Origin of the sequence: Acinetobacter sp. YH12096, assembly GCF_013419215.1 — a bacterium.
Lineage (GTDB): Bacteria > Pseudomonadota > Gammaproteobacteria > Pseudomonadales > Moraxellaceae > Acinetobacter > Acinetobacter amyesii.
The window spans coordinates 57,672-114,033 of sequence record NZ_VPAM01000009.1 but is presented as its reverse complement, the minus strand read 5'-3'; the positions used below and the strand labels follow the sequence as shown (position 1 = coordinate 114,033).

51 protein-coding genes and 3 pseudogenes are annotated in these 56,362 nt (G+C 41.1%); 39 read left to right on the top strand and 15 right to left on the bottom strand.

The genetic code is table 11. The annotated features are described in order from the left end of the window. A partial coding sequence (locus tag FTU36_RS06030) for an IS1 family transposase (RefSeq protein WP_257218538.1) occupies window positions 1-233 on the top strand: 233 nt, incomplete at its 5' end. A 61-nt stretch (window positions 234-294) separates the two neighbouring features. Here FTU36_RS06030 and FTU36_RS06025 read toward each other — a convergent pair. Further along, window positions 295-387: pseudogene (locus FTU36_RS06025) on the bottom strand (DUF2218 domain-containing protein); the annotation flags it as partial. 605 nt (window positions 388-992) lie between these two features. Here FTU36_RS06025 and rpe point away from each other — a divergent pair. The 9 genes and pseudogenes from rpe to FTU36_RS05980 all read left to right on the top strand — a co-directional run bounded on the left by rpe (window position 993) and on the right by FTU36_RS05980 (window position 8,476). Then, on the top strand, window positions 993-1,679 hold the full coding sequence (gene rpe / locus FTU36_RS06020) for a ribulose-phosphate 3-epimerase (RefSeq protein ID WP_168378513.1): 687 nt from the start codon (window positions 993-995) through the stop codon (window positions 1,677-1,679). A 600-nt stretch (window positions 1,680-2,279) separates the two neighbouring features. After that, window positions 2,280-2,798 carry a hypothetical protein gene (locus tag FTU36_RS06015; protein WP_180117084.1) on the top strand — a complete coding sequence of 173 codons (519 nt, stop codon included), beginning with the start codon at window positions 2,280-2,282 and terminating at the stop codon, window positions 2,796-2,798. Between the two features lie 46 nt (window positions 2,799-2,844). After that, on the top strand, window positions 2,845-4,827 hold the full coding sequence (locus FTU36_RS06010) for a multicopper oxidase domain-containing protein (RefSeq protein WP_180117082.1): 1,983 nt from the start codon (window positions 2,845-2,847) through the stop codon (window positions 4,825-4,827). After that, window positions 4,814-5,842, top strand: a complete 1,029-nt coding sequence (locus tag FTU36_RS06005) for a copper resistance protein B (RefSeq protein WP_180117080.1) — start codon at window positions 4,814-4,816, stop codon at window positions 5,840-5,842. Before FTU36_RS06010 ends, FTU36_RS06005 begins: the two co-directional genes overlap by 14 nt. Before the next feature lie 300 nt (window positions 5,843-6,142). After that, window positions 6,143-6,460 carry a multidrug efflux SMR transporter gene (locus FTU36_RS06000; RefSeq protein WP_180005009.1) on the top strand — a complete coding sequence of 106 codons (318 nt, stop codon included), beginning with the start codon at window positions 6,143-6,145 and terminating at the stop codon, window positions 6,458-6,460. Between the two features lie 55 nt (window positions 6,461-6,515). Then, window positions 6,516-6,833, top strand: a complete 318-nt coding sequence (gene sugE / locus FTU36_RS05995) for a quaternary ammonium compound efflux SMR transporter SugE (protein ID WP_078191206.1) — start codon at window positions 6,516-6,518, stop codon at window positions 6,831-6,833. Window positions 6,834-6,870: 37 nt separating this feature from the next. Continuing rightward, window positions 6,871-7,353, top strand: a complete 483-nt coding sequence (locus FTU36_RS05990; RefSeq protein ID WP_180005010.1) for a methylated-DNA--[protein]-cysteine S-methyltransferase — start codon at window positions 6,871-6,873, stop codon at window positions 7,351-7,353. Between the two features lie 45 nt (window positions 7,354-7,398). Next, window positions 7,399-8,045, top strand: a pseudogene (locus FTU36_RS05985) (NERD domain-containing protein). Window positions 8,046-8,107: 62 nt separating this feature from the next. Next, window positions 8,108-8,476, top strand: a complete 369-nt coding sequence (locus FTU36_RS05980) for an SseB family protein (RefSeq protein ID WP_180005011.1) — start codon at window positions 8,108-8,110, stop codon at window positions 8,474-8,476. Window positions 8,477-8,532: 56 nt separating this feature from the next. On the opposite strand, the gene FTU36_RS05975 is transcribed toward FTU36_RS05980, so the two are convergent. Then, a complete protein-coding gene (locus FTU36_RS05975) occupies window positions 8,533-9,465 on the bottom strand; it encodes a tRNA-dihydrouridine synthase (RefSeq protein ID WP_180009902.1) in 933 nt (310 codons plus the stop codon). 449 nt (window positions 9,466-9,914) lie between these two features. On the opposite strand from FTU36_RS05975, the gene FTU36_RS05970 reads away from it, so the two are divergent. Next, the gene (locus FTU36_RS05970) at window positions 9,915-10,124 is read left to right on the top strand and encodes a cold-shock protein (RefSeq protein WP_067761877.1); all 210 of its coding nucleotides are present in this window, start codon (window positions 9,915-9,917) and stop codon (window positions 10,122-10,124) included. 150 nt (window positions 10,125-10,274) lie between these two features. Here the strand turns inward: FTU36_RS05970 and FTU36_RS05965 are convergent, their stop codons facing one another. Beyond that, window positions 10,275-11,084, bottom strand: a complete 810-nt coding sequence (locus tag FTU36_RS05965; RefSeq protein ID WP_078191164.1) for an inner membrane protein YpjD — start codon at window positions 11,082-11,084, stop codon at window positions 10,275-10,277. Window positions 11,085-11,222: 138 nt separating this feature from the next. On the opposite strand from FTU36_RS05965, the gene ffh reads away from it, so the two are divergent. Next, complete coding sequence (gene ffh, locus FTU36_RS05960; RefSeq protein WP_078191163.1) at window positions 11,223-12,626, top strand: signal recognition particle protein; 1,404 nt, start codon at window positions 11,223-11,225, stop codon at window positions 12,624-12,626. A 283-nt stretch (window positions 12,627-12,909) separates the two neighbouring features. Further along, window positions 12,910-13,503, top strand: coding sequence for an alpha/beta hydrolase (locus FTU36_RS05955; protein WP_180117078.1), 594 nt, complete (start codon window positions 12,910-12,912; stop codon window positions 13,501-13,503). A gap of 147 nt (window positions 13,504-13,650) precedes the next feature. On the opposite strand, the gene FTU36_RS05950 is transcribed toward FTU36_RS05955, so the two are convergent. The 3 genes from FTU36_RS05950 to FTU36_RS05940 all read right to left on the bottom strand — a co-directional run bounded on the left by FTU36_RS05950 (window position 13,651) and on the right by FTU36_RS05940 (window position 16,061). After that, a complete protein-coding gene (locus FTU36_RS05950) occupies window positions 13,651-14,328 on the bottom strand; it encodes a hypothetical protein (protein WP_180055574.1) in 678 nt (225 codons plus the stop codon). Between the two features lie 226 nt (window positions 14,329-14,554). Continuing rightward, on the bottom strand, window positions 14,555-15,283 hold the full coding sequence (locus FTU36_RS05945; RefSeq protein ID WP_180117076.1) for a type III pantothenate kinase: 729 nt from the start codon (window positions 15,281-15,283) through the stop codon (window positions 14,555-14,557). A 22-nt stretch (window positions 15,284-15,305) separates the two neighbouring features. Further along, complete coding sequence (locus FTU36_RS05940) at window positions 15,306-16,061, bottom strand: biotin--[acetyl-CoA-carboxylase] ligase (RefSeq protein ID WP_180117074.1); 756 nt, start codon at window positions 16,059-16,061, stop codon at window positions 15,306-15,308. Window positions 16,062-16,090: 29 nt separating this feature from the next. Between FTU36_RS05940 and FTU36_RS05935 the strand changes: the two genes are divergently transcribed. From FTU36_RS05935 to ligA, 5 genes are all read left to right on the top strand, one after another. Next, window positions 16,091-16,903 (top strand): sulfite exporter TauE/SafE family protein, encoded by an 813-nt coding sequence (locus FTU36_RS05935; protein ID WP_180008514.1) that lies wholly within the window; start codon window positions 16,091-16,093, stop codon window positions 16,901-16,903. Window positions 16,904-17,050: 147 nt separating this feature from the next. Beyond that, window positions 17,051-17,746, top strand: a complete 696-nt coding sequence (locus FTU36_RS05930; protein ID WP_180021411.1) for a GntR family transcriptional regulator — start codon at window positions 17,051-17,053, stop codon at window positions 17,744-17,746. 10 nt (window positions 17,747-17,756) lie between these two features. After that, window positions 17,757-21,206: a chromosome segregation protein SMC gene (gene smc, locus FTU36_RS05925; RefSeq protein ID WP_180117072.1), complete on the top strand. Its 3,450-nt coding sequence runs from the start codon at window positions 17,757-17,759 to the stop codon at window positions 21,204-21,206. Between the two features lies 1 nt (window position 21,207). Next, window positions 21,208-22,260 (top strand): cell division protein ZipA C-terminal FtsZ-binding domain-containing protein, encoded by a 1,053-nt coding sequence (locus tag FTU36_RS05920; protein ID WP_180040879.1) that lies wholly within the window; start codon window positions 21,208-21,210, stop codon window positions 22,258-22,260. A 98-nt stretch (window positions 22,261-22,358) separates the two neighbouring features. Continuing rightward, window positions 22,359-24,392 (top strand): NAD-dependent DNA ligase LigA, encoded by a 2,034-nt coding sequence (gene ligA / locus FTU36_RS05915; RefSeq protein WP_180117070.1) that lies wholly within the window; start codon window positions 22,359-22,361, stop codon window positions 24,390-24,392. Between the two features lie 240 nt (window positions 24,393-24,632). Here ligA and FTU36_RS05910 read toward each other — a convergent pair whose 3' ends face one another. From FTU36_RS05910 to FTU36_RS05900, 3 genes are all read right to left on the bottom strand, one after another. Then, window positions 24,633-26,096, bottom strand: coding sequence for an amino acid permease (locus tag FTU36_RS05910; RefSeq protein WP_180042200.1), 1,464 nt, complete (start codon window positions 26,094-26,096; stop codon window positions 24,633-24,635). After that, entirely contained in the window at window positions 26,096-27,130 is a 1,035-nt protein-coding gene (locus FTU36_RS05905) for a methyltransferase (RefSeq protein ID WP_180117068.1), read from the bottom strand. Before FTU36_RS05905 ends, FTU36_RS05910 begins: the two co-directional genes overlap by 1 nt. A 66-nt stretch (window positions 27,131-27,196) precedes the next feature. Then, window positions 27,197-28,567 (bottom strand): uracil-xanthine permease family protein, encoded by a 1,371-nt coding sequence (locus FTU36_RS05900; protein ID WP_078191151.1) that lies wholly within the window; start codon window positions 28,565-28,567, stop codon window positions 27,197-27,199. A 173-nt stretch (window positions 28,568-28,740) separates the two neighbouring features. Here FTU36_RS05900 and typA point away from each other — a divergent pair, with 173 nt between their 5' ends. Both typA and mscL read left to right on the top strand, forming a co-directional pair. Further along, window positions 28,741-30,576: a translational GTPase TypA gene (gene typA / locus FTU36_RS05895; RefSeq protein WP_078192340.1), complete on the top strand. Its 1,836-nt coding sequence runs from the start codon at window positions 28,741-28,743 to the stop codon at window positions 30,574-30,576. Between the two features lie 290 nt (window positions 30,577-30,866). Then, entirely contained in the window at window positions 30,867-31,298 is a 432-nt protein-coding gene (gene mscL, locus FTU36_RS05890; RefSeq protein WP_078192339.1) for a large conductance mechanosensitive channel protein MscL, read from the top strand. A 113-nt stretch (window positions 31,299-31,411) separates the two neighbouring features. Here the strand turns inward: mscL and FTU36_RS05885 are convergent, their stop codons facing one another. Further along, complete coding sequence (locus FTU36_RS05885; RefSeq protein ID WP_180117066.1) at window positions 31,412-31,696, bottom strand: peptidylprolyl isomerase; 285 nt, start codon at window positions 31,694-31,696, stop codon at window positions 31,412-31,414. Further along, on the bottom strand, window positions 31,693-32,547 hold the full coding sequence (gene mutM / locus FTU36_RS05880) for a bifunctional DNA-formamidopyrimidine glycosylase/DNA-(apurinic or apyrimidinic site) lyase (RefSeq protein ID WP_180117064.1): 855 nt from the start codon (window positions 32,545-32,547) through the stop codon (window positions 31,693-31,695). The genes FTU36_RS05885 and mutM overlap by 4 nt, the downstream gene beginning before the upstream one ends. A 388-nt stretch (window positions 32,548-32,935) precedes the next feature. Here mutM and FTU36_RS05875 point away from each other — a divergent pair, with 388 nt between their 5' ends. The 4 genes from FTU36_RS05875 (at window position 32,936) to FTU36_RS05860 (ending at window position 38,457) form a co-directional block, all read left to right on the top strand. Next, window positions 32,936-34,198, top strand: a complete 1,263-nt coding sequence (locus FTU36_RS05875; protein WP_180117062.1) for a carbohydrate porin — start codon at window positions 32,936-32,938, stop codon at window positions 34,196-34,198. A gap of 18 nt (window positions 34,199-34,216) precedes the next feature. Next, on the top strand, window positions 34,217-36,322 hold the full coding sequence (locus FTU36_RS05870) for a TonB-dependent receptor (protein WP_180117061.1): 2,106 nt from the start codon (window positions 34,217-34,219) through the stop codon (window positions 36,320-36,322). A gap of 12 nt (window positions 36,323-36,334) precedes the next feature. Then, window positions 36,335-37,450, top strand: coding sequence for an NADH:flavin oxidoreductase/NADH oxidase (locus tag FTU36_RS05865; protein ID WP_180117059.1), 1,116 nt, complete (start codon window positions 36,335-36,337; stop codon window positions 37,448-37,450). A 77-nt stretch (window positions 37,451-37,527) separates the two neighbouring features. Beyond that, window positions 37,528-38,457 carry an AEC family transporter gene (locus FTU36_RS05860; RefSeq protein WP_180117057.1) on the top strand — a complete coding sequence of 310 codons (930 nt, stop codon included), beginning with the start codon at window positions 37,528-37,530 and terminating at the stop codon, window positions 38,455-38,457. Window positions 38,458-38,530: 73 nt separating this feature from the next. Here FTU36_RS05860 and FTU36_RS05855 read toward each other — a convergent pair whose 3' ends face one another. Beyond that, window positions 38,531-39,337, bottom strand: coding sequence for a tetratricopeptide repeat protein (locus FTU36_RS05855; protein WP_111884806.1), 807 nt, complete (start codon window positions 39,335-39,337; stop codon window positions 38,531-38,533). Between the two features lie 249 nt (window positions 39,338-39,586). Here FTU36_RS05855 and FTU36_RS05850 point away from each other — a divergent pair, with 249 nt between their 5' ends. Then, complete coding sequence (locus FTU36_RS05850; RefSeq protein WP_078191141.1) at window positions 39,587-39,832, top strand: hypothetical protein; 246 nt, start codon at window positions 39,587-39,589, stop codon at window positions 39,830-39,832. A 207-nt stretch (window positions 39,833-40,039) separates the two neighbouring features. Then, window positions 40,040-41,215 carry a sorbosone dehydrogenase family protein gene (locus FTU36_RS05845; RefSeq protein ID WP_180117055.1) on the top strand — a complete coding sequence of 392 codons (1,176 nt, stop codon included), beginning with the start codon at window positions 40,040-40,042 and terminating at the stop codon, window positions 41,213-41,215. A gap of 86 nt (window positions 41,216-41,301) precedes the next feature. Here FTU36_RS05845 and FTU36_RS05840 read toward each other — a convergent pair whose 3' ends face one another. From FTU36_RS05840 to FTU36_RS05830, 3 genes are all read right to left on the bottom strand, one after another. Next, window positions 41,302-42,555, bottom strand: coding sequence for a YgcG family protein (locus FTU36_RS05840; protein ID WP_180117053.1), 1,254 nt, complete (start codon window positions 42,553-42,555; stop codon window positions 41,302-41,304). Between the two features lie 99 nt (window positions 42,556-42,654). After that, window positions 42,655-43,380, bottom strand: a complete 726-nt coding sequence (locus tag FTU36_RS05835) for a folate-binding protein YgfZ (protein WP_257224795.1) — start codon at window positions 43,378-43,380, stop codon at window positions 42,655-42,657. A gap of 117 nt (window positions 43,381-43,497) precedes the next feature. Next, window positions 43,498-45,597 (bottom strand): multicopper oxidase family protein, encoded by a 2,100-nt coding sequence (locus tag FTU36_RS05830; protein WP_180059321.1) that lies wholly within the window; start codon window positions 45,595-45,597, stop codon window positions 43,498-43,500. A 591-nt stretch (window positions 45,598-46,188) separates the two neighbouring features. Here FTU36_RS05830 and acnD point away from each other — a divergent pair. The 13 genes and pseudogenes from acnD to FTU36_RS05770 all read left to right on the top strand — a co-directional run bounded on the left by acnD (window position 46,189) and on the right by FTU36_RS05770 (window position 55,812). Continuing rightward, window positions 46,189-48,807, top strand: a complete 2,619-nt coding sequence (gene acnD, locus FTU36_RS05825) for a Fe/S-dependent 2-methylisocitrate dehydratase AcnD (RefSeq protein ID WP_180117051.1) — start codon at window positions 46,189-46,191, stop codon at window positions 48,805-48,807. A 79-nt stretch (window positions 48,808-48,886) separates the two neighbouring features. Further along, complete coding sequence (locus FTU36_RS05820) at window positions 48,887-49,423, top strand: hypothetical protein (RefSeq protein ID WP_257224794.1); 537 nt, start codon at window positions 48,887-48,889, stop codon at window positions 49,421-49,423. 17 nt (window positions 49,424-49,440) lie between these two features. Continuing rightward, window positions 49,441-49,518 (top strand): annotated as a pseudogene (locus tag FTU36_RS16885) (hypothetical protein); the annotation flags it as partial. Between the two features lie 67 nt (window positions 49,519-49,585). Beyond that, a complete protein-coding gene (locus tag FTU36_RS05815; protein WP_180117049.1) occupies window positions 49,586-50,743 on the top strand; it encodes an RES domain-containing protein in 1,158 nt (385 codons plus the stop codon). A gap of 227 nt (window positions 50,744-50,970) precedes the next feature. Next, complete coding sequence (locus tag FTU36_RS05810; RefSeq protein WP_180073868.1) at window positions 50,971-51,201, top strand: antitoxin; 231 nt, start codon at window positions 50,971-50,973, stop codon at window positions 51,199-51,201. Beyond that, entirely contained in the window at window positions 51,201-51,620 is a 420-nt protein-coding gene (locus FTU36_RS05805) for a type II toxin-antitoxin system VapC family toxin (protein WP_180117047.1), read from the top strand. Before FTU36_RS05810 ends, FTU36_RS05805 begins: the two co-directional genes overlap by 1 nt. Window positions 51,621-51,659: 39 nt before the next feature. Continuing rightward, the gene (locus tag FTU36_RS05800) at window positions 51,660-51,896 is read left to right on the top strand and encodes a hypothetical protein (RefSeq protein WP_143221616.1); all 237 of its coding nucleotides are present in this window, start codon (window positions 51,660-51,662) and stop codon (window positions 51,894-51,896) included. 127 nt (window positions 51,897-52,023) lie between these two features. Further along, window positions 52,024-52,599 (top strand): DUF4126 domain-containing protein, encoded by a 576-nt coding sequence (locus FTU36_RS05795; RefSeq protein WP_111884815.1) that lies wholly within the window; start codon window positions 52,024-52,026, stop codon window positions 52,597-52,599. A gap of 107 nt (window positions 52,600-52,706) precedes the next feature. After that, window positions 52,707-52,865 (top strand): DUF2569 family protein, encoded by a 159-nt coding sequence (locus tag FTU36_RS16880; protein ID WP_180117045.1) that lies wholly within the window; start codon window positions 52,707-52,709, stop codon window positions 52,863-52,865. Window positions 52,866-53,081: 216 nt separating this feature from the next. Next, complete coding sequence (locus FTU36_RS05785; RefSeq protein WP_078191130.1) at window positions 53,082-53,291, top strand: hypothetical protein; 210 nt, start codon at window positions 53,082-53,084, stop codon at window positions 53,289-53,291. A 105-nt stretch (window positions 53,292-53,396) separates the two neighbouring features. After that, window positions 53,397-53,654: a hypothetical protein gene (locus tag FTU36_RS05780; protein ID WP_180117043.1), complete on the top strand. Its 258-nt coding sequence runs from the start codon at window positions 53,397-53,399 to the stop codon at window positions 53,652-53,654. A 1,106-nt stretch (window positions 53,655-54,760) separates the two neighbouring features. Continuing rightward, window positions 54,761-55,003, top strand: coding sequence for a DUF6868 family protein (locus FTU36_RS05775; protein ID WP_078191128.1), 243 nt, complete (start codon window positions 54,761-54,763; stop codon window positions 55,001-55,003). Between the two features lie 107 nt (window positions 55,004-55,110). Continuing rightward, complete coding sequence (locus tag FTU36_RS05770) at window positions 55,111-55,812, top strand: DUF1003 domain-containing protein (protein WP_168378549.1); 702 nt, start codon at window positions 55,111-55,113, stop codon at window positions 55,810-55,812. Window positions 55,813-56,362 lie beyond the last annotated feature (550 nt).

Sequence of the window (56,362 nt, the reverse complement as noted above, 5' to 3'; positions counted from 1 at the left end):
TAAGCTATACATGTATATCAAGTGACCATTGGGATAGCTTTGTTACGACCTTTAAAGAATGCAAACAGTTGATTGGTAAATTTTTCACTGTGGGTATAGAAGGCAATAATTGTCGATTACGGCATCGAATCAGGCGAGGCTTTAGGAGAAGCTGCAACTTCTCCAAAAAGCTTGAAAATCATTTCAAAGCCTTTGATTTAGTGTTCTTTTATATCAATAATGGATTCGTTTAATGCCAGCATACTTTTTGAAACACCACCGAATCTTGAATGCAGTATTTTCTCCAATGAGCTGTTCATTGACTTCAAATTTATGTTTCCAATGATTGACTAGGCGTTTAGCAACACGCGCTGCTTGGGCGGTGGTGATGTGTGTTGAACTTTTCATAGATGCAATTTTATTGTTAAGTCGTCAGTCCTTTAACTTAGCAAAGTACATAGATGCCCGTTAAGTCTAAAAATGCAATGCTGTGTTTCTATCCCTGAGATCTTTATCCATATTAATCACTGATGTTACGCACGCAAAAAATAATTTTGCATTTTTAAAATGATATTTAAGTCAATTCGACTGAGTCTTACATCTAGGGCTTAAATAAAGGGATTAGCCTTCGGCTGGAGGTACTCTTACGAAACGATGATTCTCATTAGGCAAAATGAGAAGCGAAGCTTCGCAAGGAAACCATCTTGCAGAGCAATGCTCCTCACCGCAAAACTCGCTTTCTAGCGTCTATTTAATTAAAGTATTGCAAAAACATTTTTGATTAGAAGTCGTGCTGTCTCAAACAATTGCGGATGACGTTACCGCGTATCGTTCTTTTATTTGAATCAAATTTCGGTTCTGATGTTACTGCGTAATATCAGTTCATCCTAGGTTTCTTTATTATAGAGATCTCAATCATCGGCATCGAAAAAACGACTAAGGGCATGGGCAGCGAATAGGGGGACAATTTGCTATAATGCGTCAATCACTCCCTTTTCAAAGCTAGGTTTTTCATGTCCAAGCCATTCTTAATCGCACCTTCAATTTTGTCAGCAGACTTTGCGCGCTTAGGTGAAGAAGTTGAAAATGTTCTAGAAGCAGGTGCAGATGTTGTTCATTTCGATGTCATGGATAATCATTATGTACCGAACTTAACTTTTGGTGCGGGCGTTTGTAAGGCATTGAAAAAATACGGCATTAAAGCGCCAATTGATGTGCATCTAATGGTTTCACCGGTAGACCGTATGATTGGCGATTTCTTAGACGCTGGTGCAGATATCATCACTTTCCACCCCGAAGCGACTGACCATATTGACCGCTCTTTACAGTTAATCAAATCTGGTGGTGCGCAAGCGGGCTTGGTATTTAACCCTGCGACACCTCTGCATTATTTAGACTATGTTTTAGATAAAGTTGACCAAGTCTTGTTGATGAGTGTGAACCCTGGTTTTGGCGGTCAAAAGTTCATTCCAATGACTTTGGAAAAGCTGCGTCAAGCACGAAAAATTATTGATGCTTCAGGTCGTGATATTCGCTTAGAAGTGGATGGTGGTGTTACTCCAGCCAATATTCGTGACATTGCTGAAGCCGGTGCAGACATGTTTGTTGCAGGTTCAGCGATTTTTGGTAAGCCTGATTATAAAGCTGTGATTGATGACATGCGTTCTGAGTTGGCAAAAGTGCATGCTCAAGAGGCTTAAGCCTTTGGGTATAAGTTATTCATGGCTTGTGGATAACTATATGGATATCTGTGTAGATAACTATATGGATAACTTGAATAAATTATAAACGATTGTGCATCAATGGTTTAATAATTAGACGTATTAAGTATAAAAAGGACTCAATTGAGTCCTTTTTTTATGGGGAAAAGTGTTTGAAATACTGTATGTTTATTAATCTGTGGTAAATAATTAATCAGTTTAAAAAATAACTTTTATGTTTTAACAGGACGTTATGCGCTGATTTTTATGACAGCGCAATAAATTTAAAACTGTTGTGAATAACTGCACAATTAATTATGCTGTTAGCAACAATTGAGATAAGCTGCGACTGGCAAAACACATCATCGATCGCACTAGCTCGTGCTATTAGATATTTCTGAAAGTATCGTTCATGATGGATAAATCGGTCGAGCTGCATGTCATGTTGATACGAATGTCATGTAATTGCATTTGAATCGTAAATAACATCATCGTGGTGTTTCGCGGATTTCAGCTGAGCTGATCGCGTGATGTTTCTAAAGATGTGTTAATAGGGACATGTTGTCACAGTGCATCATTGGGTTGAATTAGGATACTAAATTGTTCAATTTTTTGCGTAAGCATCTTGGCTTTGCTTGGCTCATGGCGTTTGTCATGGGGTGGAGCAGTGTGGTCAGTGCACAGCAAAATTTTCAACATCAACAAATGATGACTACGAATGCCCATCAGGCATCAGTTCATGCAGCACATACTGATCCTTCACATTCAAATATGGCAAATTGCCATCAAAATCAGCGGCAAGTTGTTCCTGAGCATGCAGCACATCATGGTAAGCAGACGACACTAGAAGTCATTTCAATGATGGACTGTCATCAATCTTTAGATGCGACACCTGCACTGCAAGATGGTCAGGTGCATCATTCAACAACACAAAATACAGACTGTCGTCAGGACTGTACACTCGCACATTGCCAAATCAGTACCTCTTATGTCGATAGCGCCTTGGTCGCATTGCAGACCTTCCATGTGCATCACTATGCAGAACCTCCTCGTTTCATTTTTGCTGGACAGCATTTAAAAGGCTTTTGGCAAGAAATTCTAAGACCTCCGCAAGCTTAACCTGAGTATTAAATACGTTTTTTCGTTATTTTATAAAGGTTAAGTCATGTCTAATTTATCTAAATCATGCCTCGTGCTCGGGGTGTGTCTGCTGTCTCCAACGTGGGCGTTTGCAGCCATTAAAGAATATCATCTGAATATTGATGAAAAGACCATCAATTTGACTGGTAAAGCGGTCAAGAAAATCAGTGTCAATGGTCAGTTTCCAGCGCCTTTACTGGAGTTTGAAGAAGGCGATGATGCGGTCATCCATGTACATAATCAGCTCAAAAAACAAAATACCTCGGTGCATTGGCATGGTCTATTGCTGCCCGGTTTAATGGATGGTGTACCCGGTTTTAATGGTTTCAATGAAATTCAGCCCGATGGTAGCTTTACTTATAAATTTAAGGTCCGTCAAAGCGGAACCTATTGGTATCACGCGCATTCCAAAGGCCAAGAACAAGACGGATTGTATGGCGCTTTGGTAATTTATCCGAAAGGCAAACAAGCACTTGCAGCACATGAACAGACGCAACGTGATTATGTGGTCATGCTGTCGGATTTTCATGAATCATCTAGCACTCAGATTATGGCAAATCTAAAAAAGTCTGCCGAATATTATCAAAATCAGCGTGAAACAGTTTCAGATGTATGGACGCAAATTCAACAAACGGGTTTGAAAAACATATGGCAAGACCGTTCGATGTGGAATCAGATGCGTATGCTGAAAACGGATTTGTCAGATGTCACGGGTTATACGTTTTTAGTAAACGGCAAAACACCACAGCAGAACTGGACAGGGATGTTTAAGCCCAATGAAAAAGTCAGACTTCGTTTTGTAAATGCTGCGGCTATGTCGTTTTTTGATGTGCGCATTCCTCAGCTCAAAATGACGGTGGTCAGTGCAGACGGCCAAGCGGTCAAACCAGTCAATGTTGATGAATTCCGCATTGGTGCTGCGGAAACCTATGATGTGATCGTAGAGCCTAAATTTTCGCATTATCAGATAGAGGCTGAGTCGATCGATCGGACAGGATTTGCGATTGGCACTTTACATGATGAAACGCAGCCTCAGCACTCAGACATTCACATGCCAAAAGCTCGGCCACGCGCTTTGCTGACCATGGAAGATATGGGCCATGGTTCAATGTCAGGTATGGATCATAGTAACATGGGACATACGGCTACAGGTTCAACCCAAACTTCAGCAAGCCAGCAAGCGAATGCTCATGAGCACAGCGCGCATAATGTCAATCCGTCAAATATTCAGCCGAAACAAGTTCATGATCATGCAGCTATGGGACATGACATGGACCATTCCCCAGTGACTGCACATATTGCTATGCAACATCCAGACATTCATAAACAGAACATGTCAGATACGGCGCATGCCAATATGGATCATAGTGTGATGGATCATTCATCAATGAACCACTCTTCAATGGATTCATCCATGAAACATGATACGCATGCAGCGATGGATCATGCACAGTCTAAAGGAGAGATGCATGCAGTTGAAAATTCAGCAACGGTTATGGGTTGGGCCAATGCTTCAACACCTGTCGGTGATAAGGCCTTGCAATATAGTGATTTAAAAGCGTTAACCCCGCAGCCTGATACACGTGAAGCGACGCAAGATTTGGTTATTCATTTGGGTGGAACGATGGAACGCTACATGTGGACCATGAATGGCAAAAAATTCAGTGAAGCCGAACCACTGCAGGTGAAATATGGTGAGCGAATTCGATTGAAATTTGTCAATGACAGCATGATGGCGCATCCGATGCATTTACATGGCATGTTTATGCAATTGGAAAATGGGCAAGTGTCTTCTGAAATGCCAAATAAACATACGGTGATTGTGCCGCCGGGGAAAACTGTCACGGCTCTGTTAACGGCCAATGAATTAGGGGAATGGGCGATTCATTGTCACTTGCTGTATCACATGTCTGCAGGGATGATGAATAAACTTGTGGTCGCAAATGTCGCGGAGAATACTAAAACAGCATCTGTGCCGAAAAAGGAGGTGTCTCATGCGCATCATTAAACCATGCACATATACAGTACTGGGTTTAGCTTTGGCATCTGTCACTCAAATGACCATGGCGCAAGATGCACATCACAGCATGCTGATGTCAGCTCAACATGAGTCGCATTCCTCACATGATTCGTCGCATCAAGAGATACAAACAGCGATTGAATCGAGCCAGATGGAGCATACTGCAGAACATGCAGAACATGCAGAACATGCAGAACATGCAGAACATGCAGAACATGCAGAACATGCAGAACATGCAGAACATGCAGAACATGCAGAACATGCAGAACATGCAGAACATGCAGAACATGCAAATGTATCATCTATTGCGTCACGTGCTGCTTCTGCGCAGCATCCTGTTGATCATAAGCGTGAACATGGTGGACAGATTTATCAAGCGACTGAGATCGACAGTCGATGGCTCAATAATGCCGATGGTCGTGGACGTTTAAAGACTGAAATTGAGAGTCGAATCGGGACCGATGAAAATAAGCTCTTCATCAAACTACATGCCGATAAAGCAGAATCTCAAGACGCTGATTATGCGGCTCAAGTGATGTATAGCCGTATGATCTCTGACTTTTGGGATGCGCAAATTGGCGCACGTTATCGTGTCGATGAACATCAAGTGACGGACAAGGAACAGTTAGATGCTGCGGTGGGTCTGCATGGTCTGGCACCTTATTTCTTTGAAACCGATGCTTATTTATATCTTGGTGCAGAAAAACAGGTCAGTTTTTCTTTAGAAACCGAACGTGATCTGCTGCTGACGCAAAAATTGATTTTAAAACCGTATCTGAACCTAGATGTGGTGCTGAGTGATGATTCTGCCTATGCACAAAAAACAGGACTCAGTGCTGTATGGCTAGGGCTAGAAACACGCTATGAAATTAATAAAAAGTTGATGCCATTTATCGATGTTGCTTACAGCTATGAAAAAGGAAATCAGCATACGGCATGGCAAGCTGAAACTGGAAGTGAAAAACAATGGTGGTATGGCGCAGGTGTACGTCTGAAGTTCTAATCGGCGAATAGACCAAATAAAGAGGGCATCATCAACAGGTTTTGGTGATGCCTTTTTTATTTCTGAATCTGTCCTTTGAACAGACATGCTATGTTTTGGCGCAAATCATCTGCACTAGAGTTTTACTCAACTGAATAACGCCCTGAATTTGGTCAAAAAATGTAAAGACTGCACTAAAAGTCAGCATATTTGCTATACTGAGACAATATTCGGAGGAACGACCTCCCTTACATCTTTGTTCAAAGCCAGTAAGAAAAATCGTCAGGACGACCTGACTCTACTAATATGGAGGAAGGCATCATGGCCTGGGTTGTTCTGGTATTCGCTGGTATTTTTGAAATCGTTTGGGCCTATTCGATGAAGCTCTCAGAAGGCTTTACAAAACTTGGCCCAAGTTTAGTCACTTTATTTTTTATGATCCTGAGCTTTGGTTTATTGGCGTATGCCATGAAAACATTGCCTCTAGGAACGGCTTATACCATTTGGACAGGAATCGGTGCGATTGGCTCATTCCTCGTGGGGATTTTTATACTCGGTGAGCCTGCAACTGCTATGCGGATGTTAGCCACAGTACTGATCATTTCTGGTCTAATCTTGATGAAATTATCTTCAAGTTAATATGTTTTAAAGCACAGCGGTCATTGACCTCTGTGCTTTTTTTATGGGTAAAAATATGGCTTGGGTTTTATTAATTGTAGCGGGATTGCTTGAGGTGGTTTGGGCGTATTGTATGAAAGTCTCTGAAGGCTTTAGCAAACTGACGCCAAGTATTTTGACCATTGTTTTCATGATCGCAAGTTTCGCTTTATTGTCTTATGCAATGAAATCCTTACCGTTGGGTACAGCCTATACGGTGTGGACAGGGATTGGTGCAGTGGGTTCATTTATCCTCGGCATCGTTGTATTGGGTGAGCCTGCCAATGCCATGCGCATGCTAGCTGCGGTCCTGATTATTTCAGGACTGGTCTTGATGAAATTATCGTCCTCCTGAATAATGAAGTGCTGCGATTTTGAGCTTGGAGTATGTCATGCAACTTTCTTATCAGTTTTTAGATTCACCCGTTGGACAATTAAAACTTGTTGCACATGAAACCGCATTGGTGGCTGTCCTTTGGGAAAATGAAAACCCTAATCGTGTGCGATTGGCGGCTTTGGTTGAAGATCGGCAACACCCGATTTTGCTCAAAACTGCACAGCAATTAAATGAATATTTTGCAGGTAAAAGACAGCAATTTGACTTGCCGCTAGACTTTGAAGGTACCGAATTTCAGCAACAAGTTTGGCAAGCTTTACTGACAATTCCTTTTGGAGAAACTCGCAGTTATAAACAAATTGCAGAGCAGATCGGCAATGTCAAAGCCGTACGTGCTGTCGGTGCAGCCAATGGTAAAAATCCAATTTCAATTATTGCACCCTGTCATCGTGTTGTGGGGGCAAATGGAAAATTAGTGGGTTTTGCGGGCGGTCTAGAAAATAAAGAAATATTGTTAAAAATTGAGAAATTACAATAAAATAGAAAATATACTTATTTAAAATAATGAATCAAATTAGTGAATATTTCTCAAATTTTTGCACCCCTCATTTCGACGTTTTGGTGGCTAATTCCATTGTTACTGATTGTGGGGGCAATCAAAGCATTTAAACCATATTTAAAGGGGAAAATGGGGGAGTTTGCTGTCACCGTTCATGTCAAACTTTATTTGAAAGACCATTATATATTGTTAAATGATTTGACCTTACCAGATGGCGAGGGAGCTACCACTCAAATTGATCATCTTCTTTTAAACCTTTTGGTGTGTTTGTGATTGAAACTAAAAACTATAAGGGCTGGATTTTTGGGAGCGAAAGACAAAAACAATGGACGCAAAAGATTTATAAAAAAAGTTTTAAATTTCAAAATCCGATTCACCAAAATTATAAACATATGAAAGTGTTAGAACAGGTGTTGAGCGATATACTGGATAAAGACAATATGCATTCTGTGATTGTTTTTATGCCTGAAGTGGTGTTTAAAACAGAGATGCCGTCGAATGTTTTTCGGGGTACAGCTTGGGTGGACTATGTTCAAACTTTTCGGCAACCCGTGATCTCTGAAATGAAACTTAAACGAATACAGTTGCGTTTAGAAAAAGAAATTTTAGAAAAATCGTGGAAAACAAATCGACAGCACGTTGAAGATTTAAATCAACGGCATAATTCATAAACTTCCTGTATGCTGTGGATTGTGAACAGTATCTGACTGATAAAAATAGACGGACAATAACAATGAACGACACGCTTCAACATCTTTATGAATCGACTTTAGATCATCCTGAGCAATACCAAGACTTTTATCAGCAACTTTTAGCCAACCAAGTGTATTGTTTGGGTGAGCGTGATGCTGAGCAGCATTTACATTTTCAATTGATGGAAACGGAGCAGGGCGAGCAAGCCATTCCATTCTTTCTGAGTCTTGCGATGCTTCAACAGGATGTTGGCGCAGATGCAGAATTTGTCATGATCAGTGCTGAAAAATTATTTGCGATTACCAAAGGCGCAAGCTTGGTGATGAACCCGACTTCGGAACATCCGAAAGAGTTTTTGGCAGATGAGATCGACGCAATTTTAGAGTTTGCTAAACAACAAAGCCTTTGAACACTGTAGGTGTGATCAAAGGCTCTGCGGCTACGCTGAGATATGTGCTTTAAAACTTACATACCAGCTTTGAGTTTTTCCACGATTTCATCGAGTGGTTTGACACGTTTTACTTCATCCCAAAGGACTTTGGCTTCTGGGTAATGTTTCGACATCATGCCGAGCCATTGTTTATAACGACCGACCATATTCATTTCTTTTTTATACGAACCGTTTAAGAAACGAATTTGTAAGCCAAGCAGTTCATGCCATGTAATCAGCGGCTCATCGGTATTACGACGAATACACTGTGTAATGTCAGGGGTGGTCACCGCAGCACGACCAATCATCAGGTCTTCACAACCAGATTCGAGTTGGCATTGTTTGGCATCGGCATTGTTCCAAATTTCACCGTTGGCAATCACGTTAATTTTCAATGCTTCACGAATGGGTTGCAACTGATCCCAAAAGGCAGGCGGGGTATAACCATCGGCTTTGGTTCGCGCATGGACTGTAACCCATGCGGCACCCGCATCTTCGATGGCATGCGCATTTTCCATGGTGAAGTTATGATCCATATAACCCAAACGCATTTTTGCCGATACAGGAATATGACTCGGAACAGCATCACGCACAGCTTTGACTAACTCATACACCACTTCTGGTTCATCTAGCAGAACTGAACCACCACGGTGGCGATTGACGGTTTTTGCAGGACAACCAAAGTTCATATCAATCGCAGGTGCACCAAGTTCTACTGCGCGTACAGCATTTGCCGCGAGCATGGTCGGATTGTTACCTAAGAACTGCACATGAACCGGTGTTCCTGCTGCAGTTTTGCCGTCATTGTTCAGTTCGGGACAATAACTATGATAAATATGGTCGGGCAGGACAGAGTCCGTGACACGGATAAACTCGGTTACACACCAGTCAAAACTCCCAACATGCGTCAACACATCTCGCATAATTGGGTCGGTTAAGCCTTCCATCGGCGCAAGAACAAGTTTCACGGTCACACAGCCAAAAATTGAAAAACGGAGTTATACGTGGTTTTGAAAGGGATGTCTAGGTTTTGTGCTTCTGGTGATGCGGAATACGAAATCACAAGATTTTATGTAATTATTTGGTGAAATTAGGACCAAAGTCGTAAAGTCTTGACTGACATAAAACTTAAACAATAAAATGAGTAAATACAGATGGATAGTAATAATAAGAAGATGGCTTTTACTGTTGTTTTTTAATGGAATCAACAACATATACTGTGCTTGAATCTTTTAAGATTTCATGTATGATGGCTGCAACTAGAAAAAAAGTATTGTTTCGTAAATTTTCTTTAAGTATCGCAGTGTTAGTCATAATCCTTCGTTTTTTACAGAAATGAAGTTCAATTCTTTATTATTTTCCAAGTTATAGTCAGTCATCATCCAATGGCTAAATCAACAAATTAATAGGTATTATTATGTCTAATACAGTTACTGGTACAGTTAAATGGTTCAACGAAACTAAAGGTTTCGGTTTTATTGCACAAGACAACGGTCCTGACGTTTTTGCTCACTTCAGCGAAATCACTGGTTCTGGCTTCAAAACTTTGCAAGAAGGCCAAAAGGTTTCTTTCAGCATCGCTCAAGGTCAAAAAGGCCCGAATGCTGTAAACATCGTTGCTCTATAATTTAGACGTAATGAAAAAAAAGCGCTGTATAGCGCTTTTTTTATGCCTGTTATTTCTGTGTGAATAATCAAGCTATAAAAAAGAGAGCCTTAGCTCCCTTCGTAATAAAACTTACTTCTTAATAAAACTTAAAATTGTTTCATCGTCGACTTAGCGGCCCAAAACCATTTCTAAAATAAACTTAGAACCAATAAAGCCAACTGCCAAGAGACAAAAACCAATAATGGTAAAGCGAATGGCTTTTTGACCACGCCAACCAAATCGATAGTGTCCAATGAGCAAAGCTCCATAGACGAACCATGAAATAATGCTAAAGGCAGTTTTATGCGCCAAATGCTGTGCAAAGAAGTTATCGATGGTGAAGAAACCAAACCCAAGTGCCACGGTCAGTAGTGCAAAACCAGCAATCAATAAATCAAATAGTAAAGATTCCATGGCTTGGAAGGATGGAAGCAGGCTCACCCATACACGTTTTTTCTGCTTGTTTTTCAGTTCACGGTCTTGTAAACGCAAAATAACCGCTTGAATAGTTGCCATCAGCAGGACGGCATACGCGGAAAGCGACAAAATAATATGGATGTCTAAACCCAGCGAATGTTGCTCTATAAATTGATTTTGTCGACTAAAAGCGAAGCCTAAAATCAACCCCGTCGCTGCCACAGGGATGCCTAACAGGTTCATTGCAAGCACAGGTCGATAGGTACTAAATAACACACTGAGCAATAGCATGAGACCTGAAGTAAATGACATCAGGTTGAACACGTCATAGTTCACACCCATAGGCGTCAACATGTCGTTATATAAAACACCTGCATGCAATAACATGCCTAAACCAAGTACAACACCAATAAACCAATGGTTCGGCGCACGTTTAGACATTAAATGGCTGAATAAATACCAAAAAGACGTGGTATAAGCGATTAATGCTAGGATCGTGTAAACCAAGGGGAGACTGATCATGTCAAACCTTTTTCAGGATGTTGAATATTCATTTATATAAATTCTGCAAGAACTAAAGTATCCTATAGCATTCTATGCATAAATTTTCTATTTTAAGAAACAATTTTTTGCTCATGGCTATTTTAAGCGGATTTTGCAATGTTTGATACCTTAACAGAACGACTCACGCAGAGTTTAAGAAATGTTACTGGCTCAGGGCAGCTAACCGAAGACAATATTAAAGATACGTTACGCGAAGTACGTATGGCACTTCTTGAAGCCGATGTTGCGTTACCTGTAACTCGTGAATTCATCGCGAAAGTTAAGGAAGAAGCATTGGGCCAAGAAGTGATGACTCAGTTATCACCGGGGCAGGCTTTCGTCAAAATCGTTCATGACGAATTGACCAAAATGATGGGTGAGGCGAATGAAAGCCTAGACCTAGCGGCAAAACCACCAGTTGTTGTGCTTCTTGCAGGTTTGCAAGGTGCGGGTAAAACAACCACTGCGGCAAAACTTGCACGTTTCTTACAAGAACGTCAAAAGAAAAAAGTAGCAATGGTGTCTGCCGATGTTTATCGTCCAGCGGCGATTAAACAGCTACAAACAGTTGCTGGTGAAGTTGGCGCGATTTTCTTTGAATCAAGCGCAGACGAAAAACCAATTACCATCGCAAATCGTGCGATTGAGCAAGCAAAAATTCAATTTGCTGATGTCTTGATTGTCGATACAGCAGGTCGTTTACATGTAGACGACGAAATGATGGATGAAATTAAAGAGCTGCATGCAGCGATTAAGCCGACTGAAACATTGTTCGTGGTTGATGCCATGACTGGTCAGGATGCGGCGAATACGGCAAAAGCCTTTAATGATGCTTTGCCTTTAACAGGTGTGATCCTGACAAAAACGGATGGTGATGCACGTGGTGGTGCAGCACTTTCTGTTCGTGCCATTACTGGTAAGCCAATCAAATTCTTGGGTATGGGGGAAAAACTCGATGCCCTAGAGCCATTCCATCCTGAACGTATCGCACAGCGTATTTTGGGTATGGGTGACGTACTTTCTTTGGTCGAAGAAGTTGAACGTAAAATCGACAAAGAAAAAGCCGAAAAAATGGCGAAAAAACTGCAAAAAGGCGGTAGCTTCAACTTTGAAGATATGCTGATGCAGTTTGAACAAATGAACAAAATGGGCGGCATGATGGGCTTCCTGGATAAACTTCCAGGCATGAGCAACTCAGGGATTCAAGATGCGATTGCACAAGCAAATCCTGAAAAGCAAGTGAAGAAAATGGAAGCGATTATTCAATCGATGACCATTAAAGAACGTCGTAACCCAGACTTGATGAATCCAAGCCGTAAAAAACGTATTGCAGCAGGCTGTGGTATGGATGTTGCGGAAGTGAATAAACTCATCAAGCAACATGCGCAAATGGCGAAAATGATGAAGAAGTTTGCCAACCCAACAGGTATGGCAAAAATGATGAAATCATTGGGCAATATGCAAAAACAATTTGGCGGCGGTGGCATGGGTCCATTGTTCGGCAGTAAAGATCCGAAGTAATTTGGACTTAAAAAAAGGCGCATTCAGCGCCTTTTTTTATGGCTGAAATTTAACGAGACTGTACGCTCAAGCAAAGTGATCGAGTGCATTTGATAGCAAGTACTGGATGAGGGAATCTGGCTATACGAGCCGATAGATACCGAACTGAGCTAAATCATTACAAAAAGATGCCAAATTGACATTGAGAGCGTGTAGGTGGCAGGTTTAAAACAGAGGTGAAAATTTGCCGAACTGCAAATTGAAAGCTTCACTAAAAATAATCACCTAGAATAAGAATCAAATCATGAATACACCGCATACGCCAGAAAGCCAAAAGATCTATATTGTTCATGGTCATGATACTTCGCCGAATGATCATTGGTTTCCTTGGTTAGGACGAAAGCTGCAAGAAGCAGGACATTATTCTCGACGCATCGTGATGGCAAATGCAGCACAACCTGATTTTGACCATTGGCAGAAATTTCTAGCGTTGCAAATGCCTGATTTGGATGAAAATACCATTGTGATTGCCCATGGTTTGGGGTGCTTAACTACGCTGCATTATCTCAATCAATATTTTGAACAGCATGGCACACGGATTAAAGCGGGCGTTTTTGTGTCAGGTTTTAAAAGTAGTTTACCGACACAACCTGAATTAACCGCATTTATTCAACGTGCAAAAATGGATAGCGGTGTTTTACAGACCTATATGCCGATTTGTATCAGCTTGATTTCATCCAATGATCCTATCGTGCCGCCGCCGGTTGCGATCCAATTGGGCAATTTTATAAATGCACAAATTTATGAGGTGAAAGAAGCGGGGCATTTCACAGCACAGGATGGCTTTTCTGAGATTCCACAACTGTGGCACGTGTTAAAGCCGATTTTAACGGCTTAGCTAGGTTCTGTGCGCGTGTTTAATAGATCGCGTGTTTTGTAGATAAGATATTTAGTGAAGACTGAGATTGCAATCATGCAATTGGTACAATTGAAGAGAAAAAAGGCGCAATCTGCGCCTTTTTTGTTTGTTCGAACTGTTGAAAGATCAGTCGAGTTCTAAAGCAACACGTTCACGAATGTCGTCAATATCATCATTGGCTTCGCGACCATCTTCCTGCCATGCTTTATAGGCACCGACATATTCACCATCGGTATCGACGACATATTCAGCCGCAATTTTTCCTGAGGCATACCATAAGCGATAGGCATCATTGCCATTTTCATCGACTTTATACGCTGCGCCACGTTGTCCTGTTGGATAAAACTCTTCGCCGTGGATGCTCACGCCATCTTGGTTCACAAAAGTTGATTCTACTTTGCCGTTTTTGCGATAAAGCGTTACTGGGCCTTCAATGTCACTGCCACTGAAACTAAATAGTTTCATCGGATCTTTAACCCAAGCAGGTGAGGATTGAGGGGTTTTGGTTTCTTGGTAAAAATCTTGGACTAAAAAATCACCTGTGGCATTACGACCTAAAAGTACACGGTAATAGCCGTCTTTGACTGGGGTCATGTAATAGCTTGAGTCAATATACGATACGCAGCCGCAGTAATCAGGATTATCTTCATCACCGAAATAACCCAAAACAGCTTCAGAGGTGCTGAGCTGTGATTTGATTTCGGCAGGGATTTTAGAGTTGGCTAGATTTTGTGTCGTGGTACAACCGCCGAAGAATAATGTAGAGGCGAGCAGGCTTAAACCCAGTAAATTTTTAAATTTCATATCTATACTCTTCGTCTTATATTCTATCTTGAAAGACATTTTTAAATTATAAAGTTGCTGATGTATCTGTCGATCATCGCAGGCTATTGTAATTCCTTGGACGAAAAAAGGTCATGAATCGCGATACAATTTGTAACCACGCTTATATGAAATGACCCTCAATAAAAAAGCGTGATCACCATTGGCCATCACGCTTTCACAGTTTGCTATCAAATAAATAGCTAAATTACACACCATTTACATAACTTTGTAGGCCTCGAAGCAGTAAATCTGCTTCGACAGCTGGCTGATATTGTTCTAAATAGCGTGCAAATAGCGCAGCATCGCCACCGGTTAAGATCAACCGACTTGGATATTTGTCGAGAACCTTTTCAATGGTGCTGACCAAGCTAAGCAAGATGCCATGATGAACAGCATCGATGGTGTTTTTACCAGGAGACAGCTCATCAAAGGTGGCATCCGGAATTTTAATGCCTTTGGTGTTTTGGATGAGCGAATCACGTTGCAAATACAAATTTGGCAAAATATAGCCGCCTAAATGTTGTAAGCCATCTGTTAAGTCAATGGTGAGTGCCGTTCCACAACTAATCACACAGTATTTTTGAGTAGGGTCTTTGACTACAGCGAGCATTTGCAGCCAACGGTCGATCCCGAATTTACTGGTATCTTCGTAGGCACAGCGCAAGCCCGCATATTCGGCATGAACTTTGGCAATGGTGACAGGAACGGCTAAAAATTTAAGAATTTTTTGAATCCGATCATTATTTTTTTTGTCGAGTACCGAGGAAATCCCCACCTGATCTAAGTCCAAACTTTTAAAGTGCTGGATCAAGCCGAGTAGGAGTTCGGCAGGCGACTGTAAATGCAGTTCCGCAGCATGCTCTATAATTTGATCGTGTTCAGTAATCCAGTATTTCAGCCGTGTATTACCGACATCGAGCCATAATTTTTTCATCAGTAGGCCTTTGCAATCCTGTTTATGATTGATCTGCTAAACGTAAGCGACCTTGGAAATGATTTTCTAAGCGCTGCGAAGTTTGGATGTTGATCGAACCATCATTTTCAATACCGAGAAAGCGGCCTTGGCTTTTGCCTTGCAGGTGTTCAAGTTCAACGGGCTGTTGCATAAATGCAGCATAATGGTTGAATCGTGCAGCGAGGTTGTAGCAGTTATGATCGAACCATTCACCTGCAAGTTGAATCGCTGCATATAGTTCAGCAATTAACTGCAAACGGTTTGGCGAGGGAAGTCCGAGTTCAGATAACGAGGTTGCACGTTGCTCAATTCCTGTGGATGGAATCGGAAATAAGTTCATGCCAACGCCGACAATCGCTTGATGTGGCGAAATCGGTTCAATCAAAATTCCGCCCCATTTGCCTTGTGGGCTATACAGGTCATTGGGCCATTTCACTTGTAATGCGAGATTTTGCAAACTTGGCATTTGCAAGATATTTAAGGCAATTTCAAGTGCAAGCCGTCCATCTATCGCTGTCTGTAAATTCAGCAATGTGCTTAAATAGATATTACCAACGGGTGAGACCCATTGATGATCGCGTTGCCCACGGCCTTGAGTCTGTTGTTCACTGCATACCAAAACATGTTGAATGCCTTTTTTGGCAATCTCACGGACATCGTCATTGGTCGATGTGGTAATGGGCTTCAGTAATAAAACTTCAGGCGGTTGAGGTACTGTGCTCAACAATTGCTGTAAGTGTCTGGTCTCTAAATCCATTTGAATCTGAGAGTTGTGGAATAATATTGATGGAGTTAATCATATATTTACTGATTGGTGCAATCGCTGGTTTTGCTGCGGGGCTATTTGGTGTGGGCGGTGGCCTGATTATTGTGCCGATTTTATTCATCGTTTTCACCCAACTTCAGTATGACCCCAGTGTGATTATGCACATGGCGGTGGGCACCTCTTTGGCCACGATTATTGTGACTTCACTCAGCTCGGTTTCGGCGCATCATAAAAAAGGTGCCGTGCTGTGGAATGTCTTTCGGAATTTGGCACCAGGTTTGGTGATCGGTTCATTTCTCGGTGCAGGCATTGCAGATTATCTCTCAGGGCAGGGTTTGCAACTGTTAATCGGCTTTTTTGCGGTCTGGGTAGCCTTTAAAATGTTTCGAGGTGCAGCAACACCTGTCGATCCGAATAAACATTTACCCTCACAAGCCATGCAAATGGCAGCAGGCGGTGGCATTGGGATTGCCTCTGCGATCTTCGGTATTGGTGGTGGCAGCTTAACCGTCCCGTATTTGAATAAAAATGGCGTCATTATGCAAAAAGCGGTCGCAACCTCTGCTGCATGTGGTTTACCAATTGCGATTGCTGGGGCACTCGGCTTTATGTGGTTTGGTCATCAAGCCGATATCGTGGTTCCCAATACCATTGGTTATATCCATATTTATGCATTTATCGGGATTAGTGTAATGAGCTTCATCACTGCGAAATTGGGTGCGAAAGTGGCTCATATGTTGTCGCCATTTATGCTAAAGCGTTGTTTTGCATGTTTATTAACAACAGTTGGTTGCTATTTTATTTACCAAGGTGTGCAAGCCTTTGGCGCTTGATTGTCCGTTTTGACTGACAAAATTGGCTTTGTTGACACAAGATTGTCAGACAATGTCATGTTCAATTAGGTTGCTTATCGTTTCTAATGCAAATAGATTGAGTGTAAATCTGAACATTGCATCTTATAAAAAAAAGATAGGAACAGTATGCAACAACAAGAAGCGGACAGTTTGTCAGAACAAATTGCCAAACACATCGGTGAACAAATCATTCGCGGTGAGTTGGTCGAAGGCGAGCGTATTCAGGAACTCAGAATCGCGGCCGAATTGGATGTGAGCCGTGGCTCTGTTCGTGAAGCTTTATTGATTTTAGAACGGACCCAACTCATTGAAATCTACCCGCGACGTGGCGCCTTAGTCTCTGAAATGTCGGCTTTACAAGTGCGCTCATTATTTGATATTGCAGCATTATTGTTGGGTCAAATTGTGCATCGTATGGCGGAAACGTGGCGTAGCCATGAAGCTGAGCGTATTCAGTTATTACTTGAACAATTAGACGTAGAAACTCGCCAAGGCAATACCGAAAAGTTTTATGATCTGATTTTTCAGGGCATGGCTCGTCAGCATGAAATGGTGGGAAATACCTACCTGATGCGTTATTACCAAGAATTGTTGCCATCACTCAGACGTAGTTATTTCCTGACACTGAATATTTCACGACGTGAAATACAAGAATCTTTTGATTTGTTTAAATTAGTGACTGATGCAGTTTTAATCAGAAAATCACATCAAGCCACTTTATTTATGGAAGATTTTTGTCGACACTTACGCAACCTTGTGTTGGAATCACTAACACGGATGAAACAAATCGAATTAGCGTGGGCGAGACGTTCACGCCGCTGATCAGGACATTATGCGTTTAAGCAGTTTAAAACTTTCCGGCTTCAAATCTTTTGCCGATAGCACAACTCTAAAATTTGAAGGCAACCGTAGTGCGGTTGTTGGACCGAACGGCTGTGGTAAATCCAATGTGATTGATGCCATTCGTTGGGTTATGGGTGAATCCAGTGCCCGTCAATTGCGTGGTGGCACCATGCAAGATGTTATTTTTACCGGAACGGCAAAGCGTAAACCAGTCGGAATGGCGAGTGTTGAACTGCGTTTTGATAACACCTATGGCAAGTTAGGTGGTGCTTATAATGCCTATACTGAACTGGCAGTTCGCCGTCAGGTCAATCGTGATGGTAAATCCGAATATTTCCTCAACGGCACCAAATGCCGCCGTCGTGATATTACTGATATTTTCTTAGGTACCGGTTTAGGTCCGCGTTCGTATGCGATTATTGAACAGGGCATGATCAACCGTTTGGTCGATGCCAAACCTGAAGAAATGCGTGTGTATATTGAAGAAGCCGCTGGGGTTTCTCGCTATCAAGCTCGTCGTCGTGAAACTTTACAGCATCTAGAACACACCACTCAAAATTTAGAACGTCTCGAAGACATTGCATCAGAACTGAAGTCTCAGTTGAAAACCTTAAAGCGTCAGTCTGAAACGGCGGTGCAATATAAAGAATTAGAAACCCAAATTCGTACTATTAAGATCGAAGTGCTGTCTTTCCAATGTGAACAAAGCACGCGTTTACAGCAAGAATACACGCTTCAGATGAATGAGCTCGGGGAAACCTTCAAACTGGTGCGTTCTGAGCTGAATACTCTAGAGCATGACTTATCTTCCACCAGTGCTTTATTTCAACGGCTTATTCAACAGTCCACCCCATTACAAAGTGAATGGCAACAGGCGGAAAAGAAACTGTCTGAGTTGAAAATGACGCTGGAGCAAAAGCAGGGTTTATTTGCACAAAATTCGGCAAGTTTGGTGGAGCTTGAAAAGCAAAAAGCCCAAACCAAAGAACGTTTACAGCTATTAGAGTTACAACTGGAAACGCTGCAAGAACAACAAGATGGATTTGTTGAACAATTACAGCGTCAAGAAAGCAGTAGTCAGGAACAGACCCAGCAGTTAGCCGATTTGAAAGCTCAGCATCAACAAGCGGTTCAACAATTTGAACAATGCCGTGGGCAAGTTGAAAAGCAGCAACAGCAAAAGCTACAGATGCTGGCGCAGAGTGAACAATTGACCAAAAATATTGGTCGTATTGAGCAACAACGTGAGACTTTGCAACAGCAACGAGGTCAAATTCAGCATCAGGCGCAGCAAGATGAGTTGGAGCAGTATCAGCAAGATAAGCAACAGCTCGAACAACAAATTATGCAACAAGAGCTGGTGATTGCCGAAACGCAAACACTGCTTGCAGCTGCACAAGAACAGCAGGCACAGCACAAAAATACGGTGTTGCAGCTAAAGTCAGAAATACAGGTGCTGTTGTCAGAGCAGAAAAACCTAAATCAATTGATGATTAAAGCTAGTCCAAAGCAGCAAAGTCAGCGTCAACATTTAATGCAGCAGCTGCAGTTGAGCACACAAGGTAAACAGCATGCACAACTGGTCGAGAAATTTTTGTCTAAATGGCTGAGTGCCCAAGTCTTAGGACACAGTGATAATTTTCAAGACAGTCTTGCACGTCAGGTCAAAGGCAATCACCACACAGCAGTACAAGTCGTTGGATTAGACGCTTTGGCGAGGTGGATTGAAGCCCCACAACTTTCGATCTGGCAGCAGGTCGCAATTGCCGAAACATTGCCGATGGCATTGAGCCATCAGGCTAAACTGGCCGCAGGTCAGTCAATACTCACGCTCGATGGTTATCATGTCGGTGCAGATTGGGTGATTGGTTTGGACTATGACGAGGACAGCCAAGCAGGCCAAGGTGCATTGAGCCATCGTATTCGCTTAGATGAATTGACTGAATTACTTGCAGAGCAGCAGTCTAAACTGACACAACTAGAAGGCCAATTGCCTGAGTTGCAAAATGCTATACAGGCTTTACAGCAAAACCTGCAACAGCAACACAGCCAATTAAAAACTTGGCAAAAAGACATTCAAAATGCTGATGTTGCCATTGCGAAGGTACAAAGTTCCAATCAGGCATTTGCATTACAAAAGCAGCAGTTAGAAGATCAATTGCAGCAACTTGAAGCACAGCTTGAAGAAGATGCCATGCAAAAAGACGATTTGGAAATAGATCTGCATGCGCTGACAATGAAGCTTGAGCAAGCTTTGCCCAATTATAAAACCTTGCAATTCCAAGTTGAAGAATTGAGTCTAGCGCTGGAAAGTGCTCAGCAAGTGGCATTACACAGTCAGCAAGAATTGGAAATCGTGCGTCGTCAGTCTGTACAGACGAAACAACAGATTGAATTATTAGAAAAAGACACGGTCTTTTTGAAAGCGCAAACTCAGCAAATTATTGGACAGATGGAACAGGCGAAGAAATTTGTCGATCCAGTACAGTTAGAATTGCCTGCGCTTGAGTCACAGTATTCTGAACAGGCTCAAGTCACTGAACGTTTACAAAAAACCTGGAATGACTGGCAGCTTGAACTCAATAATGTTCAGAGCAAACAACAGACATTGACGGAACAACGCCATTCACATCAACAGCAAGATGAAAAATTGCGTACGCAATTGGAAGAAAAGCGTTTGGCTTGGCAATCCGCGCAGTCTGATTTGCAGCATTATTCTGAACAGCTGAAAGAAATGAACAGCGAAATGCTGACAGGTTTAAGCATTGATGTGGTATCCCATCAGCAAAAACTAGAAAAAGCACAGCAGCAGTTTGATAAATTGGGTGCAGTCAACTTGGCTGCGGCAGAAGAATATATTGAAGTTTCTAAACGCTTTGATGATTTAAGCCACCAAATTGATGACTTGCAAAAGACCGTTGAACAACTGCAAGCCGCGATGAAAAGCATTGATCAGGAAACGCGAAAGCTGTTTATGACCACCTTTGATAAGGTCAATGCAGAGCTTCAAGAGTTGTTTCCGAAAGTATTTAATGGTGGTGAAGCAAGTTTAAGCCTTGAAGATGGTTGGCAATCGGGTGTAAAACTGATGGCACGACCACCGGGTAAACGAAACAGCTCTTTGGCATTATTGTCAGGTGGTGAAAAGGCACTGACCGCATTGGCTTTGGTTTTTGCGATTTTCCGCCTAAATCCTGCACCATTTTGCGTTTTAGACGAAGTCGATGCACCTTTAGACGATGCAAATGTAGGAAGATTTTGTAATCTTGTAAAAGAGCTTTCAGAACAAGTGCAATTTATCTACATTACACACAATAAACTGGCTATGACAATGGCAACTGACTTACTTGGTGTGACCATGCCAGAACCAGGAACTTCAAAATTAGTGACTGTGAATATAGAGCAAGCCAAAGAATACGGTTTAGCTGCGGAGGCATAACATGGAAATCACCACTATAGCTGGGATTGTAATCGCTGTAATTATCATGGTTGTGGGCATTCGAATGATGTTTCGTAAACCTGCAGATGCAGCGCCATCACTTGACACCGAATTACATATTGATCCTGATAGTCAGCAACCTGTTATTCCGCGCCATGTACGCAATCAGTTAAATACACCTGAAACCACGCAACGTGTAGAGCCGACTTTGGCTGAGGAAAAAGTCACAGCGGTTGAAACGACTGAAGCTGTTCAAGCAAATGTAACGCCAGAAGCAACGGCAACGGAACAAGCGGAGCAGAGCGTTGAGGCTACGGCAAAGACTGAGACGACAACGACGGATCCCGTTTCAGTTGAAAACGCTCAAACTGCAACAGAAGACAGTACATTGTCTACAGAAGCAACTGAATCTACAACTGTTGCATCTGTAGCCGCCGATGCCAATGACGCAGCGACTGCTGCGACACACGTTCAGGCTGACGCTGTTCCTGCGGAAAAAGCGCCAGAGTTTAGTGTAAATAGCGCAATTGAAAAAGCTGAAATCAGCGATTTTGATGAAGAAAGCAGTATTTTGGATGCGCATTTACATGAACAAAAAATTGTTGATGAAGAAAGTGCTTTAGCAACTGCGGAAACTTATATCGCCTTAAATGTGTTCCCGGATAGCCGTGCATTGTCAGGTGAAAAAGCATTAAAAGTGTTACTCAAATACGGCCTGCGTTTTGGCGAAATGGCCTGTTTCCATCGCTATGATGAAGAAGGTACAAAGTTATTATTCTCTGTATTGCAAATGAATAATGATGGCGCTGCGCAAGGTTTTGATCTTGAAACTTTATCGACTGAAGAAGTAAAAGGTTTGGCTTTCTTCTTAGCGCTGCCACACAGCGATGTACAAAATGCCTTTGATACCATGGATAGCATTTCACGTCTAATTGCCCGTGAAATTGACGGTACTGTGTATGATCAAAATAACCAAGAATTCACACCGCAGATGCGTGAACATTGGCGTCATCAAGCGATTGATTATCGTCAAGGTCAAGCCATCGAAGTCTAAGCGTCTTTGATTGAAACTCACCGAGTGGGTTTCTATAATAGCAACAGATAATGAAATTTGAGGGCGGAGCATGAACCGCCCTTTTTTATGGTGAATGTATGACACAACAATCCACTGTCGTTGCACAGATGCGACAACTGATTCAACTCTTGGCGAAGCATAACCATGCCTACTATGTCATGGACACGCCAGAAATTGAGGACAGTGAATATGATCAACTTTTTCACCAATTAAAAGCTTTAGAAGAGCAATACCCTGATTTAGTACAACCTGATACACCAACTACAAAAGTGGGTGGAAAGGCCTTGTCTAAGTTTGAATCTGTAACCCATGCAGTACCCATGTTGTCATTGGGTAATGTGTTTAATGCAGAAGATTTATTTGCCTTTGCACGCCGCGTAGAAGAGCGCTTGCCGAATCAAAAAATTGAATATGATGTCGAATTAAAATTTGATGGACTGGCCATTTCTCTCTGGTATGAAAATGGCATTTTAGTCCGTGGTGTGACACGGGGTGATGGTGAAACTGGGGAAGACATTACCCAAAATGTAAAAACCATTCGTAATTTACCTAAAGTACTGACCTCTACACAGACTGAAATTCCAAGTCTGCTTGAAGTCCGTGGTGAAGTTCTGATGCCAAAATCAGGCTTTGAAAAGCTTAATGCTGAAAACGAAGCCAAAGGTGAAAAAACCTTTGCCAATCCACGAAATGCAGCAGCAGGAAGCTTACGTCAACTCGACCCTGCAATTGCGGCTTCACGTCCCTTGGCTTTTTATGCTTATGGCATTGCACAGTGCGAACCACATCATGGTCAAACCACCATGTCTGCAAGTCTTGAGTGGCTGACACAGTTTGGTTTTGCTGTCGGTGAACGTCACTTTATATGTGACAGCATTCAGGACGTACAAGCTGCGTATGAGCAAATGATCATTGATCGACCAAGCCTGAGTGTTGAAATTGATGGCATGGTGATTAAAGTGAATAGTTTGAAACAGCAGCAAACTTTAGGTTTTTTAAGCCGTGAGCCACGCTGGGCAACGGCATATAAATTCCCTGCAGTCGCAGCGCTCACGACAGTTGAAAATATTGATTGGCAAGTGGGGCGTACAGGCACTTTGACCCCAGTCGCACGTTTAAACCCTGTGGCAGTCGGAGGGGTAACGGTTTCCAATGTCACTCTTCATAATATTGGTGAAATTCACCGCCTAGATGTCCGTGTAGGCGATACCGTGAGTGTTTACCGTAGTGGTGATGTGATTCCCAAAGTGGAAAAAGTTTGGCCTGAATTTCGACCTGTAGAAACAGTTGAAGTTCAATTGCCCGAATGTTGTCCTGTCTGTTCTTCACCTGTGGTGATGCCCGAAGGTGAAGCCTTGGCACGTTGTTCAGGTGGTTTGTACTGTGCTGCACAGCGTATTGAGGCGATTCGTCACTTTGTATCGCGTAAAGCTATGGACATTGAGGGCTTAGGCGACCGTTGGGCGGAATCTCTTTTACATTTGGATCTGCTTAAAGATGTTGCTGATATTTATAGCTTGCCTGAGCATCGTGAAAAATTACTGACTATTGAAAAAATGGGTGAGAAGTCGGTTCAAAACCTTATCGATTCCATTGAAAATAGTAAGAAAACGACACTAGGTGCATTTATTTATGCACTCGGCATTCGAGGCGTGGGTGAAACCACGGCACGCATGCTCGCCAATACCTTCCAAACCTTTGATGCGATTCGCCATGCAGATCTCGAATCCTTGAAAAAAACGCCAGACGTTGGTGATATTACCGCTGAATGGATTGTCGATTTTTTCCAAGCGCCGCATAACCTCGAAGTGGTTGATCGTTTGTTGGCAGCTGGGATTCATTGGGATGCACCCGTTGCGCCAAGTCGTCAGCCGCTGAATGGCGAGAGTTGGGTGATTACAGGGACATTGAGTACCATGGGTCGTGATGAAGCGACGCAAATGCTTCAAGCCTTAGGCGCACGTGTCAGTGGTAGTGTTTCGGGTAAAACCAAATGTGTAGTTGCAGGTGAAAAGGCAGGTTCTAAATTAGAAAAGGCTGAAAAGCTGGGTGTACCTGTGATGAGCGAAGACGAGTTTATTGCCTTTGTACAACAGCATAATGCTTCTTAAGTATTGAAAATCAAACCTGAAAACGTAGTTACTTTTGAACAAACGCCTGATGCATTGCATTGGGCGTTTTTATTTGAGCGCTTAAAAATGATCGAATGAGTAGATAAATTGGCGGTTATAGGTGAGACAGCGTACTTTAAATAGACACTAAGCATTTTGTTAAAGCGTGAATGTATTGAGATACAATTTTAGCCATAAAAAAGCAGCCCTGAAGCTGCTTATTTTTATTCAGTGATCACATTATTCTTGATCAACTTTCATTGGTTTTACATCCATTTCTTGATATGAAACCAACTTAGTTTTGTGTTTCCACTTATAACCGAACCAAATGGCAAGGAATAAGAAAATACCAATATAGGTAGAAACAACGGCCAACCATTCACCATCTAAAACGGCTTGATAGTTCTGACCAAGGACTACGATGGCACACAAAACAAAGGCAAACCACGGTGCAAATGGGAAGAATTTTGCACGGTAAGCAAGATCTTCTAATTTATTGCCTTGAGCCAAGTAGCCTTTACGGAAGCGATAATGTGAAACTGCAATACCGAGCCACACAATAAAGCCACACATACCTGACATGTTCAGTAACCAGTTAAAGACCGCTTGTTCACCGATAAAAGTGGTTAAGAAGCACAGTGCCGCAATCGCCGTCGTTGCATAAAGTGCATTCATTGGTACGCCACGTGCATCTAAGCGACCAAAGACTTTCGGCGCACTGCCTTTACGTGCCATATCAAACAGCATACGAGTAGAGGAGTACATACCAGAGTTACCCGCTGATAAAATCGCAGTCAAGATCACCGCATTCATCACCGATGCAGCAAATGCAAAACCTGCTTTTTCATACAGTAAGGTAAATGGTGAAAGTGCAATATTTTCAGTAGATGCTGCTTGTAATAAACGTGGGTCATCATAGGCAATGAGAGTGCCGATAATGAAGATACACACGATATAAAACAACAAGATCCGCCAGAAAATTTGCTTGATGGCAATAGGAATGGTCTTTTCAGGATCTTTCGATTCACCTGCAGCCACACCAACCATTTCAGTCCCTTGGAAAGAGAAACCGGCAATCATGGCCACACCAATCAAGGCAGATAAACCGCCGACAAATGGGGCTTCACCCTTGGTCCAGTTGGCAAATGTTTCTACGCCCGGTGTCAGCATGATTTTGCCAATCATAAACAGACCGATAATGATAAAGGCAACAATTGCGAGCACTTTAACAAGCGAGAAGAAGAATTCTGATTCACCAAAGCCTTTTACGGTCAGTGCATTAATGGCAAAGACGATTGCGAGGAAAATCGCACTCCAGTAAAAGCCCGGAATATCTGGAAACCAGAATTTCATAATGAATTGGACAGCAACCAATTCAAATGCCACGGTAATTGCCCAGTTATACCAATAGTTCCAACCCAAAGCGAAGCCGAAACCACCCTCGACATACTTTGTGCCGTAGGTAAAGAATGCACCCGAAGTTGGGTTATGTGTTGCAAGCTCACCTAAGCTGGTCATCAAGAAGTAAATCATGATACCAATTAAGCAGTATGCGAGCAGGGCGCCACCCGGGCCTGCATTGGCAATGGTTGCACCTGAGGCAAGGAATAAACCTGTACCAATTGATCCACCAATTGCAATCATGTTGAGATGGCGAGCACCCAACTTACGCTGAAGCTGAGCTGGTTTTTGAGTTTCGCTCATCATTGTTCCTTAAGATTTTTTTGCGTGCTCGCAAACAAGACTTTAAATCCTTGTTGGTCGGCTTTGATTGTACATTGACCATAATGCTGCTCAATTAAAGTCGGATAATTGAGGAATCGGTTGGCAACAATCCAAAGCTCACCCCCAGACTTCAAATGTCTGCGCGAAGTTTTGCATAGATTTTCACTGGCATTGTAGTCGGTTTGAATCCCTTGATGGAAGGGTGGATTGCTGACTATGGCATGTAAAAATAATGGAGCATCCTCGATTCCTGTGACCGCTTTAATCTCAAGTTGTTCAGGTTCAAGCAAATTTTGTTCAAATGTCATTTGTGTAGACGCTAGTGCAAAGGCATCTACATCCATGGCAAAGATACGATTTTTAGGATTCAGTTTGGCTAAATAAGCACTGATAACACCCGCACCACAGCCAAAATCTGCAATTTTGCCCGAAGTGATTTGTGATAAATAAGGCAATAAGGTAGCCGTACCCACATCTAAACGGTTCTGGCTAAAGACACCCGGCAGTGCGCAAATCGTGAGTTCACCATTCGGGGTTTCAACTGGATATTTTTGCACCCAATCTTGCAGTGGCTTCAGTGTGACAGTTTTTTCCAATAGGGTTTGCCACATTTGGCAGTGACGCGCGCTATCAATTTTTAGGGTTTTACCAAAGGGCTGTAATTGTTTTGCAGCGCGTTCAACACCGCCTTTTTTCTCACCCACGAGGAAAATAGACGCACCTTGAGCAAGATGACTTGCGACATTGTGTAATAAATAATTTAGCAGTTCTTTTGATTTCGGAACAAAAATAACCGCTTGATCAAACTGACCTTCAGGAAAATCGACACCAAAATGGACGTTTGACTGTTGATTTTGAAAGTACTGAAAATCATTAAAATTCCAGCACCAAATCGATGGCTTAATATTGTCATTCAATTGACTGAGTAAGTCATCTGTCGGTGCATTTACGAAAAGCACGCGATCTTGTAATAAATCGATCTGTCGTATAACGACTTCACTTGTGAGATCCATAGATTTCTCCATCATAAAAAACACTGCCTAGGGCGGAACCTAGGCAGTGTTCTTTGACAAATGAACTTACTTCTTCACTTCAGGAAGAACAATATTCAAAATAAGGGCAGCGATACCACCAGTGGCAACGCCTGAACTGAAGATATTACGGAACAATTCAGGAAGATGTTCAAGGATTTGTGGTACTTGTGCAACACCTAGACCCAATGCCAATGAAATCGCAATGATTAATAGTGCGCGGCGGTCTAAATGAATGCCTGACAAGATATTGATACCCGAGGCTGCTACAGCACCAAACATTACCATCACAGCACCACCAAGCACGGCTTGTGGAACCGCTTGAATGACACCTGCTACAGCAGGAAGTAAGCCTAAAATAACCAAAAGGGCAGCAATCCAAATGCCCACATAGCGGCTTGCAACACCTGTTAACTGAATGACACCGTTGTTTTGCGCAAATACAGAACTTGGGAACGTGTTAAAGATACCGGCAAGGAATGAGTTTGCACCATTCACCAATACACCACCTTTAATACGCTTCATCCATTCAGGACCATCTACAGCTTGATTTGAAAGCTTAGACGTTGCGGTAATATCACCAATCGCTTCCAAGGATGTCACAAGGTAGATAAATGCCATTGGAATGAACAAGCTCCAAGAGAAGCTTAAGCCAAAGTGCATCGGTGTTGGAATTTGAACCAGTGGCGCATCTTTTAAACCATCAAAGTTTAAATGACCCATAAAGCCTGCAAGGATGTAACCCACGACTAAGGCAATCAGGATGGCAGAACTCTTTACCCATGTAATACGTACACGGTTCAGTAAAATGATAAGTGCCAAAACGGTACAAGACATGATGAGGTTGTCTGCATTGGCAAATGTTTTATCGCCCATGGCTTGATAACCACCACCCATGCTGATCAGGCCTTCTTTAATTAAAGTCAGACCAATCAATAACACCACGATACCTGTTACCAATGGAGTGATCAGTTTTTTCACCCACGGTAAGATCCGTGATACGCCCATTTCAATGAATGAACCCGCGATCACCACACCAAAGATAGATGCCATCACTGCTTCTACAGGTGTACCTGCCGCAACCATTGCAGAACCAATACCGATAATAGGACCAATAAAGTTAAAGCTGGTTCCTTGTACAATCAGTAGACCTGCACCAAATGGACCGACTTTTTTACATTGTAAAAAGGTTGCGATACCAGAGATCACCAATGACATCGAAAGAATCATATTGGTGTCTTCTTTTGACACACCAAGTGCCAAACAGATCAGCAGACCCGGCGTCACAATTGGGACAATAATGGCCAATAAATGTTGAAACGCAGCGAGGAAAGCAATAAAAGGTTTTGGTCGATCATTCAATCCATAGACTAAATCGAGTTGATCTTTTGCTTCGGGAGATTGGTTTAAATCAGACATGCGGCACTGAAAATTAAGGCTAGGTGGCGCTATTCTAATCTGTTTACACAGCTTTACAAAACCAAAAGCGTGCCAGTCGTCAAAAAAAATGCGATTGTCAATAAACTGTCACTACTAAAATCTATATTTTTTCTGTATAATTTGCCCTCAAACTTTAGGCGTATCGAATTCACATGTCAGATATTAAAACTCTCCGTAACATTGCCATCATCGCGCACGTCGACCATGGTAAAACTACTCTTGTAGACAAACTTTTACAGCAATCAGGTGCTCTTGGCGATCGCGCAGGCGAGATCGAACGTGTAATGGATTCTGGCGCTATTGAAAGTGAACGTGGTATTACCATTCTTGCAAAAAACACTGCAATCAAATGGTTAGACAAGCGTACTAACACTGAATACCGTATCAATATCGTGGATACCCCGGGACACGCCGACTTCGGTGGTGAAGTAGAACGTGTAATGTCAATGGTTGACTGCGTACTTCTTCTTGTTGACTCTCAAGAAGGCCCAATGCCACAAACTCGTTTTGTAACGCAAAAAGCGTTCGCACGTGGTTTGAAACCAATCGTAATTATTAACAAAGTCGACAAGCCAAACGCTCGTCCAGACTGGGTAATTGACCAAGTATTCGATTTGTTCGACAACCTTGGTGGTTCTGACGAACAGTTAGACTTCCCAGTTGTATATGCTTCAGGTCTTCGTGGTGTGGCTGGTCCATCTCCAGAAGAACTTGCTGAAGACATGACTCCATTGTTCGAAACAATTGTAGACATCGTTGAACCACCAGCGGTTGACGTTGACGGTCCATTCCAAATGCAAGTGTCTTCACTTGACTATAACAGCTTCGTAGGTGTTATCGGTGTTGGTCGTATTCAACGTGGTTCAGTGAAATTAAACACTCCTGTAACTGTAATCGACAAAGACGGTAAAACACGTAACGGTCGTATCTTAAAAATCATGGGTTACCATGGATTAGAGCGTATCGATGTTGAATCAGCTTCTGCTGGTGACATCGTTTGTGTAACGGGTATTGATGAACTTCATATCTCTGACACAATCTGTGATCCAAAAGCAGTTGAAGCTTTACCTGCACTTTCTGTAGACGAACCTACAGTATCGATGACTTTCCAAGTAAACAACTCACCGTTTGCTGGTAAAGAAGGTAAATTCGTAACTTCACGTAATATCCGTGAACGTCTAGATCGCGAATTGATTCACAACGTAGCATTACGTGTTGAAGATACTGACAGTCCTGACCGTTTCAAAGTATCTGGTCGTGGTGAGCTTCACCTTTCAGTTCTTATTGAAAACATGCGTCGTGAAGGCTTTGAAATGGGCGTATCACGTCCACAAGTAATCATTAAAGAAATTGATGGTGAAAAACAAGAGCCATACGAAAACGTAACGTTTGACGTTGAAGAGCAGCACCAAGGCGCTGTAATGGAACAAATGGGTCACCGTAAAGGTGAAATGACCAATATGGAAGTTGACGGTAAAGGCCGTATCCGTATTGAAGCAACAGTTCCTTCACGTGGTTTGATTGGTTTCCGTTCTGAATTCTTAACTATGACTTCAGGTACAGGTATCATGACTTCTAGCTTCTCGCACTACGGTCCTATGAAACAAGGTACTGTTGCGAAACGTCAAAATGGTGTGTTGATTTCTATGGTTCAAGGTACTTGCTTGGGCTATGCACTATTCAGCTTACAAGACCGTGGCCGTCTATTCGCTAAACCTCAGTTAGAAGTTTATGAAGGTATGATCGTTGGTATTAACTCACGTTCAGACGACATGACTGTTAACCCAACTAAAGCGAAACAGCTAACTAACGTACGTGCTTCTGGTACTGATGATGCGTTGACTCTTGTTCCGCACATTGAATTTACGCTTGAACAAGCGCTTGAATTTATTGAAGACGACGAATTAGTTGAAGTAACGCCTAAGTCAATCCGTATCCGTAAACGCTGGTTGACTGAAAACGAACGTAAACGTAACCGTAACGTTTAATTTTACAGTTTCAAAAAAACCGCTGACTTAGGTTAGCGGTTTTTTTATGCATGGGCGTTTTGAATAAAAATGCAAAAATTGAATGACTTTATTCATTTAATTCGACATGCATAATTTTGATAAATCCTTTTTAATAGAATGTATTACCAAAATCAAAAATGTTTTGTGTGAATTTTTATACATGGTATTTAGAATCTAATATAAACCAAGTAAATTAGGTGGAAATAGTTATACAGATATAATGTATACTTCGTCACAAAATTAAAGCTGAAAAAATTTCTGGAGATCACATGAGTATTATTCAAGAATTTAGAGAATTTGCCGTAAAAGGCAACGTGATGGACTTGGCTGTAGGTGTCATCATTGGTGGTGCTTTCGGTAAAATCATCGATTCCATGGTAAAAGACATTATCATGCCTTTTATTTCTTGGATCCTTGGTGGTGACGTTGATTATTCAAATTGGTTCTTAGTATTGGGCGATAACCCAAACAATTTAACCACGCTAAAAGCAGCACAGGATGCAGGCCTTAATGTTTTGGCTTACGGTAACTTCTTAACTATCTTAATCAACTTCTTGCTTTTGGCATGGGTCGTATTCTGGTTAGTGAAATTGATGAACAAATTGCGCCGTCAAAAAGTTGAAGAGCCAGCTCCAGAGGCGACTCCAGAAGATATCGAATTACTTCGTGAAATTCGTGATGAATTAAAACGTAAAGGTTAATCCTTTAGCATTTAAAACGGCACTTTGAAGTGCCGTTTTTTATTGAATCCCTTCCGACCTCCATTTTAAAAAGGGAGGAGAATTCCTTCTTTTCAAAGGGGGGATTTAGGAGATTAAAAATCCATCCGGAATTTAATTTCCAGTAAATGCCAGCCAAACTGGCTTTTGATTGGGCCATGTAGTTCACGTTCGGGCAAAGTAAAAACCGCCTTATCAATTGGACCAACCAGTTGGCCTTTTTTAATGTCGCCAAGCTCACCGCCTTTTTTACCCGAAGGGCATGTCGAATGCTGCTTTGCAATTTTGGCAAAGTCCGCACCGCCTTTGATTTTCTTTTTCAGTTGCTCACATAGTTCTTTATCTTTGATTAATATGTGGCGAACAATCGCAGACTTCATGCGTTATTTCCTTTCACGGTTTTCTTAGTCAGCATTTTAACCTTTTTTAAAGGCTGACACTCTGGGCAAAACACCGATGCACGTTGCCCTAGTTTGATATTTTGCAAGATGGTTTCACAGTTGATGCACATTTCACCGGCACGTCCGTAGGCGAGCAGAGTTTGTTGGAAATAACCATTTTCGCCCATCGCATTGGTGTAATCACGTAACGTCGAACCGCCTAAATCAATTGCCTGTTTTAAAATACGTTTGATTTCGATGACCATTTTTTCAACTTGTTCAAAACTCAAACTTGATGCAGGCTGCGCAGGGTGTATGCCTAAGTTAAATAAGCTTTCCGTTGCATAGATATTGCCGACACCAACCACAATATGATTGTCCATGATCGATACTTTGATACTGGTCTGCTTATTTTTAAATTTTTGGAATAAGTATTCAGCATTAAAGTCATCACTCAGCGGTTCAGGGCCAAGCGTGTCAATCAGTTTGCTTTGAGACGATGCATCTAACCATAAAATACAGCCAAAACGGCGTGGATCGTGATAGCGCAATTGCATATCTTCAAAATGAATCACCAGATGATCATGCTTTCGTAATGCTTCATGACCTTCACAAATCCGAAAACTGCCAGACATGCCCAAATGCCACAGCATGCAGTCATGTTCAAATTCAGCCAAAATATATTTTGATCGACGGCTGAGCTGAAGCAGCTTTTGTCCGACGAGTTTTTGAATGTCGTCAGGAATAGGCCAACGCAGGCTCGACTGAAAAACCTCAACTTTGAGAACCTTTTCGTTCAATAATGGCAATAAACTGGTTTTAGTGGTTTCTACTTCTGGTAATTCAGGCATAAAGGTCGAAGCAATGGATCATTCAAGTTATGCATACTATTGGGTCTAGCCCTACATAATGCAAGTTTCATCGCGGCCTAAGGGAGTGTATGAATAGGTTATTGATTATTAATTGTGAGAATAGTAAACCAATAAGTCACGATGATGAGTTCGAATAAGCGATCAGAATTTTAAAATTTAATTTTCAAAAATATAAGATATTGAAAAATAATCACTAAAAATATTGCATAACAATAGATTTATTTAAAATCATTTATTGATAAATTAAAGTTTTGTTAATGATAAAAATAATGCTGAGATAGAACGTGAAAAATTATGTAATTTTTGCAACATTAGATTTCAAGCCTTGTGGCTTGTCTAGAGACTCTCTCCAGATTTAGGTTTTACCATGAAAAAATACAGTCTAGCTCTTCTACCTGCATTTGTTGCAGCAGCCATGACACATGTTCACGCCGCAGAAGCATTCGACACTAAAGGTCAGTACATGCTCGGGGATTGGGATGGTAAACGTACCGAACTTGCACAACAAGGTGTGAAGTTTGAGGCCAATATTGCTGCTGATGCTGCCTATCTTGCCGATGGCGGTCGTAATCCGGGACATTCAGCAACGGTAGCCAGCCAATTGTGGTTAGGTACACAGCTTGATATGGAAAAACTCGCAGGTTGGGATGGCGTGACTGTGCGTGCTGTAATGACTGCTCGTCAAGGTCAAAGTACCTCAGTTCGTGATTTGCAAGGGGATGTTCCTCAATTGGCAAATGCACAAGCCAATTTTGGTCGTGGTAATCAGGACAGTCGCTTAACTGAATTATCGATTGAAAAGAATTTTAAAGAACAAGGTATTAGTGTTAAAGCCGGTCGTCTTGGTGTCGGTATGGACTTTAACGTGATGGCGTGTGATTTTGCCAGCAATGCCTTTTGTGCTGCACAAATGGGTAAATGGCAAGGTTCTATGTGGATGAATACTCCAGTTTCACAATGGGGTGGACGTGTGAAATACCAAGCAACGCCAGAACTTGCGGCACAAGTCGGTGTTTATGAATTTAACCCTGACAATGGTAATGCCAAAGCAGAAGGTCAAGGTTGGAGTCTAGATACAGATCATGCTGATGGCGTAACTATTCCCGTAGAATTGGTTTGGACACCAAAATCATTTGTAAATGGCTTACCGGGGAGCTACCGCTTTGGTGCGATGTACAACACTGCAGATAATGTAAAAAATCAAAAAGACATTATTTCGGGTGAAGCTGAAGATCGTACCTTTGGTGGTTGGGTCGCGATTGAGCAACAGTTAACGTCTACTGGTGAAGGCAAACGTGGCTTGCATAGCTTTGCTAATTTTACTTGGCATGATCGTGTCACCACAAAAGTTGATAACTCACAGCAGTTGGGTTTGAAATACATTGGATTGGCCGATCGTTTACCAAACGATATGGTTGGCTTGGGCGTGAACCGTGTGCATGTCAATGATCGACTTTCTGCTGAGAAATTTGATGCAAGCGCAGAATATAATGTCGAGTTGAACTATAGCCATAACCCGACGAAATGGTTGATGATTCGCCCAAGTTTACAATATGTGATTAACCCAGGCTCAACAAATCGGGTTGATGATGCTTTCCTAATTGGTTTAAGCTCTAAGGTAATATTCTAATGTCAAAATAGGTGCTCTATGCAAAGTAAATTTAACGTCACATCATTTAAGACACATTTACTTTGCCTAACGGCATGTATTAGCCAGCAGCTGTATGCAGAAACAGGTTCTACGGAACCTGTTTTACTTCCTGAGATTACCATTGAAGCACCACGAACCAATACCACATGGTTAAAAACACCGGCATCGGTCTACCGGGTACAGCAGGCTGAAAATAATAACAATACGGGTGTGAATCTGTCTGAAACCTTAAAAGGTGTGCCCGGACTACAACTGAATAACCGTGAAAACTATGCACAAGACTTGCAACTGTCTATGCGAGGCTTTGGCGCACGTTCAACATTTGGTGTGCGTGGTATCCGTTTATATGTTGATGGAATCCCTGCGACCATGCCGGATGGTCAGGGACAGACATCAAATATCGATATGAGTAGCTTAAATCATATCGAGGTATTGGGTGGGCCATTTTCCTCTTTATACGGTAATTCTTCGGGTGGGGCAATCTTAACAACAACCAAGCAAGGTACTGGAAAAGACTCTATCGAACTCGGCTATTCGGGCGGCAGTCATCATAAAAGTCGTGCTGATATTGTGCTGCAAGGTGGCTCAGAACGGGCCAATGAGCCTAGCTATGTTGTCAGTTCTTCTTATTTTGAAACTGATGGTTACCGTGATCATAGTGCTGCAAATAAGGTACTCAGCAATGCAAAACTGACTTGGGATCTGGATGATGGTTCCAAGGTCAATTGGATTGTGAATCATGTGGATATCAATGCCGATGACCCACAAGGTCTGAATCGGGAGCAATTGCGTCAAAATCCGAAACAAGTTAATGATGCCAATAATACTTATGATGTACGTAAGGAAATTAGCCAAACTCAAACTGGGTTGACGTGGAAAAAACCATTGAATGATCAGCATGAACTTAATGCAATGGTATATATGGGGCAACGTGATGTGGTGCAGTATCAGTCCATCCCCAAAAATCCACAAAATAATGCGCGCCATGCAGGTGGTGTGATTGATTTTAGCCGTGATTATTATGGAACAGATATTCGCTGGACAGGCAAAGACCTCTTGCCGAATACGCGTTTTACTGCAGGCCTTGCCTTTGATTATATGGATGAAGACCGTAAGGGCTATGAAAATTTTGATGCCAATGGAAATTTTGGCAAGAAAGGCAATATTCGTCGAAATGAAAATAACACCTTGTGGAATTTAGACCCCTATGTACAAGCTTCGTGGAATTTTTTACCCAATTGGACTTTAGATACAGGGCTACGATATAGCAATGTTCATTATGAATCTGATGATAAATATGTCGTGGGTTTAAATAAGGATGACAGCGGTAAAACTGACTATGACAAAGTTTTACCTTCAGCAGCATTAAGTTGGAATATTGCGCCTCAACTGAATGCCTATGTCAGTTATGCCAAGGGTTTTGAAACACCCACCTTTACAGAAATGGCCTATTCTAAAGATGACGGCATGAATTTTGATTTAAAACCAGCCAGTAGCGATAACTACGAGCTTGGGCTTAAATCACAAAATGCATGGGGGAATTTCACTGCAGCGGTATTCCAAAGCAAAACTCAAGATGACATCGTCTCTGCAGGAAGTATCAATGGTCGTGCAATCTATAAAAATGCCGATAAAACCTTACGTGAAGGTGTTGAGCTTTCATGGAATAAACAGCTATGGCGAGATTTAAGTGCGCAAGCAAGCTACAGTTATATCGATGCTACATTTGATGCCGCAATACCTGACAGTGATGTCGTCAGAGGCACCTATATACCGGGTATTGCCAAAAACCAAGCGTTTGCCGCACTGAATTGGCAGCCAGATATTGGCTTTAATGCCGGCCTAGATATTCGCTATATGGATAAAGTCTATGTCGATGATGCCAACAGTGATGCCGCGTCGAGCTATACCGTGGTTTCTGCCAACGCAGGTTTTGTGTGGAAACAAGCTGATTGGAAAGTTAAAACCTATGTACGTGCAGATAATTTGTTTGATGAGAACTATGTCGGCTCAGTGATCGTCAATGATGGAAACGGACGCTTCTTTGAACCCGCTGATGGTTTGAATTGGAGTGCAGGATTAAGTGTGACCAAAGCCTTCTAAAAGGAGAGTGATGTGGCGTTGTTATTTCAACCAATTCAGTTTGGAACATTGGGGCTGAGTAATCGAATCGTGATTGCACCCATGTGTCAGTATTCAGCCAATGAGCAAGGGGAGTTAAGCTATTGGCATGAGCAACAATGGGCGAATTATGCCTTGTCAGGTGCCGGACTTTGTATCGTCGAGGCAACGGCTGTACAGGCAGAGGGGCGCATTAGCTATGCAGACCTCGGCCTTTGGAATGATATGCAACGCGCACAGATGAAGGCACTATTGGCCAAGGTGAAATCACTTTCACCTATGCCATTTGCTATCCAACTGGCACATGCGGGTCGTAAGGCATCGACAGATAAACCTTGGGCAGGACGTGGACAATTACCCCCAGATCACCCTCAAGGATGGCAAACTGTTTCAGCAAGTGATTTGCCCTTTAATGCCACAGATCATGCCCCCCATGCTTTAAGCCGAGATGAAATCCAGCAGATCATTCAAGACTTTGCCGATTCAGCAAAACGTGCAGTAGATGCGGGCTTTGACTTAATTGAGCTACATGCTGCACATGGTTATTTGCTGCATCAATTTATGTCACCATTGTCGAATCAACGTAGCGATGAATATGGTGGCAGTCTGGAAAATCGCATTCGGCTGACGCTTGAAGTGTTCCAAGCCATGAAAAATACCGTTCCTGAAGATTATCCAATAGGGGTACGTATTTCCGCAACTGATTGGATGGAATATACTGAAGCACCGAGTTGGGATCTAGACTCGGCTGTTGGTTTGTCAAAAGCGCTTGCACAACTAGGCACAGCCTATATTCATGTTTCTAGTGGCGGCTTAGATGTTGCGCAAAAAATTCAATTACAAGCCAGTTATCAAGTGCCCTTTGCAGAAGCTATTAAGCAAGCCGTTCAGGTTCCCGTAATTGCTGTGGGTTTAATTACCGAAGCAATGCAAGCCGAAGGCATCTTACAATATGGCATGGCAGATGCGATTGGTCTTGCTCGTGCAATTCAATATGACCCGCGTTGGCCATGGCATGCTGCTGCAGAACTCGGTGAAAATTTAAAAATTTCTCCGCAGTACTTACGCTGTCAGCCGCATGCACAAAGAAGTCAATTTACGGCTTTCTAATTTTCAAAATAGAGGTCCGATCCACACTCTCAGGTTGAGGGTGTGGATGGAAGAGTCTATTACACAGGATATTTCGTATGGTCTTTGAGGTGATTGGTCCAATCTTTTTTCTTTTGGCCTTGGGATATCTGTCTGTAAAATGCAGTTTATTGAGTAAAGAACAGGTCGGAACCATTGGTGCATTTGTGATTAAGATTGCACTGCCGGCTTTGTTTTTTCAGTCATTAGCTTCTAAAGATTTGCATCAAATTTGGTATCCCGGCTATTTCTTTGTTTATACCGGAGTCACGTTTTTACTGTATGGTATGGCCTATTGGCTATTGTCGACACATTTTAAAAATAATATGTCGCAAACAGCGGTACTGTCATTAGGCGCTGGCATGTCAAATACAGGCTTAATTGGCACTGCAGTGCTAAGCTTGTTGGTCGGTCAAAATGCGATGACCTATACCTCACTAATCGTCATCATTGAAAGTGTGCTGCTGATTCCAACGGTGCTGGTCCTTGCGCAATTAGGAAGTTCACAGCAAAAAGCCAATATTGGCGACATCATCAAAAATACCTTATTGACCCTGTTAAAAAATCCACTCTTTGCAGGGGTAATGCTGGGGATTGGTTTTGCAGTTTTCCAAATTCGTTTACCTCATCAAATCAATGATGTACTGGCGATGTTAGGTCAAACGGCTTCACCACTGGCGCTGTTTGCTATTGGTGGGGGAATTGTCGGTATGAGCTTAAAGTATGTGAATGCTCAGAGCTTCTATTTGGTGATTTCAAGCAACTTGGTGATGCCTTTACTGACTTATTTAGGCTTACGCTATTTGACCGATGTCAGCCAAGAGATGTTATATGCAGGGACGATTATTGCCGCATTGCCGATGCCGACGATTTTTGCCATGCTAGGACAAGTGTATGGCTTAAATGAAAAGACCTTAACGCCTTTATTGATGAGTACAATTTTGGGTTTTGTCGTAACGGGCGTATTAATCAGTTTGTGGTGGGCGTGATTTTGATCAGATCAAGATTTGCATTAACCTATGAAAAAAGCCCTGCATATGCAGGGCTTTTTTTAATGCTTAATTAACTCTTTTTCGCATTGGCTTTAGGTGCTTTAGCTTGTTCAGCAATCATTTTATCCACGGTTGCCAAAGATTCTTTCGCTTGCGGAATATTTTCTTTGGCTAATGCGCTAAATATTTTTTTAGCTTCAGGCAAATTTTGCGGGATGATATTGCCATTTACAAACATATTGCCTACCGCCATCAATGCAGGGACATAGCCTTTTTTTGCTAACTCTTGAATGCTATTTAGACCTTGCTGAATAGGCTTTTCATTTTTAGCTTTAAAGCCCGCACTGATGTCATAAAGTGCTTTGGCATGAATCGCAGGGTAGTTGCCTTTTTTAATCAGCGGATCAAGTTTGCTGAGTGCCAATTTATCTGACTCAGGTTTATTTTCTGCAAAAAGTAAAATGGCATAGTCGATGGAGGCATCGTCAAAACCTGCCGAAGATGCGCGTTCTAAATATTGTTTGGCCTTATTGGTGTCTTGTTTTAAGCCCAGTGTGCCCGTTGCATAATTTTTACCTAAAACATAGTTAGCAACAGGGTAGCCTTTGGCTGCAGCCTGTTCATAGAGTTGGATGGCTTTTTTCTCATCCTTCGCTACGCCTTGACCTGTTTGAGTAAGATAGCCCAAATTATAAATGGCCTGAGCATTACCTTTTGCTGCAAGCTTGCTCAGTGTTTGGTAGGCGCCATTCATATCTTTGGCCTTGACCATGGCTTCCACTTTAGCAAATTCAGGATCGACGGCATCTGTTTTAGTTTCAGCAAAAGCCAATTGAGTGCTCATTGCCAAAATGCTTGCAAGTAGGATTTTTTTCATCTTAAAACCTTTTGTAAATCATGCACATAATTCCGTTTATGTGTTTTGGTGGTTATTTTTGTCGGTTTTTACATCATAGGTAGATTTACGTAAATGTAAAGTGAGGAATTGTGATTTAAAGCGTTTTTATAAAATAATGTTGATTGCCGTTAGCACTTTAAATGCTACGACTTTATTGCATCAAAAGCCTTTGCAAAAAAGCAGGACTCTGATTTAATCGCGCATTGTTATTTTCTCAGAGGCAGCGCGATGTTTATTAAAGGCATTAAACGCAATTACGATAAAATTAATGCAGATGAATCGATTGCAGATGAAGATAAAATTGATGCGCTTTTGATGAAACTGGGTGCAGAGTTTTTAGTCAGTAAAGAGGATCGTGTTTATATTTTCAAAAAAGGCGATTTGGAAGCTAAATTTGATGCTAAACATGCGCGCGCCTATCATTTTAAAGAATATGTATGCAAAGATATGAATAAGTTATTTCATGGATTTTGATTAAAATCATGATTTAAAAACGAAAACGTGAGGGGGAATAAAGTTCCTCCTTATTTTTGTTTGTTGTGTACTGCACCAGCGTATGTGATTTAAAAAACCTTAATTTTCAAAAGTATAATATTTTCTAAAAATATAAATTGAATAAAATAGATACAAGGCATCTATGATGAATACAGATATACATGATTCATTGAGATGTATTTAAATATGATAAAAATAAGCGCCATCTTGATCCTTGGTTTCGTCTGCTCAATAACCAGTTGGGCTCAACAACCCAAGCTTGTTCCGCATCCAATCCATTTAAAAAATGGCAAGCAGTTTTCTTTAAATTTGCCTGCAAATTTCGAGATCATTCCTGCTGCTGAAGGTCTCAAACGGGTACGCTTTTTTGCGCAAGCGCCTGATCGCAGAATGTTTGTCACGGATATGTATGATCTAACAGATAATAAAAAAGGTACTGTGTATATATTGGATGATTGGAATGCTGACACAGGTAAATTTGGCAAAATCATTCCTTATTTGACTGGTTTGAGAAATCCAAATTCAGTTCAGTTTTATACCGATGCTCAAGGACAGGATTGGCTTTATTTGGCGGAAACGCACCAACTGACACGACAAAAATTCAACAAAGGAGAAACTCAGCCTTCGAGTAAGGCAGAAGTTTTAGCGACATTTCCCGATTATGGTTTGAGTTATAAATATGGCGGTTGGCACCTGACACGGACGATTGCAGTCGGTGGAAATGGAAAGATTTATGTGTCGGTTGGCTCGAGTTGTAACGCCTGTGTAGAAAAAGAAAAAGTGCGAGCATCCGTCATCGAGATGAATCCTGATGGTTCAGAGCAACGGATTTATGCGACAGGTTTGCGTAATGCAGTTGGATTAAAATGGATCGGTAGATTTCTATTTGCGACCAATCAAGGTTCTGATCATTTGGGAAGTAAAAAGCCAGATGAAACTTTTTATGCGTTAAAGCGGGATGCCGATTATGGCTGGCCCGCATGTTATTCATGGCAGGGCAAAGTCTTGGCGGATGCTAAATTTAAACGTGCATCAGGCTGTAAAAATGTTCCATCGCCCTATGCTTATTTTCCTTCGCACTCCTCTGCATTGGGTTTTGATTATTTTGATGACCCTCATACCGATGCCACCATTAAAAATACATTTTTAGTGGCCTTGCATGGCTCTACCGACGAGGCGATTGGTCATGGCTATCAAATTGCAATTATGCGTAAAGGACAAAAACTTGAAACCTTTATGGATGGCTTTTTAGTCGGGAAAACGGTGCATGGGCGACCAGCAGATATTTATAAAATCGATGAAAAATCTTTTTATTTTTCGGATGATCGGGCAGGGGTGATTTACTATGTGAGAGAAAAATGAGTGATAAAAAGCCAAAGTTTTAGGCTTTGGCTTTGAGTGATTGGATTTTAAAAAATTAATCTTTAATCGCAACTTCGTTTTAGGTATTACCATGAACCCGATGCGCCGCCGCCGCCTGAGCTTCCTCCTGAATCTCGTGAGGAAGATGAGGAAGAACTACTTGAGCTGCTTCCTGATGAAGAACTGCTGCTTGACGATGAAGAGCTGTAACTAGAGGAAGAAGACTGACTTGATTCGCTCGTTTTATTGAAAGGATTTAAACGCTCATATTGTTCATCCAACATTTTTTGACGTGCTTTTTCTTGTAAATATTGATTATAAAAAGCGGTGAGATAGGTATTTTCAGTCCCTGCTCTGAATCGATATAAAAACACTGCATATCTTAATAAAAGTAAAATAAAACAAGTGGTTATTGATGTTAATATAATGAATGATATTTGAGGATAGAATTCGATGAAGTAAAAAATGCCGAAGCCAAATAAAGCAAAAATCTGAAGTGGTAAGCTGTATAAAATAGTTTTAAGTAATCTGTATGGTTCATTGAAGGGAAGAAATATAGTCAACATAAAAGGGGCATAAAGAGGAATAGATGCGCAAAGTAAAAATGCAATTTTTCCAAAATTTAAATAACCAAAAATCAAAAGATGAATAAAAATTTCAAAGATAAGGAGTCCAATAAAAGCACCTAAGGCACCATTAGTACCAAATTTAATAATCACTTTTGTGTAACACCAATAGAGTGGGATACACAATAAGAATGATAGAAATATTCCAGCTATTGTTTTTAGAATGTGATCTATTTTTTGATCTTCGTTTTTAGGTTTACCAAGAGTAATTGATTTATCTAGTAACTTTTTTTGTGTTTCTTTAAAGCCATTAAAATAGTCATTATTTTGGAAATTTGGAGCGAGTGTGTGTCGAATTATGCGTCCAGCTTCTAGGTCAGTGAAATCTCCCTCTAAACCATAACCTACCTCGAACCGCATTTTACGATCATCTTTTGCAACCAAAAGTAGTAAGCCGTTATCGAGCTTCTCATTGCCAATTTTAAGTTTATTGAATATCTCAAGTGCATATTGATCAATAGCTTTTCCATTGGTCGAGGGAATCATCAAAATTTTAAAGTCGACATGCTTTTGCTGATAAAGCTGCTCGTTTTGCTTTTTTAACTGGGCAATTTCATCGCGGGAAAGCGAGTTGGTTTGATCGACCACATTGCTATTTTTTAGTTCTTCCAATACCGCTGAATTTATCTCGGCATAAATATTTGGCGATATAAAACAACTGAAGAGAATGAGGCAATTCAATAAGAAAAAGCGAAATGGGAAAGGGATGAGCATTTTTATAAATCTTTATAGTTTGTTGTAATTTTAAATAGTAATCAGAATAAGAGCCAAACAGCTTTTGTAATTTGGCTCTTATTTTAAAAATTAAGATGCTTAAGCAGGACGCGCCACATCACCATTCAATGCATCAGGCAAGGCTAAAACTGTCACATCTAACTCTTCTAAAGCTTCTGGACGAGCAACAACCAATGCTACATAACCATTTTCTACAGCCGCGCTATTGACGACTTGTACACCTTTATTCAGCTGTTCGCCTTGTGCAGGAGCAGTACCTGTACCTGAAATCGCATGCAACCAAGCTTTTGGTTTGGCTTTAAACCATAAACGTGCAATCACTTCCTGACCCAAATAACAGCCTTTGTCATAGTGGACGCCTTCACGCTGATGTAGACGTAACTCTTGCGGTTGGAACACATGTTCAATCGCTTGGTCAATATATGCCTGACCCGCTTGAATCGCTTGAATTTCCCATGCAACAACATCCGTCGGTTCCGAAGCAAATGTCGTTTCATCACCGACTAAACTTGGAAAAACTGTACCAGTTTCTTCAAGTTTCATCTTAGAAAATGCACCATATTTTTTAATATGTTTGGCAAATTCTTCGGCTTGATCTGCTGTAGTGACAATAGAAAAACTTTCAGCGCTGTGTTTAGTGAGCCATAAACCAAAATGAATACGGCCTTTGAGGTCGCAGATTGCAGTATAACGTGTTGCATTTTCTTCAAGGCGTTCAACATGCAAAGTAACTTGCCCTTGTAGAAATTTTTGTGCATCGACACCGTTGAGAGAAAAAGATGTGAATGCCATAGACGTTGTCATGACCAGCCTCAGTATAAATTTTAGATATCATTAATCATGTTATTTTGCAGCAAGCCGCAGTGTTAGGCAAACAAAAAGCCCATATTGATATGGGCTTTTGTACAGCATAGATCGGTCTTAGTGATTGTGTGTCGGCATATCGCTTGCAGTCATATCCATAGAGGAATGATGTGAAGGCGGTTCACTATTACAATCATATTGGTCGCCACAAATACGTACGGTTTCCATCATGCCTTGATCTTCATGGTCTAAAATATGGCAGTGCAGCACAAAGTCGCCTTCAAATTTTTCGTACTTGCTGCGTACAAAGATTTTATAGCCCTGTTTAACAAAGAGCGTATCTTTCCAAACGCCTTTCATTCCATGATATTGCGAGTCAATATTTCCCGCACCATCTTTATCTGAGCTGCCGATGGCACTGACATCGACACCATTTTCATTCAATATTTTCACGACTTGGAATGGATTGACATGGATATGGAAGGGATGACTGGCAACATTACTGCTCAACTCCCACTCTTGGGTTTGCCCGATTGGAAGCTTGCGGACATAGCTGTGGTGGGTATGGTCTTCATCGTGGTAGGCGTCACCAAAGCTGATCAAGGTGCCTTCTTCGGCATGACGAATACCAAATTTAAAGCTGCCATCTACATTGAACAAAATGTCAAAGTTGGTGATTTGCTTCGCCATTGTTTTGAGCATTTCATCGACTTCAGCAGTCATTAAACTCGCATGCGAGATAAAGGCTGATAAATCACCCTGTTCGAGCTGTGCAATCACTTCTGGTGCCAGTTTTAGTTGGGTGGCCTGACTTTTTAAGAAGTTAAACGGCGTTTGCTGTGGTAGTTGGGTTGCTTGCACATTGACCCAACCGAGGAGCTGCGTATTGAGTTTTTCTTCCGGTGCGCGACGAAGTAGCGGACTTGATTCAGGCGCATTAATTTCATCTTCTAGATTCAGCTTGGTATCGTATACACAGTATTTATTGGTGGTCGGGAAGGCGAGCATGGCATCAAAGCGATAACCCGGTTGAAAAATTTCAATCCCTTGCTTTTGGATTTTCCCCATGGTCAAGCCGTCTTGTGCAAGGGTATATAACGGTAATGTTTTCAGCGTTTTAAACTGTGAAGACATCGACTTGCTTTGATATTTTTGACATTCGCTCAGGGTTTGCTCTGCGGTAAAGAGCGCAGAATCAGGCAGTTCTTTGATGGTCAAACCAATGGTGTCACGGATACCGCCATGAATCATACGCCAGCGGTGGTATTGGTTCTGATCCACCTTAATTTCACCAAACATTTTGCCATTGATACTGGTAAAACGATTTTCATCCGCCCATGAGGTTGGTATATCGAGTTTTGAATAATCTTCTAAGCTATAGAGGCAGGGTGTGCCATTCACTTGGCTTAAATTGCTGTCGCAATCTTCATTGTATTGAATCTGCTGGAATAGCATGATTTTTTCATGGTCATACTGCTGGTTTTTTTGATTTTTCCATAAGATGTCCAAATCTCCAGTCTGCTGAATTTGCCCCTGACGAATGACAGGTTTCCGCTCGCCCTCAATAATCAAAGGGCCAGCCATGCCACTTGAGACCTGAATCGCGGTTGAACCATGCACATGCGAGTGATACCAAAATGTTCCCGCAGGATGATTCGGTTCGATCTTAAATTCGTAATGAAAATCTTGCTGAGGTTTTAAGCTCAAAAATACGTTGTCACTATTTCCTTGCGGGCTAACCCAGAGACCATGTGTATGTAAATTTGTGGTGTTAAAACAGTTCCCTTGGTTAATATTGGTCACTGGACTTGGACAGGTCTCCGTCGATTCAACAGGGAGATGATTGACCAGATGAATTTTTAAATTGTCACCTTGTTTCGCACGAATTTGTGGGCCAACCAACACATCCGAAACACTGCCATCGCTATTTTTCGAGTTCCAGAGTTCAGGTTTAGTCAGATAGCCTCTGACCTGTAATAGGTCATTTTCACCCGTTTCAGGGTCGTATAAGGCTTGGCGTTTATAGGCAATCAGCAGTTCATGCTCACCTTGTGCATTGGCTTTCAAACGTGGTGGATTCGAGATGACAGTCGGTGAGTCTACTTCCTCTTCTTGAATCGTCGAATCTGTTGTCGATTGGTCGTTGTCGCCACAGGCAATGAAGCTGAGACAGCTTAAGAGGCAGCCAGCCCCAATGATAGTTTTAAATTTTGTCATGATCTTTCCCCAAAGCATAATGACGGTAGAACAGTAATCGCAGATTTATTTAGCTAAGGTTTTGTAAATATTGTGATTATTTTGGCGAATACAGTGAATTACTGTGCTTGTATGTCGTGCTTTTATTATCTGAGAGTGGGGTGATTCGACGCTATCCCTGCAAATAGGGATAAATTGAGAATTAAGATAAAATAAATAATAAAACCGTGTTTTGATTCACATTATGACTTTGAGGCGCAATGAGCTAATAAAATAATTTAATGCCTTGATTATTAAATACTAAAATTGATAAGACTGATTTTTAATCAATTTGGTTGATATTTAGATTAAATATTATGCAGTGCAATTTTCCTTAGACTAAAGAATGAGGCGGATTTGCAGCTATTTTTCAAAAAAATTCACATTTAGAGCGAATATTCCAAAGTTAGTGTAACTAAATATTTCAAAAACCCCTGTTTTTATATTTAACTCTATGAAATATATAAGATTTGGGAAATGGGTTTTCGGCAGTGTAGTATGCCTATCGAACAAAGATGAATTGTCTATGAAAAAGACAACGCAAAAAAATGAAAGACCGAGGGCAGGAACGCTATGAACAACAACTATCGTAAACCGCTGCAAGGCACCCAGCTAGAATACTTCGATGTACGCCAAGCCGTAGAAGATATTCAGCCAGGCGCATACGCAAAACTCCCATATACATCTAAAGTTCTTGCAGAGCAGTTGGTTCGTAAATGCGACCCTGCAATCTTAGAACAGTCTTTAAAAGAACTGATTAACCGTAAACAAGACCACGATTTCCCTTGGTACCCTGCACGTGTGGTGTGCCATGACATCCTCGGTCAAACCGCATTGGTTGACCTTGCAGGCTTGCGTGATGCGATTGCAGACCAAGGCGGCGACCCATCTAAAGTGAACCCTGTTGTTCCAACGCAGCTGATTGTTGACCATTCTCTAGCAGTAGAATACGGCGGTTTTGACCCTGACGCATTTGAGAAAAACCGCGCGATTGAAGACCGTCGTAACGAAGACCGTTTCCATTTCATTGAATGGACCAAAACAGCATTTGAAAATGTCGATGTGATCCCTGCGGGCAACGGTATCATGCATCAAATCAACTTGGAGAAAATGTCTCCAGTGATTCAAAACCGTGATGGTTTAGCTTTCCCTGATACTTGCGTGGGTACAGACTCACATACGCCGCATACTGATGCATTGGGTGTGATTTCTGTCGGTGTCGGCGGTCTAGAAGCTGAAAATGTCATGCTCGGCCGTGCATCTTGGATGCGTCTGCCAGACATCATTGGTGTAGAACTGGTGGGCCAGCGTCAAGCGGGCATTACTGCAACTGATATCGTGTTAGCGCTTACAGAATTCTTGCGTAAAGAACGTGTCGTCGGTGCGTATTTAGAATTCTTTGGTGAAGGTGCAGACAGCATGTCTGTAGGTGACCGTGCAACGATCTCGAATATGACCCCTGAATATGGCGCAACGGCAGCGATGTTCTACATTGACCAAAACACCATTGATTACCTGACATTGACAGGCCGTGAAGCGGATCAAGTGAAATTGGTTGAAACCTATGCCAAAGAAATTGGTCTTTGGGCGTCGGATATGACAGCGGCAGAATACCCGCGTGTACTACGTTTTGATTTATCACAAGTCACTCGTAATATTGCAGGTCCATCGAATCCACATGCACGTGTATCAACCGCTGATTTAAAAGCGAAAGGCATTGCAGGTAACTTAGAAGCGGCTAAAGCTCAGGAAGCTGAAGGTTTAATGCCTGATGGCGCAATCATCATTGCAGCAATCACCTCATGTACAAACACTTCTAACCCACGTAATACCGTGGCAGCAGGCTTACTTGCACGTAAAGCTAATGAGTTAGGACTTGTGCGTAAACCTTGGGTGAAATCATCATTTGCACCAGGTTCTAAAGCTGCGGCTTTATACCTCGAAGAAGCTGGTGTACTCGGTGATTTAGAAAAGCTCGGCTTTGGTATCGTGGCGTATGCATGTACCACGTGTAATGGTATGTCAGGTGCGCTCGATCCAGTGATTCAGCAAGAAATTATTGATCGTGATTTGTACGCAACTGCGGTACTTTCAGGTAACCGTAACTTCGATGGTCGTATCCATCCTTATGCAAAACAAGCGTTCTTGGCTTCGCCTCCACTCGTTGTGGCGTATGCCATTGCAGGGACGATTCGTTTTGATATCGAAACCGATTCACTGGGTAATGACAAAGACGGTAATCCAATTTACTTAAAAGACATTTGGCCGTCTGATGCTGAAATTGATGCATTGGTGAAAGAAGCGGTTAAACCTGAACAGTTTAAGAAAGTGTATATCCCAATGTTTGATTTGGGTGAGCGTGAAAAAGCGGCAAGCCCACTATACGACTGGCGTCCGCAAAGTACTTATATCCGCCGTCCGCCGTATTGGGAAGGGGCATTGGCTGCACCGCGTACACTTGCAAATATGCGTCCGCTTGCGATCTTGCCTGACAACATCACCACAGACCATTTATCGCCATCGAATGCGATCATGATGGATTCGGCTGCAGGTGAGTATCTGCATAAAATGGGCGTGCCTGAAGAAGACTTTAACTCATACGCAACCCACCGTGGTGACCATTTAACTGCACAGCGTGCGACATTTGCCAACCCGAAATTGTTTAATGAAATGGTGGTGCGTTCTGACGGTACGATCAAGCAAGGTTCAAAAGCGCGTGTAGAGCCTGAAGGCGAAGTGATGCGTATGTGGGAAGCGATTGAAACTTATATGAATCGTAAGCAGCCACTGATCATCATTGCAGGTAAAGACTACGGTCAAGGTTCGAGCCGTGACTGGGCAGCTAAAGGTGTGCGCCTTGCAGGTGTAGAAGTGATTGTAGCGGAAGGTTTTGAGCGTATTCACCGTACTAACCTTGTAGGTATGGGCGTGCTGCCGCTTGAGTTTAAAACGGGTACAGACCGTAAAACTTTGAAGCTGGATGGTACAGAGCTGTATAGCGTGATTGGTAATATTGCACCGCGTTCTGACCTGACTTTGGTGGTTGAGCGTTCAACTGCTGATGGTAAAAATGAAATCATTAAAGTGCCTGTGACTTGCCGTTTGGATACCGAAGAAGAAGTGCATGTGTATGAAGCGGGTGGTGTGTTACAACGCTTTGCACAGGATTTCTTGGAAGGGAATGTGGCTTGATGATTTAAGCTAAAAGTAATTGATATTGTTGTAAAAAGACCCTACATTTATGTGGGGTTTTTTTAATAGACTAATCATAATGAAAATACTTAAAGATGATCTAAATTTTTTAACTAACTTATCAGAAGAGTTTTTTGCACAAGAGACGATTGTCAAAAAATTAAATGGATTCGTGGATAATCAGATTAAGGGATGGGAAATATGGCTTCAGGTTGAGTTTGCATTATTTTTGTTTAGTCATTCTGATGTAGCTGAAGTTGAAAGAGAAAAAAGATATGAGCTAGACAAGCGAATGTCTAAAGACAAAGATATTTGTTCAATTGATTTCATGATAAGACAAAAACATAAGCAAAGTTCTATACCTCTAGAGATAAAACAGCACATAAATGCTTCTCATTGCATTCGATATATGTTGAAAGATATTGAGAAGTACGAAAAAGTCAAAGGGTCTAGTACTACTACTGGACGTTCGCTTTGGTGTCTAGGTGTACATCCGACTGTGGAAGAGGATTATTTAAATAAATTGATTAATGAAAATAAATTTAGAGATATCAATTCTGCTTATGTCTTCTCAAAAAATATTGAGGGCACAAAACTTAGCTTTACTTTAATTTGATTGAATTATTTTTAGGACAAGAAGTATCTGTATATGAAGCGGGCGGTGTATTGCAGCGCTTTGCACAGGATTTCTTGGAAGGTAGCTTGAACTGATAATTAATTGATTTCTATATCAAAGAGCTCATATTGTGTGGGCTCTTTTTTTATATTGGAGGGGATGATGGGGTTTAATGATCGTATGGATGAGATCACTGTATATTCATTAAGTTTTAATGAGAAAAGTATATGTTTCAATTGTATAGCTGATGATTATTTAGCTGAAATAATTAAATCAAATGCGACGCAGAAAAAATGCTCATACTGTTGGAGCGTAGGAAATAAGAATATTGCATGTGAGTACAAATTTGTAGCTCAAAAAATATATGATCGAATCTTTCTCTCTTATAAAGATGCGCAAGATACGGCGATGCCTTATGCTGAAGGTGAATGGGTAATAGAACAAGTTTATATACAAGATGTAATTAATGACTTTAATCCTGGATGGAATGATCAGTTTATAGAAGATTTATGTGAATCTGCCGATCCCAGTTTATATTTAGTTTCACATGTCCAAGATGATTGGATTGGAGTTCCTAAGAGTGCTGTTTTGAGTTTTGGGTGGCAAAGTTTTAAAGAACAAATTTTATATAAAACACGCTATCTATTTTTAACTCAGAAATCTTCAGGATATGATGATTTTTATTCGATTCCTTTAACTTCTATGTTAAATCAATTGGGGGATTTATCTAATAGATTGGGCTTGATTAGAGAAATTCCAAAAGATTCAAATTTTTATAGAGTTAGGGCGCATAAGAAAGGTCAAGAATTTACTGAGTTTGAAGAAATAGGAGTTGCACCAAAAAGATTGGCTGGTGCTGGGCGTATGAATCCAGCAGGTATTCCTTATTTTTATATCGCATTTATGTCAGATACAGCAAAACTTGAAGTGATTGATGATCAGCAATATTGGTCATTGGCTAAATTAAAATTATTAAATAATATTCAAGTTCTAGATTTAACAAAGTTACCTCAAGCTCCTAGTATTTTTGATATATCACAACATGACCTTAGGGAGGAAATTAAGTTTCTCTATGAATTTGTTAATGATTTATTGAAACCAGTTGCTAAAGATGGCAAAGAGCATATTGACTATGTACCTACACAGGTAGTTTCAGAATATTTTAGATATGTATTTGAACCAAAATTACAAGGAATTATGTATCCAAGTGTCAAACATCTAGGAGGAGTCAATATAGCTGTTTTTGAATCTGATAATGATGAAATTCAAAAAAAATTTAATTTGGAAGAAATTATTGAGTGTGAAAATACTGAAAGTTAAGCTTATCTTTTTGCCCAACTGTAATAAAGTCATAGCAAAAGCTTTCTCTTTTGAATTTTTTAGACCGAAAATAGTCCAGCTGATTCTATATTTAGATCAGCTACTTTTTTTTCTTCTTATAGATTTTATTTCTAAAAATAAGTATTAAATACGGATAATGGTTTGATTGAAAAATACTCAAAAAATACCTATCATAAGATATATATCAAAACTTATGGAGTCGCTTCATGACTACAGCAAAAGTTTTTATGACAGGTCGTAGTCAAGCTATTCGCTTACCTAAAGAATTTCGCTTTGAAGGCAAGGAAGTTGAAATCTTCCGCCGTGGTGATGAGGTTATACTGCGAGAAAAACCAGTCACAGCAGAACAGTTATTTAAGGTTTTGGCACAAATGCCAGACGACTTTTATGCAGAAACAAGAGTGGATGAACCACCGCAAGAACGAGAAGAGTTCTAATGCCAACACAATATTTATTAGATACCAATATTTGTATTTATATCACCAAGCATCAACCCGAAATTGTCCGTCAGCATTTTGAAAAACATTTACCTGACGGCAATATTTTTATTTCAGTGATTACTTTGGGGGAACTTCGCTTTGGTGCGGAAAAAAGCCAATGGAAAGACAAAGCTTTCAAAGTTATCGATGAATTAACTTCAATCATTCCTGTTATAGAGTTAGATGAACACACCGCCGTACACTATGCTCAAATTCGAAAACAGTTAGCGCTTCAGGGACAAATGATTGGCAATAACGATTTATGGCTAGCTGCGCACGCACGATCGAATAATTGGGTCATGGTCACAAACAATGAAAAAGAATTTCTGCGTGTAGACGAACTGCAAGTAGAAAACTGGCTGAGCAAATCGCTGTAAACCCACCAAAATTTCCATTTGAAATTATACTTTGCCTAAATGCCATTATCAATTGTCGAAATGACCAATAGACATTCATCACAAGAGGGTTATACTGAATCTACCATTTCTAAAAACACATGGAGAACAAAAATGGTTACTGCTGGTCAAAAACCCGGAACAGGCTTCTATTTTTGTGTTCAATGCGGACACCGCGTCTACTTAGAAATTGGTACTGATCGTTTACCACCGTGTACCAAATGCCAAGGCAATCAATTTAACAATAAGAATGCCTAAGCTGCAAAACACTAACAGTTATCCGCTGTTTAGAAAGAAAAGCCCTATCACTCGATAGGGCTTTTTGCTAACGTATAACACTGCATCTATAAAAACAAATTGTACGTTTGACCATTCGGAGAAGCCCATGGAAACAATATTAGGACTGTGTATCGGTATTGGCTTAAGTGCTGCCTGTGGCTTCCGTGTCTTTGTACCTTTATTGGTGATGAGTGTTGCTTCCATTTTAGGACTATTCGAACCGATGAAAGGATTCGAATGGTTGTCTATGCCTGCGGTTTGTATTGGCTTAGCAATTGCGACGGTTTGTGAAATTGCAGCTTACTATATTCCTTGGGTAGATAATGCGCTCGACACCATTTCAACACCTGCAGCCATGATTGCAGGGACCATTGCCACAATGGCAGTCAGCTCAGGTGAAATGTCACAGTTTGCCAGTTGGGCTGCAGCAATTATCGTGGGTGGTGGTACAGCAACAGCAGTGCAAATGAGTACCGTCGCAGCGCGTGGCGTATCTACCGCAACCACAGGTGGCGTTGCAAATCCAATCTTATCTACAGGGGAATGGATTGGTGCGGCTGTCTTGTCAGTATTGGCCTTTTTAGTCCCATTTTTCGTGGTGATCTTAGTGATTGCAATCGTGATCTGGTTGGTTCGCCGCATACGCCAAAAACGAACTGTACAGGTCGATACCCCTTTATAAACCAATCAATATTTCACTCTAAAATGAATCCATCTTTTAGAGTGAGTGATCTGCGTTATGTTTAATAAATATAAAATTAAAAATCAGAAACTGAGTATTAGCAAAGTTTGATAAAGATTATAAAAATTATAAGAAGCGCTACTGATACACAGACCATCATACAGTTAGCGACGAGTACTATGGGTTGTCTGATTTGGACGCCGTATTTGTTGATGTCAGTTCGAGTGAACAATACCTTTATTCAACATACAAAGCACTCGGCTTAAGCGCAAATCTCTATCAAGCAATTCCACCTATCTGTCTTAAAAGAGCACATCATTCTGCGTTTAAGGCATCCAAGAGACGGCTAAAAAAAATCTTTAAATTGCGATTGATTTTTGAACAATAAAGGCATAATTTTAGTATGTGCTTATAAATCACATAATTTTTATATGGATTTATTAATCTTTGAATTTTATAAAAAATAATGAGGGGAGTGGTAGATGATTAAATTTATAGTCGATGAAAATGCCTTAACGAATGGCTCGCATTTAATTCACAATGGTACGCAAGGATGCGTAGACATGCCGCAGTTTGACCAGCAAATATTGATTGGTTATTTTGCCAATTTCGAACTCGCTTATAAGCGTGCACGAATGAGCTGGCCTACAGAAAAAGTTGTCGGTTGCGATAAATGCTGTAGTCAAAGCTAGAAATTCAACATGCATTAACCTTGAAATAAAGCTGTATATCCAAGAAAAATGGCGCAGAAATTGCTAACTAAAAAAGGTAATCGCGTTATTAATAGGATATACAGCATGACCACAGAAACCATCCGTTCTACAAAATATCCAGCAGAGGCGCATGCCTATGCAGCATGGCCTTTGATCCTGATCATCATTGGTGGTGCGATTGGACTGGTATATGCCGTGATTGCATATCTGATCAATCTCAAAATATATGCATCAGACCTCAGTCGAATGAATAAAATTTTGGCCAATTTACTCTGTGGTATGGCGGCATGTAGTGGTTGGTGGTTTAGCGCACAGTGGGTACAAAGCTATTTAGTTCATTGACTAATAAATCGTTGAATTGATCATGAATTAAATAACTGATGTTACACACTTAAAAGTAGTTTTGTATTTTTTAAATGATTTTTAATTCTATTCGACGGCGTCTTATATCTAGGGATTGAATAAAGGGATTAGCCTTCGGCTGGAGGTACTTTTACGAAACGTTGTTTCTCATTCGGCAAAATGAGAAGCGAAGCTTCGCAAGGAAACCATCTTGCGGAGCAATGCTCCTCACCGCAAAACTCGCTCATTACCGTCAAATTATTCACAGTATCGCAAAAACATTTTTGATTAAAAGTAGCCACACTTGCGTATGACGTTACCGCGTATCGTTCATTTATTTGAATCAAATTGCGCTTCTGATGTTACTGCGTAACCTCAGTTCAATAAGTAGAACAAAGATAGATCTAGATCATTAGTTACTCATTGAGCGGTGTTTTGTGAGTCATAATTTATGTAGATAATTGAACCGGAGGGGGAATGTTCAGCGGCGATATATTTTTAAATTTGACGCTGTGTTTGGACGTTTTGTCTATTGTAAAAGAAAATTTTCTTATAATTGGGCAAATCTGCAGATAAAAAACGCTGAGATGAGCTGAAAAGATAAAATATCCCGCTAAACCTAAAATGGCTGAAAAAATTTGCTGAATTTGCAGAAAATTAGAAAAACTTAGGAAATTAATCCCGATCCTCTTTGGTTAAAGTATATCTCAAGGGTGTGATAGAGATTGAAAAGAGTAGCATGCTGTCAGTGGTGCAAAACACGTGTACAGTACTCACCCAAAAGGTCTCGATTCAGCTTAGGACGCTATAAACCAGAAGTTTATAGGCTATAAGATCATGACTTACAAAGTGATGATAGTTGAAGTAAACAATATTGTTTTCTCTTATACCACCCCAAAAATTTAAGCCAAAATAAAAAAGAATAATGAATCATTACTCCTTTAATCTGCACAAAACAAACCACACCAGTGAAATCAGCACAAGCTCAAAGATCGTCAGGCATCTCTCTTAAAAATAGTCCAAATCTAAGCGGAAATTTAAAAGCAATATTCAATTGCTCGAAAGGGGCATAAACTAAGGATAAAAATACGCTTAGGAGATTTGCCATGAACTTGAGTCATTTAAGCGATTTCTTGCTGTATAGCTTAGTGATTAACTATCTGATTTTAATCATTTGGTTTGTGGTATTTGTCTTTGCTAAAGATTGGATGAAACGCCTGCATGGGCAGTGGTTTAAGTTGAGCGATCAGCAGTTTGACGCTATTCATTATGGTGGAATGGCTGTCTATAAAATTGGTATTTTACTTTTGAATTTAACCCCCTACATTGCATTGCACTATCTAAAATAAGCTTAAATCATAAAAAATATTGGGTGTAAAAGCACAAGCTGCTTGCATTAAATTTAGGCAAAACAGTATGCTCAAAAGAACATAAAATTCAATTGGGCAAGGCAAGAATGAACGGGAAAGTAGAATGCCGTACTTGTTTGGTGTGCAAAAAAAGTTTCCCACTGAAAAATATGATTCCAATGGGAACCGTGCGTAAAGTCATTACAGAAGAAATTGCTCAGGATTTTCCTGAATCTGGTGCTCAGGACTATATATGCCAAACTGATTTAACCAAATACCGTATGCAGTATGTGCAGTCAATTCTGAACTCCGAACAAGGCGAAGTCTCCAATTTAGAATATGAGGTGCTGAACAGCATGCAGCAGCATGATCTGATTAGCAAAAATGTTGAAGAAAAGCTGGATCAGCAGTGGAGTTTTGGCGAAAGGCTAGCGGATAAAATTGCAACATTTGGCGGTAGCTGGGCATTTCTTATTTGTTTTACATTGTTTTTAGCGGTGTGGATTTTAGTCAATACTGTGGTGATGGTGAAGCATCCTGCTGATCCTTATCCTTTTATTTTGCTGAATTTGATGTTGTCTTGCCTCGCTGCCATACAAGCGCCCATTATTATGATGAGCCAGAACCGTCAAGAAGCTAAAGACCGCATGCGTTCGGAGAATGATTATCAGGTGAATTTAAAAGCTGAATTAGAAATTCGCCATTTACATGAAAAGATAGATCATTTGTTGATGCATCAATGGGATCGTCTTGCCAAGATTCAGGAAATTCAGCTGGATTTGCTGTCTGAAATGAGTAAAAAGAAGTAATAGTTTGCTTTGAACAGCATAAATAATTGTTGTTTGAGTGCTAAGCTATGGCGAAAATTCTCGGGAAAAGTCATTTATCAGATGGAAAAAATGCTAAAACTTGATGCAAGAAGAAAATATTTTCAATATATCTTTAAATGTGAAAAATATTTTTAAAATAAGCCAAAAACAGTGATTTTCAGGGAAACAATCCCTCATCGATACCACTACTATATATCTCAAGGGTGTTACAGAGATTGAAAAGAGTAGCATGCTGTCAGTGGTGCAAAACACGTGTACAGTACTCACCCAAAAGGTCTCGATTCAGCTTAGGACGCTATAAACCAGAAGTTTATAGGCTATAAGATCATGACTTACAAAGTGATGATAGTTGAAGTAAACAACACTGTTTTCTCTTACACCCTAGAAAATTTTTTAAGAATTCAATCGAATAATAAATCCTTCCATCTTTTTCAAAATTCCAGACTTCGCATTCATTCCCAACACACTTTGATTATTGCTGATGTAATAAATATCACGCAGAAGATCTTAAACTTAATCTAAGCTTCGG

Coding starts and splice junctions, on each gene's coding strand:
- FTU36_RS05770 (WP_168378549.1), top strand. CDS start 55,111: ATGAACGGGAAAGTAGAATGCCGTACTTGTTTGGTGTGCAAAAAAAGT.
- FTU36_RS05835 (WP_257224795.1), bottom strand. CDS start 43,380: ATGACAACGTCTATGGCATTCACATCTTTTTCTCTCAACGGTGTCGAT.
- FTU36_RS05820 (WP_257224794.1), top strand. CDS start 48,887: ATGAAAATACTTAAAGATGATCTAAATTTTTTAACTAACTTATCAGAA.
- FTU36_RS05965 (WP_078191164.1), bottom strand. CDS start 11,084: ATGATCAGTCTCCCCTTGGTTTACACGATCCTAGCATTAATCGCTTAT.
- FTU36_RS05920 (WP_180040879.1), top strand. CDS start 21,208: ATGGAAATCACCACTATAGCTGGGATTGTAATCGCTGTAATTATCATG.
- FTU36_RS05970 (WP_067761877.1), top strand. CDS start 9,915: ATGTCTAATACAGTTACTGGTACAGTTAAATGGTTCAACGAAACTAAA.
- FTU36_RS05875 (WP_180117062.1), top strand. CDS start 32,936: ATGAAAAAATACAGTCTAGCTCTTCTACCTGCATTTGTTGCAGCAGCC.
- FTU36_RS05845 (WP_180117055.1), top strand. CDS start 40,040: ATGATAAAAATAAGCGCCATCTTGATCCTTGGTTTCGTCTGCTCAATA.
- FTU36_RS05785 (WP_078191130.1), top strand. CDS start 53,082: ATGATTAAATTTATAGTCGATGAAAATGCCTTAACGAATGGCTCGCAT.
- FTU36_RS05780 (WP_180117043.1), top strand. CDS start 53,397: ATGACCACAGAAACCATCCGTTCTACAAAATATCCAGCAGAGGCGCAT.
- FTU36_RS05980 (WP_180005011.1), top strand. CDS start 8,108: ATGAACGACACGCTTCAACATCTTTATGAATCGACTTTAGATCATCCT.
- FTU36_RS05930 (WP_180021411.1), top strand. CDS start 17,051: ATGCAACAACAAGAAGCGGACAGTTTGTCAGAACAAATTGCCAAACAC.
- FTU36_RS05955 (WP_180117078.1), top strand. CDS start 12,910: ATGAATACACCGCATACGCCAGAAAGCCAAAAGATCTATATTGTTCAT.
- FTU36_RS05885 (WP_180117066.1), bottom strand. CDS start 31,696: ATGAAGTCTGCGATTGTTCGCCACATATTAATCAAAGATAAAGAACTA.
- ffh (WP_078191163.1), top strand. CDS start 11,223: ATGTTTGATACCTTAACAGAACGACTCACGCAGAGTTTAAGAAATGTT.
- rpe (WP_168378513.1), top strand. CDS start 993: ATGTCCAAGCCATTCTTAATCGCACCTTCAATTTTGTCAGCAGACTTT.
- ligA (WP_180117070.1), top strand. CDS start 22,359: ATGACACAACAATCCACTGTCGTTGCACAGATGCGACAACTGATTCAA.
- FTU36_RS06010 (WP_180117082.1), top strand. CDS start 2,845: ATGTCTAATTTATCTAAATCATGCCTCGTGCTCGGGGTGTGTCTGCTG.
- FTU36_RS05850 (WP_078191141.1), top strand. CDS start 39,587: ATGTTTATTAAAGGCATTAAACGCAATTACGATAAAATTAATGCAGAT.
- sugE (WP_078191206.1), top strand. CDS start 6,516: ATGGCTTGGGTTTTATTAATTGTAGCGGGATTGCTTGAGGTGGTTTGG.
- FTU36_RS05775 (WP_078191128.1), top strand. CDS start 54,761: ATGAACTTGAGTCATTTAAGCGATTTCTTGCTGTATAGCTTAGTGATT.
- mutM (WP_180117064.1), bottom strand. CDS start 32,547: ATGCCTGAATTACCAGAAGTAGAAACCACTAAAACCAGTTTATTGCCA.
- FTU36_RS05860 (WP_180117057.1), top strand. CDS start 37,528: ATGGTCTTTGAGGTGATTGGTCCAATCTTTTTTCTTTTGGCCTTGGGA.
- smc (WP_180117072.1), top strand. CDS start 17,757: ATGCGTTTAAGCAGTTTAAAACTTTCCGGCTTCAAATCTTTTGCCGAT.
- FTU36_RS05815 (WP_180117049.1), top strand. CDS start 49,586: ATGGGGTTTAATGATCGTATGGATGAGATCACTGTATATTCATTAAGT.
- FTU36_RS05950 (WP_180055574.1), bottom strand. CDS start 14,328: ATGAAATTTAAAAATTTACTGGGTTTAAGCCTGCTCGCCTCTACATTA.
- FTU36_RS05940 (WP_180117074.1), bottom strand. CDS start 16,061: ATGGATTTAGAGACCAGACACTTACAGCAATTGTTGAGCACAGTACCT.
- FTU36_RS05800 (WP_143221616.1), top strand. CDS start 51,660: ATGCCATTATCAATTGTCGAAATGACCAATAGACATTCATCACAAGAG.
- FTU36_RS05870 (WP_180117061.1), top strand. CDS start 34,217: ATGCAAAGTAAATTTAACGTCACATCATTTAAGACACATTTACTTTGC.
- FTU36_RS05840 (WP_180117053.1), bottom strand. CDS start 42,555: ATGCTCATCCCTTTCCCATTTCGCTTTTTCTTATTGAATTGCCTCATT.
- FTU36_RS05805 (WP_180117047.1), top strand. CDS start 51,201: ATGCCAACACAATATTTATTAGATACCAATATTTGTATTTATATCACC.
- FTU36_RS06005 (WP_180117080.1), top strand. CDS start 4,814: ATGCGCATCATTAAACCATGCACATATACAGTACTGGGTTTAGCTTTG.
- FTU36_RS05945 (WP_180117076.1), bottom strand. CDS start 15,283: ATGAAAAAATTATGGCTCGATGTCGGTAATACACGGCTGAAATACTGG.
- FTU36_RS05910 (WP_180042200.1), bottom strand. CDS start 26,096: ATGAGCGAAACTCAAAAACCAGCTCAGCTTCAGCGTAAGTTGGGTGCT.
- FTU36_RS05855 (WP_111884806.1), bottom strand. CDS start 39,337: ATGAAAAAAATCCTACTTGCAAGCATTTTGGCAATGAGCACTCAATTG.
- FTU36_RS05900 (WP_078191151.1), bottom strand. CDS start 28,567: ATGTCTGATTTAAACCAATCTCCCGAAGCAAAAGATCAACTCGATTTA.
- FTU36_RS05990 (WP_180005010.1), top strand. CDS start 6,871: ATGCAACTTTCTTATCAGTTTTTAGATTCACCCGTTGGACAATTAAAA.
- FTU36_RS05830 (WP_180059321.1), bottom strand. CDS start 45,597: ATGACAAAATTTAAAACTATCATTGGGGCTGGCTGCCTCTTAAGCTGT.
- FTU36_RS06000 (WP_180005009.1), top strand. CDS start 6,143: ATGGCCTGGGTTGTTCTGGTATTCGCTGGTATTTTTGAAATCGTTTGG.
- typA (WP_078192340.1), top strand. CDS start 28,741: ATGTCAGATATTAAAACTCTCCGTAACATTGCCATCATCGCGCACGTC.
- FTU36_RS05905 (WP_180117068.1), bottom strand. CDS start 27,130: ATGGATCTCACAAGTGAAGTCGTTATACGACAGATCGATTTATTACAA.
- FTU36_RS05935 (WP_180008514.1), top strand. CDS start 16,091: ATGGAGTTAATCATATATTTACTGATTGGTGCAATCGCTGGTTTTGCT.
- FTU36_RS05810 (WP_180073868.1), top strand. CDS start 50,971: ATGACTACAGCAAAAGTTTTTATGACAGGTCGTAGTCAAGCTATTCGC.
- acnD (WP_180117051.1), top strand. CDS start 46,189: ATGAACAACAACTATCGTAAACCGCTGCAAGGCACCCAGCTAGAATAC.
- FTU36_RS05795 (WP_111884815.1), top strand. CDS start 52,024: ATGGAAACAATATTAGGACTGTGTATCGGTATTGGCTTAAGTGCTGCC.
- mscL (WP_078192339.1), top strand. CDS start 30,867: ATGAGTATTATTCAAGAATTTAGAGAATTTGCCGTAAAAGGCAACGTG.